Source organism: Enterobacter cloacae complex sp. S3 (assembly GCF_014930495.1).
Classification (GTDB): Bacteria; Pseudomonadota; Gammaproteobacteria; order Enterobacterales; family Enterobacteriaceae; genus Enterobacter; species Enterobacter asburiae_B.
The window spans coordinates 439-57,299 of sequence record NZ_JADBRD010000032.1 but is presented as its reverse complement, the minus strand read 5'-3'; the positions used below and the strand labels follow the sequence as shown (position 1 = coordinate 57,299).

General features: G+C 58.1%; 54 protein-coding genes and 1 riboswitch (1 of these 55 running past the window's edge). Of the genes, 27 read left to right on the top strand and 27 right to left on the bottom strand.

Annotation, left to right across the window (positions count from 1 at the left end):
• The 4 genes in view from IM317_RS18550 to IM317_RS18535 are tightly spaced (at most 25 nt apart) and all read left to right on the top strand, a layout consistent with a single transcriptional unit that may run on beyond the window.
• Positions 1-451, top strand: partial view of a molecular chaperone gene (locus tag IM317_RS18550; protein ID WP_033144992.1) — the 3' portion only. 224 nt of this gene lie to the left of the window's left edge; 451 of the gene's 675 nt are visible here — the last part of the coding sequence; its start codon lies beyond the left edge, outside the window; the stop codon is at positions 449-451.
• 25 nt (positions 452-476) lie between these two features.
• The gene (locus IM317_RS18545) at positions 477-3,020 is read left to right on the top strand and encodes a fimbria/pilus outer membrane usher protein (RefSeq protein ID WP_080277762.1); all 2,544 of its coding nucleotides are present in this window, start codon (positions 477-479) and stop codon (positions 3,018-3,020) included.
• Between the two features lie 20 nt (positions 3,021-3,040).
• A complete protein-coding gene (locus IM317_RS18540; protein WP_033146508.1) occupies positions 3,041-4,033 on the top strand; it encodes a fimbrial protein in 993 nt (330 codons plus the stop codon).
• Complete coding sequence (locus IM317_RS18535) at positions 4,030-4,533, top strand: fimbrial protein (protein WP_033144991.1); 504 nt, start codon at positions 4,030-4,032, stop codon at positions 4,531-4,533. The genes IM317_RS18540 and IM317_RS18535 overlap by 4 nt, the downstream gene beginning before the upstream one ends.
• Here IM317_RS18535 and dinG read toward each other — a convergent pair.
• Positions 4,520-6,697 (bottom strand): ATP-dependent DNA helicase DinG, encoded by a 2,178-nt coding sequence (gene dinG, locus IM317_RS18530; protein ID WP_033144990.1) that lies wholly within the window; start codon positions 6,695-6,697, stop codon positions 4,520-4,522. The genes IM317_RS18535 and dinG overlap by 14 nt on opposite strands.
• A 97-nt stretch (positions 6,698-6,794) precedes the next feature.
• Positions 6,795-8,180, bottom strand: coding sequence for an ATP-dependent RNA helicase RhlE (gene rhlE / locus IM317_RS18525; RefSeq protein WP_033144989.1), 1,386 nt, complete (start codon positions 8,178-8,180; stop codon positions 6,795-6,797).
• A gap of 207 nt (positions 8,181-8,387) precedes the next feature.
• Here rhlE and cecR point away from each other — a divergent pair, with 207 nt between their 5' ends.
• The 5 genes from cecR to IM317_RS18500 are packed head-to-tail and all read left to right on the top strand — an operon-like array spanning position 8,388 to position 14,028.
• Complete coding sequence (gene cecR, locus IM317_RS18520) at positions 8,388-9,065, top strand: transcriptional regulator CecR (protein WP_033144988.1); 678 nt, start codon at positions 8,388-8,390, stop codon at positions 9,063-9,065.
• Positions 9,062-10,057 (top strand): secretion protein HlyD, encoded by a 996-nt coding sequence (hlyD, locus tag IM317_RS18515; RefSeq protein WP_033144987.1) that lies wholly within the window; start codon positions 9,062-9,064, stop codon positions 10,055-10,057. Before cecR ends, hlyD begins: the two co-directional genes overlap by 4 nt.
• The gene (locus tag IM317_RS18510) at positions 10,050-11,789 is read left to right on the top strand and encodes an ATP-binding cassette domain-containing protein (RefSeq protein ID WP_033144986.1); all 1,740 of its coding nucleotides are present in this window, start codon (positions 10,050-10,052) and stop codon (positions 11,787-11,789) included. Before hlyD ends, IM317_RS18510 begins: the two co-directional genes overlap by 8 nt.
• On the top strand, positions 11,779-12,912 hold the full coding sequence (locus tag IM317_RS18505; protein WP_033144985.1) for an ABC transporter permease: 1,134 nt from the start codon (positions 11,779-11,781) through the stop codon (positions 12,910-12,912). Before IM317_RS18510 ends, IM317_RS18505 begins: the two co-directional genes overlap by 11 nt.
• A gap of 9 nt (positions 12,913-12,921) precedes the next feature.
• Complete coding sequence (locus IM317_RS18500; protein WP_023310860.1) at positions 12,922-14,028, top strand: ABC transporter permease; 1,107 nt, start codon at positions 12,922-12,924, stop codon at positions 14,026-14,028.
• On the opposite strand, the gene IM317_RS18495 is transcribed toward IM317_RS18500, so the two are convergent.
• The gene (locus tag IM317_RS18495; RefSeq protein WP_014883088.1) at positions 13,990-14,400 is read right to left on the bottom strand and encodes a YbhQ family protein; all 411 of its coding nucleotides are present in this window, start codon (positions 14,398-14,400) and stop codon (positions 13,990-13,992) included. The genes IM317_RS18500 and IM317_RS18495 overlap by 39 nt on opposite strands.
• A gap of 133 nt (positions 14,401-14,533) precedes the next feature.
• Between IM317_RS18495 and IM317_RS18490 the strand changes: the two genes are divergently transcribed.
• The 3 genes from IM317_RS18490 to IM317_RS18480 are packed head-to-tail and all read left to right on the top strand — an operon-like array spanning position 14,534 to position 17,492.
• Positions 14,534-15,295: an endonuclease/exonuclease/phosphatase family protein gene (locus IM317_RS18490; protein ID WP_023334979.1), complete on the top strand. Its 762-nt coding sequence runs from the start codon at positions 14,534-14,536 to the stop codon at positions 15,293-15,295.
• A complete protein-coding gene (clsB, locus tag IM317_RS18485) occupies positions 15,292-16,530 on the top strand; it encodes a cardiolipin synthase ClsB (RefSeq protein WP_033144984.1) in 1,239 nt (412 codons plus the stop codon). Before IM317_RS18490 ends, clsB begins: the two co-directional genes overlap by 4 nt.
• The gene (locus IM317_RS18480) at positions 16,530-17,492 is read left to right on the top strand and encodes a YbhN family protein (RefSeq protein ID WP_033144983.1); all 963 of its coding nucleotides are present in this window, start codon (positions 16,530-16,532) and stop codon (positions 17,490-17,492) included. Before clsB ends, IM317_RS18480 begins: the two co-directional genes overlap by 1 nt.
• A 100-nt stretch (positions 17,493-17,592) precedes the next feature.
• On the opposite strand, the gene IM317_RS18475 is transcribed toward IM317_RS18480, so the two are convergent.
• The 6 genes from IM317_RS18475 to moaA form a co-directional block, all read right to left on the bottom strand.
• Positions 17,593-18,300: a Bax inhibitor-1/YccA family protein gene (locus IM317_RS18475; protein ID WP_033144982.1), complete on the bottom strand. Its 708-nt coding sequence runs from the start codon at positions 18,298-18,300 to the stop codon at positions 17,593-17,595.
• Positions 18,301-18,364: 64 nt separating this feature from the next.
• A complete protein-coding gene (moaE, locus tag IM317_RS18470) occupies positions 18,365-18,817 on the bottom strand; it encodes a molybdopterin synthase catalytic subunit MoaE (protein WP_033144981.1) in 453 nt (150 codons plus the stop codon).
• 1 nt (position 18,818) lies between these two features.
• Complete coding sequence (gene moaD, locus IM317_RS18465; RefSeq protein ID WP_033144980.1) at positions 18,819-19,064, bottom strand: molybdopterin synthase sulfur carrier subunit; 246 nt, start codon at positions 19,062-19,064, stop codon at positions 18,819-18,821.
• Positions 19,057-19,542 carry a cyclic pyranopterin monophosphate synthase MoaC gene (gene moaC, locus IM317_RS18460; protein WP_008501142.1) on the bottom strand — a complete coding sequence of 162 codons (486 nt, stop codon included), beginning with the start codon at positions 19,540-19,542 and terminating at the stop codon, positions 19,057-19,059. The genes moaD and moaC overlap by 8 nt, the downstream gene beginning before the upstream one ends.
• A 3-nt stretch (positions 19,543-19,545) precedes the next feature.
• Positions 19,546-20,058, bottom strand: a complete 513-nt coding sequence (gene moaB / locus IM317_RS18455; RefSeq protein WP_024908761.1) for a molybdenum cofactor biosynthesis protein B — start codon at positions 20,056-20,058, stop codon at positions 19,546-19,548.
• Between the two features lie 24 nt (positions 20,059-20,082).
• Positions 20,083-21,072, bottom strand: a complete 990-nt coding sequence (gene moaA / locus IM317_RS18450; protein ID WP_033144979.1) for a GTP 3',8-cyclase MoaA — start codon at positions 21,070-21,072, stop codon at positions 20,083-20,085.
• Positions 21,060-21,193: riboswitch (molybdenum cofactor riboswitch) on the bottom strand. It overlaps the preceding gene by 13 nt.
• A gap of 225 nt (positions 21,194-21,418) precedes the next feature.
• On the opposite strand from moaA, the gene yvcK reads away from it, so the two are divergent.
• Positions 21,419-22,327 carry a uridine diphosphate-N-acetylglucosamine-binding protein YvcK gene (yvcK, locus tag IM317_RS18445; RefSeq protein WP_010428835.1) on the top strand — a complete coding sequence of 303 codons (909 nt, stop codon included), beginning with the start codon at positions 21,419-21,421 and terminating at the stop codon, positions 22,325-22,327.
• Between the two features lie 72 nt (positions 22,328-22,399).
• Here the strand turns inward: yvcK and uvrB are convergent, their stop codons facing one another.
• Positions 22,400-24,415: an excinuclease ABC subunit UvrB gene (uvrB, locus tag IM317_RS18440; RefSeq protein WP_029742168.1), complete on the bottom strand. Its 2,016-nt coding sequence runs from the start codon at positions 24,413-24,415 to the stop codon at positions 22,400-22,402.
• A gap of 752 nt (positions 24,416-25,167) precedes the next feature.
• Between uvrB and IM317_RS18435 the strand changes: the two genes are divergently transcribed.
• Entirely contained in the window at positions 25,168-25,890 is a 723-nt protein-coding gene (locus IM317_RS18435; protein ID WP_032661226.1) for an ABC transporter ATP-binding protein, read from the top strand.
• Here the strand turns inward: IM317_RS18435 and bioD are convergent.
• The 4 genes from bioD to bioB are packed head-to-tail and all read right to left on the bottom strand — an operon-like array spanning position 25,853 to position 29,480.
• Positions 25,853-26,554: a dethiobiotin synthase gene (bioD, locus tag IM317_RS18430; protein ID WP_033144978.1), complete on the bottom strand. Its 702-nt coding sequence runs from the start codon at positions 26,552-26,554 to the stop codon at positions 25,853-25,855. The genes IM317_RS18435 and bioD overlap by 38 nt on opposite strands.
• Positions 26,547-27,302: a malonyl-ACP O-methyltransferase BioC gene (bioC, locus tag IM317_RS18425; RefSeq protein WP_033144977.1), complete on the bottom strand. Its 756-nt coding sequence runs from the start codon at positions 27,300-27,302 to the stop codon at positions 26,547-26,549. The genes bioD and bioC overlap by 8 nt, the downstream gene beginning before the upstream one ends.
• Positions 27,286-28,443, bottom strand: coding sequence for an 8-amino-7-oxononanoate synthase (gene bioF / locus IM317_RS18420; protein ID WP_033144976.1), 1,158 nt, complete (start codon positions 28,441-28,443; stop codon positions 27,286-27,288). Before bioF ends, bioC begins: the two co-directional genes overlap by 17 nt.
• Entirely contained in the window at positions 28,440-29,480 is a 1,041-nt protein-coding gene (bioB, locus tag IM317_RS18415; protein WP_033144975.1) for a biotin synthase BioB, read from the bottom strand. Before bioB ends, bioF begins: the two co-directional genes overlap by 4 nt.
• Positions 29,481-29,566: 86 nt before the next feature.
• Between bioB and bioA the strand changes: the two genes are divergently transcribed.
• Both bioA and IM317_RS18405 read left to right on the top strand, forming a co-directional pair.
• Positions 29,567-30,856, top strand: a complete 1,290-nt coding sequence (gene bioA / locus IM317_RS18410) for an adenosylmethionine--8-amino-7-oxononanoate transaminase (protein ID WP_033144974.1) — start codon at positions 29,567-29,569, stop codon at positions 30,854-30,856.
• Between the two features lie 48 nt (positions 30,857-30,904).
• Complete coding sequence (locus IM317_RS18405; protein ID WP_008501131.1) at positions 30,905-31,381, top strand: kinase inhibitor; 477 nt, start codon at positions 30,905-30,907, stop codon at positions 31,379-31,381.
• Between the two features lie 97 nt (positions 31,382-31,478).
• Here the strand turns inward: IM317_RS18405 and hutH are convergent, their stop codons facing one another.
• From hutH to hutI, 5 genes are all read right to left on the bottom strand, one after another.
• A complete protein-coding gene (gene hutH, locus IM317_RS18400) occupies positions 31,479-32,999 on the bottom strand; it encodes a histidine ammonia-lyase (RefSeq protein WP_033144973.1) in 1,521 nt (506 codons plus the stop codon).
• On the bottom strand, positions 32,999-34,684 hold the full coding sequence (gene hutU, locus IM317_RS18395; RefSeq protein WP_032641634.1) for a urocanate hydratase: 1,686 nt from the start codon (positions 34,682-34,684) through the stop codon (positions 32,999-33,001). The genes hutH and hutU overlap by 1 nt, the downstream gene beginning before the upstream one ends.
• Positions 34,685-34,811: 127 nt before the next feature.
• Complete coding sequence (locus tag IM317_RS18390) at positions 34,812-35,546, bottom strand: histidine utilization repressor (RefSeq protein ID WP_023310841.1); 735 nt, start codon at positions 35,544-35,546, stop codon at positions 34,812-34,814.
• A gap of 19 nt (positions 35,547-35,565) precedes the next feature.
• Entirely contained in the window at positions 35,566-36,504 is a 939-nt protein-coding gene (gene hutG / locus IM317_RS18385) for a formimidoylglutamase (RefSeq protein WP_033144972.1), read from the bottom strand.
• Positions 36,501-37,724: an imidazolonepropionase gene (hutI, locus tag IM317_RS18380; RefSeq protein ID WP_033144971.1), complete on the bottom strand. Its 1,224-nt coding sequence runs from the start codon at positions 37,722-37,724 to the stop codon at positions 36,501-36,503. The genes hutG and hutI overlap by 4 nt, the downstream gene beginning before the upstream one ends.
• Positions 37,725-37,950: 226 nt before the next feature.
• On the opposite strand from hutI, the gene IM317_RS18375 reads away from it, so the two are divergent.
• Positions 37,951-39,234 (top strand): putative acyl-CoA thioester hydrolase, encoded by a 1,284-nt coding sequence (locus IM317_RS18375; protein ID WP_033144970.1) that lies wholly within the window; start codon positions 37,951-37,953, stop codon positions 39,232-39,234.
• Positions 39,235-39,311: 77 nt separating this feature from the next.
• On the opposite strand, the gene pgl is transcribed toward IM317_RS18375, so the two are convergent.
• The gene (gene pgl / locus IM317_RS18370; RefSeq protein WP_033144969.1) at positions 39,312-40,307 is read right to left on the bottom strand and encodes a 6-phosphogluconolactonase; all 996 of its coding nucleotides are present in this window, start codon (positions 40,305-40,307) and stop codon (positions 39,312-39,314) included.
• Between the two features lie 140 nt (positions 40,308-40,447).
• On the opposite strand from pgl, the gene IM317_RS18365 reads away from it, so the two are divergent.
• On the top strand, positions 40,448-41,266 hold the full coding sequence (locus tag IM317_RS18365; RefSeq protein WP_033144968.1) for a pyridoxal phosphatase: 819 nt from the start codon (positions 40,448-40,450) through the stop codon (positions 41,264-41,266).
• On the opposite strand, the gene modC is transcribed toward IM317_RS18365, so the two are convergent.
• The 4 genes from modC to IM317_RS18345 form a co-directional block, all read right to left on the bottom strand.
• Positions 41,267-42,325, bottom strand: a complete 1,059-nt coding sequence (gene modC / locus IM317_RS18360) for a molybdenum ABC transporter ATP-binding protein ModC (protein WP_033144967.1) — start codon at positions 42,323-42,325, stop codon at positions 41,267-41,269.
• Positions 42,326-42,327: 2 nt separating this feature from the next.
• Complete coding sequence (gene modB / locus IM317_RS18355; protein WP_033144966.1) at positions 42,328-43,017, bottom strand: molybdate ABC transporter permease subunit; 690 nt, start codon at positions 43,015-43,017, stop codon at positions 42,328-42,330.
• Complete coding sequence (gene modA, locus IM317_RS18350; protein ID WP_033144965.1) at positions 43,017-43,790, bottom strand: molybdate ABC transporter substrate-binding protein; 774 nt, start codon at positions 43,788-43,790, stop codon at positions 43,017-43,019. The genes modB and modA overlap by 1 nt, the downstream gene beginning before the upstream one ends.
• 178 nt (positions 43,791-43,968) lie before the next feature.
• The gene (locus tag IM317_RS18345; RefSeq protein WP_023310811.1) at positions 43,969-44,118 is read right to left on the bottom strand and encodes an AcrZ family multidrug efflux pump-associated protein; all 150 of its coding nucleotides are present in this window, start codon (positions 44,116-44,118) and stop codon (positions 43,969-43,971) included.
• Between the two features lie 127 nt (positions 44,119-44,245).
• Between IM317_RS18345 and modE the strand changes: the two genes are divergently transcribed.
• From modE to gpmA, 7 genes are all read left to right on the top strand, one after another.
• Positions 44,246-45,034: a molybdenum-dependent transcriptional regulator gene (modE, locus tag IM317_RS18340; RefSeq protein WP_033144964.1), complete on the top strand. Its 789-nt coding sequence runs from the start codon at positions 44,246-44,248 to the stop codon at positions 45,032-45,034.
• A 67-nt stretch (positions 45,035-45,101) separates the two neighbouring features.
• Positions 45,102-46,574: a molybdate ABC transporter ATP-binding protein ModF gene (modF, locus tag IM317_RS18335; protein ID WP_033144963.1), complete on the top strand. Its 1,473-nt coding sequence runs from the start codon at positions 45,102-45,104 to the stop codon at positions 46,572-46,574.
• 201 nt (positions 46,575-46,775) lie between these two features.
• Positions 46,776-47,792: a UDP-glucose 4-epimerase GalE gene (gene galE / locus IM317_RS18330; RefSeq protein ID WP_023334950.1), complete on the top strand. Its 1,017-nt coding sequence runs from the start codon at positions 46,776-46,778 to the stop codon at positions 47,790-47,792.
• Positions 47,793-47,801: 9 nt separating this feature from the next.
• The gene (galT, locus tag IM317_RS18325) at positions 47,802-48,848 is read left to right on the top strand and encodes a galactose-1-phosphate uridylyltransferase (protein WP_033144962.1); all 1,047 of its coding nucleotides are present in this window, start codon (positions 47,802-47,804) and stop codon (positions 48,846-48,848) included.
• A 5-nt stretch (positions 48,849-48,853) separates the two neighbouring features.
• Positions 48,854-50,002, top strand: a complete 1,149-nt coding sequence (gene galK, locus IM317_RS18320; protein WP_033144961.1) for a galactokinase — start codon at positions 48,854-48,856, stop codon at positions 50,000-50,002.
• Entirely contained in the window at positions 49,996-51,036 is a 1,041-nt protein-coding gene (gene galM / locus IM317_RS18315; RefSeq protein ID WP_033144960.1) for a galactose-1-epimerase, read from the top strand. Before galK ends, galM begins: the two co-directional genes overlap by 7 nt.
• A 206-nt stretch (positions 51,037-51,242) precedes the next feature.
• A complete protein-coding gene (gpmA, locus tag IM317_RS18310; protein WP_033144959.1) occupies positions 51,243-51,995 on the top strand; it encodes a 2,3-diphosphoglycerate-dependent phosphoglycerate mutase in 753 nt (250 codons plus the stop codon).
• Positions 51,996-52,057: 62 nt separating this feature from the next.
• On the opposite strand, the gene aroG is transcribed toward gpmA, so the two are convergent.
• Entirely contained in the window at positions 52,058-53,110 is a 1,053-nt protein-coding gene (gene aroG, locus IM317_RS18305) for a 3-deoxy-7-phosphoheptulonate synthase AroG (RefSeq protein WP_024908788.1), read from the bottom strand.
• Positions 53,111-53,414: 304 nt separating this feature from the next.
• On the opposite strand from aroG, the gene IM317_RS18300 reads away from it, so the two are divergent.
• The gene (locus IM317_RS18300; protein ID WP_032661161.1) at positions 53,415-53,795 is read left to right on the top strand and encodes a protein YbgS; all 381 of its coding nucleotides are present in this window, start codon (positions 53,415-53,417) and stop codon (positions 53,793-53,795) included.
• A gap of 105 nt (positions 53,796-53,900) precedes the next feature.
• Entirely contained in the window at positions 53,901-54,839 is a 939-nt protein-coding gene (zitB, locus tag IM317_RS18295) for a CDF family zinc transporter ZitB (RefSeq protein WP_033144958.1), read from the top strand.
• Here the strand turns inward: zitB and pnuC are convergent.
• Both pnuC and nadA read right to left on the bottom strand, forming a co-directional pair.
• On the bottom strand, positions 54,836-55,555 hold the full coding sequence (gene pnuC, locus IM317_RS18290) for a nicotinamide riboside transporter PnuC (RefSeq protein WP_033144957.1): 720 nt from the start codon (positions 55,553-55,555) through the stop codon (positions 54,836-54,838). The two genes, zitB and pnuC, sit on opposite strands and share 4 nt — an antisense overlap.
• A 22-nt stretch (positions 55,556-55,577) precedes the next feature.
• Entirely contained in the window at positions 55,578-56,621 is a 1,044-nt protein-coding gene (gene nadA, locus IM317_RS18285) for a quinolinate synthase NadA (RefSeq protein ID WP_033144956.1), read from the bottom strand.
• Positions 56,622-56,861 lie beyond the last annotated feature (240 nt).

Sequence of the window (56,861 nt, the reverse complement as noted above, 5' to 3'; positions counted from 1 at the left end):
TCTGAACGCTAAAGAAGATAACGTGCTGCGCGTGGTGCGCACCGGCGGAAATATGCCAGAAGATCGCGAGTCGTTGTACTGGTTAAATATTAAAGCCATTCCTTCTTCAAGTCATGAAGAGGGCGTTAATACATTACAAATAGCCATTAATACCCGTATTAAATTGCTGCATCGCCCTGCATCGATTAAAGGCAAACCTGAAGCAGTGGCTGATAAACTGGAATGGCACCGCGAAGGCAATGATCTGGTGGTAAACAACCCCACGCCTTTCTATATGAATTTCCAGAGCGTAACGCTGAACGGCCAAAAAGTGGCAAAAGCTACCTGGGCTGTGCCAGATACCTCTACCCGCTTTGCCCTTCCGGCAAATATGAGCGGTAACACCGTAAGCTGGTCGGTCATTAACGATTACGGAAGCATCAGTAAAACCTGGTCTGCATCCGTTCGTTAATACTCTATTCAACGCCTGGATAATCATGTACAGCACAACTAAGCCGCTATTATGTCGACTGCGTGAAATGCTGCCCACTTTTTGTGGGATAGCGGTGACATGCTGCGCGCTGCAGGCCCACGCTGATGATTATTTTAACCCTGCCCTGCTGGATATTGATAATCCAGAGCAGGCAAAGACCGATCTCTCTGTTTATGAAAACGGTCCCGGTCAGGCGCCAGGTAAATATCAGGTCACGATGTTCGTCAATAATAATAAAATCGACACTCGTGACGTCCTTTTTATATTACAAAAAGATGCGCAGGGAGATGATTCCCTGCAGCCATGCCTGAGTCTGGATGAATTAACGCATCTGGGCATCAAAACCAAAGATTATCCAAAGCTGGCGGCAAAAGGGGAATGCGCGGATCTCAGCGCCATCCCTTCGGCCTCGGCGACTTTCCGTATCAAAAACCAGCAACTACTGCTGAGTATTCCCCAGTCGGCGCTGGGCCAGGTGCCTCGCGGCTACATCGATCCGAAAGAGTATGACGAAGGGATCACCGCGGGCATCCTGAACTATAGCGTTAACGCCAGCCAAAGCCACGCCCGCCAGCATGGGAAAGCGGACAACAGCAGCCAGTTTATTAACCTGCGCCCCGGTTTTAACACCGGTGCCTGGCGCGTGCGAAATTACAGCACCTGGAACCACAATTCGGATGGCGGTCAGGGCGACGGCAAGCTGACCCCGGTCTATACCTATGCCCAGCGCGATATAGTGGGGCTGAAGAGCGAGCTGACCGTGGGACAGAGCAGCACCCAGGCCGACGTTTTCGACAGTGTCTCTTACACTGGCGCACAGCTGGCAACCGAAAGCGACATGCTGCCCGACAGCGAGCGCGGGTATGCCCCGGTGGTACGCGGTACGGCGCACAGTAACGCCCAGATGGTGGTTCGCCAGAATGGCTACGTTATCTACCAAAACACCGTTGCCCCCGGCGCGTTTGAGATTAACGATCTCTATCCCACCGGCAGCAGCGGCGATCTGAACGTCACGGTAAAAGAGACCGACGGCAGCGAGAGTCACTTCGTGGTGCCGTTTGCCTCCGTGCCGGTGCTGCAGCGGGAAAAACACCTCAAGTACAGCATCGCTGCAGGGCGCTACCGTTCATATGATAAAGAGGTTGAGAAGACCCCTTTCGCCCAGGGCAGCGCCATCTATGGCCTGCCACACGGCGTCACCGTTTACGGCGGTACGCAGCAGAGTTCGCATTACCACTCCACCGCGCTCGGCGCAGGGAAAAACGTTGGTGACCTCGGCGCGTTCTCCGTAGACGTTACCCGCGCCAAAGCGTTACTGAAAAAGCGCAAAACCAGCAAAGGGCAATCCCTTCGTCTGCGCTACAGCAAAAATTTTATCGCGACCGGCACTCACTTTTCGCTGGCGGGTTATCGCTACAACAGCAAAGGCTTTTACACCCTGCAGGACACCATGGAGTCCTGGACCAGTGCAAACGACTGGTCCGCTCCACAGCAGCGCCGCGCACGGGCGGAGGCCACCGTCGACCAGACGCTGGGCGAAAAGTGGGGTTCGGTGACGCTAAGCCTGGTGAAAGAGAGTTACTGGAGCCAGCGTCAGGATATGACCTCCCTGAGCGTTAACTACAACAATAGCTGGCACGGCGTGAGCTATAGCCTGAGCTACAGCATCAATAAAAACAGCGACGACACGGACGAGGACGGTAAATCCATCAGCTATGACCGACAAATCGGCCTTAACGTGTCGGTTCCGCTCGACCGCTGGCTGCCTAACACCTGGGCAAACTACAGCCTGAACAACGGTAAAGACGGCACCACCCACAACCTGGGCCTGAATGGTACCGCGCTGGAGGGAGACAAGCTGAGCTGGAACGTTCAGCAGGGACTGGACAGCGCTAATAACAACACCTCCACCAGTATGAATGCGGATTACAAAGGCACCTACGGTGAAGTGCGCGGCGGCGTAAGCCAGGACAGCCATCAGTACACCGTGAACGCCGGGATCCAGGGCGGCATCGTCGCCCACTCTGACGGCGTCACCTTCGGTCAGACCCTGGGCGAAACCGTGGTGCTGATTAAAGCGCCGGGAACGCACGGTACGCACGTTGCCAACCAGACGGGCGTGGAAACGGACTATCGCGGCTATACGCTGGTGCCCTTTGTCACTCCGTGGCGTCACAACCCAATTTCGCTGGATACCGAGACGCTGCCAGACGATGCCGACGTGACACACGCCTCGCAGACGGTGACACCAACGCGCGGCGCGATAGTTCGCGCCAGCTTCGATACTCGCGTGGGCAACCGCGTCTTAATGACGCTGGCCTGGAAAGACAAACCGCTGCCCTTTGGCGCAACGGTCACCACGGAAGACAAGAGCAGCGAATTTATCGTCGGTAACGACGGCCTGGTGTATCTCACCGGACTGCCGCAGCAAGGACGCCTTTTCGTTTCGTGGGGCAAGGAGGCGAGCGAGCATTGCGTCGCCGATTACGCCCTGACGCAAGAGAAGGATGACACCAACATTATTAACGCTGCCGCGCAGTGTCACTGATTAACACCGGACCGATCATAATGCAGATAGCAAAATCGTTTTTCTTACTTTTAGTTCTGGCGACGGCAGCACTCTTCATGCCGCACGCAAAGGCCAACTGTGTCTCACCAAATTTACCAGCGCTGCTGTCGTTAGCGTCTATTTCAGTGCCTACCAGCCTTCCCGTGGGAGAGACCATCCCGGGAACGGAACGTTCGGCTCACATTGCGGGGGGCTGCTATACAGCCGAAGACGCAGGCCGTCAGATCATTGCCTGTTACCACGGCCTGGGTAGAGAGACTCCCAATATCCCTGGTGTTTATGAGTCGGGTGTTGCCGGGATCGGTGTGTCGCTCCGAAACAGTAAAGGGGAGCGCGTGATGGGAGCAGCAGACCAAATCTGCACAACTAAGTCTTCCGTGGGTCAAGTGTCTGATTCGAGCGGTAGCGATGGTTCATTTGCGTTTAGCTTCGACGTCTCGCTGGAACTGGTGAAAACCAGCGAGGTGGTAACCGCCGGTACACTCACATCCAGTAATACACAATTTGGCTTTGGTGTTGAGCAAGTAGAAAGCTTGAGTTATCCAAACACCCTCTCCTACTCAGGTAACGTGGTGGTTAAAGCAGTCACCTGCACCGTATCACCCAAATCTCTGACCGTCACGCTGGGGGATTTTCCGGTGAGCCGTTTTACCGGTCCGGGAACCCTGGTCTCCCAGTCGGTATTCAATATCGACATGCTCTGCGATCAGGATGTACAGCCGGAAATGATGATCACCAGCGCCAATGGCTATGAAACGAATTTTCCTGGCGTGATCAAATTAACGCCGGAAAACGGCGTGGCGACCGGCGTGGGGGTGAGAATGCTCTTTAACGGTCAGATACCTGTTTTCGGGCAATATATGAATACCTTTACCGCCTATGCCAATATCCGCTCGCAATATCCCTTCAGCGTCTCTTACGAACAAACCAGTTCGGAGGTGACGCCCGGAACGGCGAATGCCGTCGCAACCATTACGGTGGCCTACAAATGAAAACCTTATTAGCCCTTTTACTCCTTGGAGTCGCCAGCCAGAGCCTGGCGGAAGAGATTCAGCTCGATATTCGCGGAAACATTTACGCCAACGCCTGCCAGGTAGACAGCGCCAGCCAGAACCTGACGGTCAATCTGGGCAAAGCGAATACCGGCGATTTTAAGGATGTGGGCGATACCGGACAATGGCATTCATTCGACTTAACCCTGTCGAAATGCCCAACCACTTCCGTGCTGGCCACGGCCACCTTTCACGGTCAGCCAGACAGTATTCATCCGACTAAATTCGCCAGCACCGGAACCGCGAAAGGACTGGCGCTGGAGCTTGCCGACCCGCAGGATCAGATCTCGCTTGCCCCGGACGCCAGCTTCAGCGTGTTGATCAACCAGGACAATCACACGGCGGATTTCCCGCTGGCCGCCCGCTATTACGCCACCTCATTGCCGGTCACGGCAGGAACGTTCAGCAGCGTGGTGCAGGTGACCTTCATTTACCAGTAGGACCGCGCCCCTTAGCACGGAGGCTTTTCTTGCGCCCTGCGGTCAGTTTGACCGGCGGTTTTTTTACCTCGGGCACTTCCGGCTGTTCGATCGGGAAGATCGGCAGCGCGTTCAGGAGCCGTTGGCCGTAATTTTTGGTGAGCAGACGTTTGTCATAAATCACCACCTCGCCCCAGCAGCCGTGGCTACGAATCAAGCGCCCGACCTGCTGAATCAGGTTAAACGACGCCGCAGGCAAACTCTGCACCTCAAACGGATAGCGGTTGAGGCTTTTCAGCCATTCCCCCTCGGTGATCACTACCGGGCTGTCGATGGGCGGGAAGGCGATTTTATGGATATGCACCTGCGTCAGGTAGTCGCCTTTCAAATCCAGGCCTTCAGCAAACGACTGCAACCCCACCAGCACGCTGCGCTCGCCGTTATCAATGCGCTTACGGTGGGTTTCCACCAGCCGGTAGCGCGGCTGATCCCCCTGCACCAGCAGGAGTAAACGCAGATCGGTGACATGTTCGAGGAAACGCTGCATCGCCCGCCCGCTGGCAAACAGCACCAGCATACCGGGGTACTTTTTACTCTCGACCTGCTCGCGGAAGTAGGCCGCCATTTCCGCGATGTGCTGCTCTTCGTTGTCGATGAGCGGCTCGAATTTCATGCGCGGAATGACCAGCTTGCCCTGCTCGCAGTGGTTAAACGGCGAGTCCAGCGCCACGAAACGGTCGCCCGCTTTCTCTTTTAGCCCGCTCATCTCCTGCAGCCTTGAGAAACTGTTCAGGGAACGCAGCGTGGCAGAGGTGACAACCACGTGCGGCACGCTGCGCCAGATCAGCTTTTCCAGCTGATCGGCCACGCGGATGCCCACGCAGTGGAAAAAGAGGTGCACCTGCCCGTCCCGCACGTCGCGGGTTGCCCATTTGGTGACCGGCGCGCCGGACGCCTGCGCCATCGAGGCCAGCCGCCAGAGCTTGCTCTGCGCTTCGAACATCCCCAGCGCGCGGTTCATCTGCAGCAGAACGCGGTGCAGACGCACCACGTCATGCGAGCCGGTTTTCTCGCTGAGATCGTTTAAGAACATCTCCGCCAGCCCGCGCAGCTTTTCCAGATGTTTCGCCAGCTGCTGGCAGATCGCCATCACCTCTTCCGGTAGCTCACCCATCGCAAAGCGATGTTCGGCTTCCTGGGTTGCCGGAAGATAAAGATTCAGGATGTTGTTCAGGGATGAGATGAGGCTATAGACCTCTTCACAGTGGTCGCTCAGCCTCTCCGGCACCGCCAGCGGCGGCGTGGTTTTCGGGCGGAACTGCTCCATGCAGGTCGCTACCAGCTTGCAGAAGAGATCCAGCTGCAGGCGGAACCACGGAGCGGTGATTTCGGCGCTCATCTCCAGCGCATCCCGCGCCACGTCCGGCAGATGGTGGCCTTCGTCGAGCACCAGCAGCAGGTTTTTGGGCTCCGGCAGCACCGCTTCGCTCTCCAGCGCCGCCATTACCAGCGCGTGGTTTGCGACCACTACCTCCGCCTCCTGAATTTCACGCCGGGCGACAAAGAACGGGCATTCGCGGTAGTAGTGGCAGTTGCGGTTCAGGCAGCTCGCTTTGTCGGTGCTGAGCCTGCGCCACAGGTCGTCGCTGATGGCCTGGCTGGTGTGATCCCGCAGGCCGTCCCACTTATAGCCGTCGAGCTCGACTTTGAGTTTTGCACACTGCTCCTGCTCGGCCTTATTGTTTGGCGTTAGCTCGTCATCCAGAAACGCGAGCAGATCCTGCTGATTCGGCTCGCTGCTGGCCAGCGCCGCCAGGTTACGCGGGCACACGTAACGCCCGCGCCCAAAGGCTGCCGTAAACCGCAGGTCGGGGATGATTTTGCGCAGCAGGGGCAAATCTTTGCTGAAGATCTGATCCTGCAGCGCCACGTTGGCGGTGCTGACCACCAGCGTTTTGTCCTCTTCCCGCGCAATCGCGATGCCGGGAATGAGATACGACAGGGTTTTCCCGACGCCGGTTGGGGCTTCAATCGCCAGATGTCGTCCGTCGTCCCCGGCGAGCGTTTTTGCCACGTCAGCAATCATCTGCCGCTGCGGCGCTCGGGGGATAAAGTCGGGGATCTGCTGCTGTAGCGCCTTATACCATGCGCCAATTTGCGCCTTGAGCGCAGCGGTTAAAGCCATCGGAAAACCTGAAATACTGTATAAACAGCCACTATTGTGGCACTTTCTCTTCGCTGCCGCAAAAAGAAAAGCCCGGCTTTACGACCGGGCTTCCAGATTACTGCGGGTTAGCAGGCTTGCGCGGGCGGCGTCGACGCTGCCCTTCACCTGCCGGTTTCCCTTCGCCGCTGCGCCACGGGTTTTCACCCGCCGGTTTGCTGTCGTTATTACGACGCGGCGGTTTGCCGGATGATTTCGGCGCACCGCCTTCGGCACGACGCGGCTGCTGACCGCGACCGCCGCCGCCCTGACCGCGTCCACCGCCGCCCTGACGACCGTTCTGAATCGGCTCGGCTTTGATCGACGGGTCCACTTCGTAACCCGGGGTTTCGATGCGCGGGATCTCTTTCTTCAGCAGGCGCTCGATGTCGCGCAGCAGCTTGTGCTCGTCCACGCAGACCAGAGAGAGCGCTTCACCGGTTGCCGCCGCGCGGCCGGTACGGCCGATACGGTGAACGTAATCTTCCGGCACGTTTGGCAGCTCGTAGTTCACCACGTGCGGCAGCTCTTCAATGTCAAGGCCACGGGCGGCGATGTCGGTCGCCACCAGCACGCGGATATCGCCGGATTTGAACTCAGCCAGCGCACGGGTACGCGCGCCCTGGCTCTTGTTGCCGTGGATCGCCGCACTGCGAATGCCGTCTTTGTTCAGCTGTTCCGCCAGGTGGTTGGCGCCGTGCTTGGTGCGGGTAAAGACCAGCACCTGCTGCCAGTTGCCCTGGCCGATCATCTGGGAGAGCAGTTCCCGCTTGCGCTTTTTATCCACAAAGTGAACGTGCTGCGTCACCTGCTCGGAGGCGGTGTTGCGGCGCGCCACTTCCACTTCCAGCGGGTTATGCAGCAGCTTTTCCGCCAGCGCCTTGATCTCGTCGGAGAAGGTCGCGGAGAAGAGCAGGTTCTGACGACGCGCGGGCAGCTTGGCCAGCACGCGACGAATATCGTGGATAAAGCCCATGTCGAGCATGCGGTCGGCTTCGTCCAGCACCAGAATTTCAACCTGGTCCAGCTTCACCGCATTCTGGTGCTCCAGATCCAGCAGGCGACCTGGAGTCGCAACCAGAACGTCGACGCCGCTGCGCAGCTTCATCATCTGCGGGTTGATGCTTACCCCGCCGAAAACCACCAGCGAACGAATGTTGAGATAGCGGCTATAGTCACGCACGTTCTCACCAATCTGCGCCGCCAGCTCGCGGGTTGGGGTAAGGATCAGGGCGCGGACAGGACGACGGCCTTTGGCGTGCGGCTGGTTTTTTACCAGCAGTTCCAGCAGCGGCAGGGTAAAGCCCGCGGTTTTGCCGGTACCGGTCTGGGCGCTCGCCATCAGGTCACGGCCCTGAAGAACGGCGGGGATCGCCTGCTGCTGGATTGGGGTTGGCTCAACGTAGCCCTGCTCTGCGATCGCGCGCAGAATTTCCGGGTTCAGGCCAAGGGAATCAAAAGACATAAAAACTCCGAACCGCCCCGACCATCACAGGTGTAGTTTTCAGGGAGATATAACGAATAGGGGAGGACAAAAACCACAATGTCGCGAAGGAGCGGAGTGTAGCAGCTTTTGTGACGTGGCGCATAAAATATCCCTCAGCGTTCCCTCGACGTTAGCGTGAATCAGGCATAATCTTAATCAATCGATTGATTAATTCTTAATGCCGCCATGAATACGACCCCCACAACAACCAAAGGTGAACAGGCCAAAAATCAGCTTATCGCCGCCGCGCTGGCGCAGTTTGGTGAGTACGGGCTGCATGCCACCACCCGCGATATTGCCGCGCTGGCCGGGCAGAACATTGCGGCGATTACCTATTATTTTGGCTCAAAAGAGGATTTATACCTCGCCTGCGCCGAGTGGATCGCCGATTTTATCGGCACGCAGTTTCACCCGCACGTTGAGGAAGCCACCGCGCTGCTCGGCCAGTCGTCGCCCGATCGCGCCGCCGTTCGCCAGCTTATTCTCTATGCCTGCCACGATATGATCCGCCTGCTGACGCACGACGATACGCTCAACCTGAGCAAGTTTATCTCCCGGGAGCAGCTCTCCCCGACCGTCGCCTACCAGCGGGTACACGATCGGGTGATTGAGCCAATGCACTCGCACCTGACCCGGCTGATCGCCGCCTATACCGGGCGGGACGCCAGTGATACCGAGACAATTTTGCATACCCACGCCCTGCTGGGTGAAATTCTTGCCTTCCGTCTGGGCAGGGAAACCATCCTGTTACGCACCGGCTGGACACAATTTGATGAGGATAAAGCCGCGCAGATTAGTAAGGTCATCGCCTGTCACGTCGATCTAATCCTGCAAGGCTTAACGCAAAGGAGCCTGAAGTCATGAAAAAACCTGTCGCCATCATTCTGGTGGTTGTTGTTTTGCTTGCTGCCGGAGTCGGTGGATGGCTGTGGTATCAGAGCCATCAGGATAAAGGCCTGACGCTGTACGGCAACGTGGATATTCGCACGGTGAACATGAGCTTCCGCGTGGGCGGACGTCTCGCCTCGCTGAGCGTGGACGAAGGCGATGCCATTAAAAGCGGGCAGACGCTGGGGATGCTGGATAAAGCGCCCTATGAGAATGCGCTGCTGCAGGCCAAAGCGGGGGTGTCCGTCGCCCAGGCGCAGTATGACCTGATGCTGGCAGGCTATCGCGACGAAGAGATCGCCCAGGCCGCCGCTGCCGTTAAGCAGGCGCAAGCCGCCTATGACTACGCGCAGAACTTCTACGCGCGCCAGCAGGGGTTGTGGAAAAGCCGCACCATTTCCGCTAACGATCTGGAAAATGCGCGCTCGTCCCGCGACCAGGCGCAGGCAACGCTGAAGTCCGCGCAGGATAAGTTAAGCCAGTACCACACCGGTAACCGCCCGCAGGATATCGCCCAGGCGAAAGCCAACCTTGAACAGGCGCAGGCGCAGCTGGCTCAGGCAGAGCTGGATCTGCACGACACTACCTTAATCGCGCCGTCTGACGGCATGCTGATGACCCGCGCCGTGGAGCCGGGCAGCATGCTCAGCGCGGGCAGCACCGTCTTAACGCTCTCCCTGACCCGCCCGGTCTGGGTACGCGCCTACGTTGATGAGCCGAATCTCGGCCAGATGCAGCCGGGCCGCGAACTGCTGCTTTATACCGACGGTCGCCCGGACAAGCCGTATCACGGCAAAGTGGGCTTTGTCTCCCCTACCGCCGAATTCACGCCGAAAACCGTTGAAACACCGGACCTGCGTACCGACCTCGTGTATCGCCTGCGCATCATCGTGACCGATGCGGACGACGCGCTGCGTCAGGGCATGCCCGTCACCGTAAAAGTGAACAACGGGGAACGACATGAATGACGCGGTTATTCAGCTCAACAATCTGGTTAAACGCTTCGCGGGAATGGACAAACCGGCCGTCGCGCCGCTGAACTGCACCATCCGGAAAGGCTATGTGACCGGGCTGGTCGGTCCGGACGGCGCGGGGAAAACCACGCTGATGCGGATGCTGGCGGGGTTGCTCAAGCCGGATGAAGGAAGCGCCAGCGTGCTCGGTCTTGACCCGATCGAGGATGACGGAGCCCTTCACGCCATGCTCGGCTATATGCCGCAGAAGTTTGGCCTGTATGAAGACCTGACGGTGATGGAAAACCTGAACCTGTACGCCGACCTGCGCAGCGTCACCGGCGAAACGCGGCAAAAAACCTTCGCGCGCCTGCTGGAGTTTACCTCCCTCGGCCCGTTCACCGACCGGCTGGCGGGCAAGCTCTCCGGCGGGATGAAGCAGAAGCTGGGGCTGGCCTGCACGCTGGTCGGCGAACCGAAAGTGCTGCTGCTGGACGAGCCCGGCGTCGGCGTAGACCCGATTTCGCGCCGTGAACTGTGGCAGATGGTGCACGAGCTGGCGGGCGACGGGATGCTGATCCTCTGGAGCACCTCCTACCTCGACGAAGCGGAACAGTGCCGGGACGTGCTGCTGATGAACGAAGGCGAACTGCTTTATCAGGGCGAGCCGACGACGCTGACGCAGAGCATGGCCGGGCGCAGCTTCCTGCTGCACAGCCCGCAGGAGTCCAACCGCAGGCTGCTGCAGCGGGTGCTCAGGCTGCCGCAGGTCAGCGACGGGATGATCCAGGGCCGCTCGGTACGGGTGATCCTCAAAAAAGAGGCCACCGTCGACGATATTCGCCAGGCGCAAGGCATGCCTGAGATCGAGATAGAAGAGACCGCACCGCGCTTTGAGGACGCGTTTATCGACCTGCTGGGCGGCGCGGGTACCTCAGAGTCGCCGCTTGCCGCCATTTTGCATACGGTGGAAGGCACGCCGGGCGAAACGGTGATTGAAGCCAAATCCCTCACCAAAAAGTTCGGGGATTTCGCCGCCACCGACAACGTCAACTTTGCGGTGAAGCGCGGGGAGATTTTTGGCCTGCTCGGACCGAACGGCGCGGGAAAATCGACCACCTTTAAGATGATGTGCGGCCTGCTGGTGCCGACGTCCGGCAAGGCGCTGGTGCTGGATATGGATCTGAAGGTCAGCTCCGGCAAGGCGCGCCAGCATCTCGGGTATATGGCGCAGAAGTTTTCCCTGTACGGCAACCTGACGGTCGAACAGAATCTGCGCTTTTTCTCCGGCGTGTACGGCCTGCGCGGGCGGGCGCAGAACGAGAAAATCCGCCGCATGAGCGACGCCTTCGCCTTAACCAACATCGCCTCCCACGCCACCGACGAGCTGCCGCTCGGCTTTAAGCAGCGGCTGGCCTTGGCCTGCTCGCTGATGCACGAGCCGGATATTCTGTTTCTTGATGAGCCGACATCAGGCGTTGACCCCATTACCCGCCGTGAGTTCTGGCTGCACATCAACAGCATGGTGGAAAAAGGCGTGACCGTGATGGTGACCACCCACTTCATGGACGAGGCGGAGTACTGTGACCGCATCGGGCTGGTGTATCGCGGCAAGCTGATTGCCCACGGTACCCCGGACGACCTGAAAAACCAGGCCGCCGACGATGAGGTTCCGGATCCGACCATGGAGCAGGCGTTTATCACCCTCATCCACGACTGGGATAAGGAGAATGCCCATGCGCAGTAATGCCATTTCCTGGCGCAGGGTGCGCGCGCTGTGCATTAAAGAGACGCGGCAGATCGTGCGTGACCCCAGCAGTTGGCTGATTGCGGTAGTCATCCCCCTGCTGCTGCTGTTTATCTTTGGCTACGGCATTAACCTGGACTCCAGCAAGCTGCGGGTCGGGATATTGCTGGAGCAGCAGAGTGAGGATGCGCTGGACTTTACTCACGCCATGACCGGATCGCCCTACATTGACGCCACCATCAGCGATAACAGGCAGGAGTTGATCCAGAAAATGCAGGCCGGGAAAATTCGCGGCCTGATCGTCATTCCGGTGGATTTCGCCGCCAACATGGCGCGGGCGAATGCCGATGCGCCGATCCAGGTGATTACCGACGGCAGCGAGCCAAACACCGCCAACTTTGTACAGGGCTACGCGGAGGGGATCTGGCAGCTGTGGCAGATGCAGCGGGCGGAAGATCGGGGCGAAGAATTTAAACCGCTGATCGACGTGCAGACGCGCTACTGGTTTAACCCCGCCGCCATCAGCCAGCACTTTATTATTCCGGGCGCGGTGACGATTATCATGACGGTGATTGGCGCGATCCTGACCTCGCTGGTGATCGCCCGCGAGTGGGAGCGCGGGACCATGGAGGCGCTGCTCTCTACCGAAGTGACGCGCGTCGAGCTGCTGCTGTGCAAGCTCATCCCCTACTATTTCCTCGGCATGCTGGCGATGCTGCTCTGTATGCTTGTCTCAGTCTTTATCCTCGGCGTGCCGTATCGCGGCTCGCTGGTGGTGCTGTTTTTTATCACCAGCCTGTTTTTACTCAGCACGCTGGGCATGGGGCTGCTCATCTCCACCATCACCCGCAACCAGTTCAACGCCGCGCAGGTGGCCCTCAACGCCGCCTTTTTACCGTCGATTATGCTGTCCGGGTTTATCTTCCAGATAGACAGTATGCCTGCGGTGATCCGCACCGTGACCTATGTTATTCCGGCGCGCTACTTTGTGAGCACGCTGCAAAGCCTGTTCCTGGCGGGGAATATTCCGGTGGTGCTGATCGTCAACACGCTGTTTTTAATGGCGTCAGCGGCGATGTTTATTGGGTTGACGTGGATGAAAACCAAACGGCGACTGGATTAAGGAGCGAACATGTTTCACCGATTATGGACGTTGATACGCAAAGAGCTGCAATCCCTGCTGCGCGAGCCGCAAACCCGCGCCATTCTGGTCTTGCCGGTGCTGATCCAGGTTTTACTGTTCCCGTTTGCCGCCACCCTTGAGGTGACCAACGCCACCATTGCCATTTACAACGAAGATAACGGCAAACATTCCGTCGAGCTGACGCAGCGTTTTGCCCGTGCAAAAGCCTTTACCCACATCCTGCTGCTGAAAAGCCCGCAGGAGATCCAGCCCACCATCGACACGCAAAAAGCGCTGCTGCTGGTGCGGTTCCCGGCGGATTTCTCCCGCAATCTGGATACCTTCCAGACCGCGCCGATGCAGCTGATCCTCGACGGGCGTAACTCCAACAGCGCCCAGATAGCCGCCAACTACCTGCAGCAGGTGGTGAAGGATTACCAGCAGGAGCTGATGGAGGGCAAACCGAAGCCCAACAACAGCGAGCTGGTGGTGCGTAACTGGTACAACCCGAACCTGGACTACAAGTGGTTCGTGGTGCCGTCGCTAATCGCCATGATCACCACTATCGGGGTGATGATCGTGACTTCCCTTTCCGTCGCCCGCGAGCGCGAACAGGGCACGCTGGACCAGCTGCTGGTCTCCCCGCTCGCCACCTGGCAAATTTTCGTCGGCAAAGCGGTCCCGGCGCTGATCGTCGCGACGTTTCAGGCCACTATCGTGCTGGGGGTGGGAATTTGGGCCTATCAGATCCCGTTCGCCGGTTCGCTGGCGCTGTTTTACTTCACGATGGTCATTTACGGGCTGTCGCTGGTGGGATTTGGACTGCTGATCTCGGCGCTCTGCTCGACGCAGCAGCAGGCGTTTATCGGGGTCTTCGTCTTTATGATGCCCGCGATTTTGCTCTCGGGTTATGTTTCACCCGTCGAGAACATGCCGGTGTGGCTACAGGATCTGACGTGGGTAAACCCGATTCGGCACTTTACGGACATCACCAAGCAAATCTATCTGAAGGATGCGAGTCTGGATATTGTCTGGGGAAGTTTGTGGCCGCTACTGGTCATAGCGGCCACGACGGGCTCAGTGGCGTACGCGATGTTTAGACGCAACATTGCGTAGCTTTTTCTCTTTGGTCAGCAGCGAGACGACCGCAGGCCCTGCGAGGATAGCCAGACCCGCCAGGGCCAGCAGCAGGTTGTTTTGCAGCACGCGCGACAGCAGCCAAAGCACAATCATCGCCGCACCAAAATACCAGGTGGTGGTGAGCTCTTCGAGCACATCACCCACCTCGCGCCAGCGCGCTTCATGGTGGCGCTGTAAGAACAGCATCGACAGCACGGTGACGCCATAAAGGACGCATAGCCCCAGGCCAACACGCACCAGCGTGCCGCTCATCCAGCCCATCACCAGTACGGCCACGACCAGTAAATGCAACATTATCTGCCAGCAACTCAGGCCAGTTGCGACACGAACACGTTGTTGCCACTTCATGGCTTCTCTCCTGAAGGATTTTTCTCTGCTTAATCAGACTACCGCACTTTACGGAAAATTCCGTAACGCCGCATCTTTTTGTGACGACGACTACACTTTATTTTCATTGGGATAGTCACTCAGGAAGGAGCTTATGACTCAAAAAATGCAGCATTTCTCGCTTAAGGTGCTGACGATAAACATTCATAAGGGCTTCACAGCATTTAACCGCCGCTTCATTTTACCGGAGCTGCGCGACGCGGTACGCACCGTCAGCGCGGATATTGTCTGCCTGCAGGAGGTGATGGGCGCACACGAAGTGCATCCGCTCCACTTTGAGAACTGGCCCGACACGCCGCACTATGAATTTCTGGCCGACACCATGTGGAGTGACTACGCCTATGGCCGCAACGCGGTCTATCCGGAAGGGCATCACGGAAACGCGGTGCTGTCCCGCTACCCCATTGAACATTACGAAAACCGCGACGTTTCCGTCGGGGAAAGCGAAAAACGCGGCCTGCTTTACTGCCGCATTACGCCGCCCGACCTCGAGCGACCTGTCCATGTCGGCTGTGTTCACCTGGGCCTTCGCGAAGCCCATCGTCAGGCGCAGCTGAAAATGCTGGCCGAATGGGCCAACGCGCTTCCCGAAGGTGAACCGGTGGTGGTAGCGGGCGATTTCAACGACTGGAGACAGCGGGCAAACCATCCGTTGAAAGTGGATGCCGGGCTGGAAGAGATTTTTACTCGCGCCAACGGCAGGCCTGCGCGCACCTTCCCGGTCCGTTTCCCGCTGCTTCGGCTTGACCGCATCTACGTGAAAAATGCCCACGCCAGCAGCCCGACCGCCCTGGCGCTCCTTAACTGGCGACATCTTTCCGACCATGCCCCGCTCAGCGCGGAGATCCACCTATGAAATGTTCCTGGCAGGAAGGCAACCGAATCACGCTGCTGGTCAATGGGGACGAGTATTATCCGGCCGTGTTTAAAGCGATTGACCATGCACAGCAGAAGGTGATCCTCGAAACCTTTATCTGGTTCGAAGACGACGTCGGCAAGCAGCTGCATGGCGTGCTGCTGCGCGCCGCCCGGCGCGGCGTCAAAATTGAAGTATTGCTTGATGGCTATGGCTCGCCGGATCTCAGCGATACGTTTGTGAATGAGTTGACCTCCGCAGGCGTGGTGTTCCGCTACTACGATCCCGGCCCTCGCCTGTTCGGCATGCGCACCAATCTTTTCCGCCGGATGCATCGCAAAATAGTGGTGGTGGACGAGACGGTGGCGTTTGTCGGCGGCATTAACTACTCCGCTGAGCATATGTCCGACTACGGCCCGGAGGCGAAGCAGGACTACGCTATTCGCATTGAAGGCCCCGTGGTTCAGGACATCTTACTGTTTGAGCTGGAGAACCTGCCGGGTAAAGAGGCCGTTCGCCGCTGGTGGAGACGCCGCCATCGCCCGGAAGAGAACCGGAAGCCCGGCGAAGCGCAGGCCCTTTTCGTCTGGCGGGATAACGGCGAGCACCGGGACGACATTGAACGTCATTATCTCAAGATGCTCGCCAACGCGAAGCGCGAAGTGATTATTGCTAACGCCTACTTTTTCCCCGGCTATCGTCTGCTGCACGCCATGCGCAATGCGGCCCGACGCGGGGTTCGCGTGAAGCTGATTGTGCAGGGCGAGCCGGATATGCCTATCGTCAAAGTCGGCGCACGCCTGCTGTATAACTACCTGGTGAAGGGCGGCGTACAGATCTACGAATATCGCCGCCGACCGCTGCACGGCAAAGTGGCGCTGATGGACGATCACTGGGCCACCGTGGGTTCCAGTAATCTCGATCCGCTGAGCTTATCGCTCAATCTCGAAGCTAACCTGATCATTCACGATCGCCAGTTTAACCAGACCCTGCGGGATAACCTGCAGGCGCTGATCGTTAACGACTGCGTGCGCGTGGACGAATCCATGGTTCCCAAACGCACCTGGTGGAACCTGGGCATCAGCGTGGTGGTGTTCCACTTTCTGCGTCATTTCCCGGCCATGGTCGGCTGGCTGCCGGCGCATACGCCTAAGCTTGCGCAGGTGGACCCGCCGGTACAGCCCGAAATGGAAACCCAGGACCGTATTGAAGCGGAAGACGGAGGCAAACCCTGATGTCGAAATCGCATCCGCGCTGGCGGCTGGCAAAAAAGATCCTGACCTGGCTGTTTTTTATTGCGGTCGCGGTTCTGCTGGTGGTCTACGCGCAGAAAGTTGACTGGGAAGAGGTGTGGAAAGTCATCCGCAACTATAACCGGATGGTGCTGCTGGGCGCTGTGGGGCTGGTTATTGTCAGCTACCTGATGTACGGCTGTTATGACCTGCTGGGCCGCGCTTACTGCGGCCACAAGCTGGCCAAACGTCAGGTTATGCTGGTGTCGTTTATCTGCTACGCCTTCAACCTGACGCTGAGCACCTGGGTCGGCGGCATTGGCATGCGCTATCGCCTCTACTCGCGGCTCGGCCTGCCGGGCGGGACCATCACGCGCATTTTCTCGTTAAGCATCACCACCAACTGGCTGGGCTATATTCTGCTCGGCGGGGTGATCTTCACCATCGGCGTGGTGCAGCTGCCCGCGCACTGGTATATCGATGAGGCTACGCTGCGCATTCTGGGCATCGTACTGCTGCTGATTATCGCCGTTTATCTGTGGGCCTGCGCCTTTGCCAGACGCCGCCATATGACCATTAAGGGGCAAAAGCTGGTGCTGCCCTCGTGGAAGTTTGCGGTGCTGCAGATGGCCGTCTCCAGCGCCAACTGGATGGCGATGGGGGCGATTATCTGGCTGCTGATTGGCGAGGACGTCAATTACTTCTTCGTGCTGGGCGTGCTGCTGGTGAGCAGTATTGCGGGCGTGATTGTGCATATTCCGGCGGGGATCGGCGTGCTGGAGGCGGTATTTATTGCCCTGCTGGCCGGGGAGCATGTCTCTCAGGGAACGATTATCGCCGCCCTGCTGGCGTACCGCATGCTGTATTACTTCCTGCCGCTGGCGCTGGCAACGGTGTGTTATCTGGTGCTGGAGAGTCGGGCGAAAAAGCTGAGAGCGAAGAACGAGAAGGCGTTAGCGAAATAAAAGCAAAACGGCAACCTTGTTGCCGTTTTTAGTGTTTGTTCCCTCTCCCACGGGAGAGGGTCAGGGTGAGGGCACCAGACCGCATCCCGGCAAAACAACCTTAGCGACGGTTGCCGAAAATCCGCAGCAGCATCAGGAACAGGTTGATGAAGTCCAGATACAGCGTCAGCGCGCCCAGAATCGCGTATTTGCGCAGGTTCGAACTGTCGCGTACGTCGATCTGCTCGCCGATGTTTTTCAGCTTCTGGGTGTCATACGCCGTCAACCCAACGAAGATCACCACCCCGATGTAGGTTACGGCCCACATCAACGCGTCGCTCTTCAGCCACAGGTTTACCAACGACGCCAGCACAATCCCAATCAGCCCCATAAACAGCATGCTGCCGAAACCGCTCAGATCGCGCTTCGTGGTGTAACCGTACAGGCTCATCGCACCGAACATCCCGCCGGTGACCACGAAGGTGCTGGCGATGGAGGAGTAGGTGTAAACGATGAAGATACTGGAAAGCGTCAGCCCGGTTAGCGCCGAATAGAGCATAAACAGCGTAGTCGCCATTCCGGCACTCAGCTTTTGCACCAGACCAGAAAGCACAAACACCAGCGCCAGCTGCGCGATAATCAGCCCAAAGAAGGTGATTTTGCTGGAGAAGATAAACATCATCAGTTCAGGCGTGTTCGCCGCATACCACGCGATAAACGCGGTAAGCAGCAGGCCAACCGTCATCCAGCCGTACACCTGAGCCATATACGTCTGCAGGCCGCTACGGGTCTGCTGTACTATTGAATCGGAACGCGGAAATCGGTCCATGATTCACTCCTGATTAAGATTAAGTAGACACACACGTTAAGATTAACACATCCACGTAAACCGACTACCAACGGCTGGCGGCTTGTTTATCGCTGTCGCGCGATTCTACCCAGCGGTTACCTTCCGGCGTGGCTTCGCGCTTCCAGAACGGCGCTTTGGTTTTGAGGTAATCCATAATGAACTCCCCTGCCGCAAACGCGCTGCTGCGGTGCGCGCTGGTCACCCCGACGAAGACAATCTCTTCGCCAGGCCACATCTCGCCGATGCGGTGAATAACCGTGACGCGGCCAAGCGGCCAGCGGCCTCGCGCCTCGTCGACAATCTCCGCCAGCGATTTCTCGGTCATCCCCGGATAGTGCTCCAGCGTCAGCGCCTTCACGCTGTCACCGAGGTTGTGGTTGCGCACCTTGCCGGTGAAGGTGACGACCGCGCCGTCTTCATCACGTTCCGCCAGCCAGCTGTATTCGGTCCCCACGTTAAAACGCTCGGGACTCACCAGAATTCGGGTTTCAGCCATCTTAGCCCCCCGTAACCGGCGGGAAGAAGGCCACTTCATCCCCTGCGTTCAGCGGATGGGTGAATTCCACCAGCGTCTGGTTAACGGCGGCCAGCAGCTTGCCTTCGTCGAGCGCCAGCGCCCAGCGGTCGCTTTGTGCCGCCAGATGCGCTCGCAGGGTAGCGACGTTTTCGAAGGACGCATCCAGCGTCAGGCTGTCGGTATTCACCAGCTCGCGCACCTGCGCAAAAAAGAGCACCTTAATCATGGCTGTCCACCTTAAAATCACCGGATTTGCCGCCGCTTTTTGCCAGCAGGCGAACCGGGCCAATCACCATATCTTTCTGCACCGCTTTGCACATGTCGTAGATGGTCAGCGCGGCGACTGAGGCCGCCGTCAGCGCCTCCATCTCCACGCCGGTTTTGCCGGTTAAGCGGCAGAGTGACTCAATGCGCACGCGATTATGCTCCGGCTGCGCCTGCAGGTTCACTTCCACCTTGCTCAGCATCAGCGGATGGCACAGCGGAATGAGATCCCAGGTCCGTTTGGCGGCCTGAATACCGGCGATGCGGGCGGTGGCAAAGACGTCGCCCTTGTGATGGCTGCCGTCGATAATCATCGCCAGGGTTTCCGGCAGCATGGTGACGAACGCTTCGGCGCGCGCCTCGCGCACCGTTTCCGCTTTGGCGGAGACGTCCACCATATGCGCTTCGCCGGCGGCGTTAATATGGGTCAGTTGTGACATAGCTTATTTCTTTAAATGGGGATGGAAATTACACGGACGGGTACGGGCATCCAGCTGCGGGGCGATGATGTTTTCCCACGCGGTGCGGCAGGCTTTGGTCGAGCCCGGCATAGCGAAAATCAGGGTTTTGTTAGCCACCCCGGCAACGGCGCGCGACTGGAGCGTGGAGGTACCAATCTCTTCAAAGGAGAGCATGCGGAACACTTCGCCGAAGCCTTCCACCTCGCGGTCGAATAGCGGGATCAGCGCTTCAGGGGCCTGATCGCCTGCGGTAAAGCCGGTGCCGCCGGTGATCAGCACCACCTGCACCTCATCACTCGCAATCCACTGCGAAACCTGAGCGCGAATGGCGTAGCGGTTCTCCTTCACGATCGCTTTATCGACGATGTGATGCCCCGCGTCATGGGCCGCCTCGCGCAGCCAGTGGCCGGAGGTATCATCCTCTTCGCCACGGCGGTCGGAAACGGTAAGGATAGCAATGCGTGTCGGGATAAATTCTGCGCTTACCTGACTCATCTTCTGATTCCTTCTTAAGGCTGATTACCCGCCGATGTAGGACAGGTTCTGAGTAATGCCGGTATTGCCCTGATGCAGGAAGTGGGTCTGTTTTTTATGCGTCAGCGCGTCAGAAATACGTGCTTCAAGCGCGGCCTGCTGCGCATCGTCTTCCAGCAGATCGCGGAGATCCACGCCGCCGTCGCCGAACAGGCAAAGATGGAGCTTGCCAACGGAGGAGACGCGCAGGCGGTTGCAGCTGGCGCAGAAGTCTTTCTCATAGGGCATGATAAGCCCAATCTCACCCTCATAATCCGGGTGACAGAAGACCTGCGCCGGGCCGTCGCTGCGCTGGCGGATTTGATGGATCCAGCCGCGTTTCAGCAGCTCGTCGCGCAGCACCATGCCGGAGATGTGATGGCGACGAAACAGCTCGCTGCCCTCGCCGGTTTCCATCAGCTCGATAAAACGCAGCTGTATAGGGCGGGATTTGATCCACGCCAGGAAGGTATCGAGCTGGTGATGGTTCACATCACGCATCAGCACCGTGTTGACTTTGACTTTTTCGAAGCCCGCCGTGAACGCGGCGTCGATGCCGTCCATGACCTGCTGAAATTTATCCTGGCCGGTAATGGCATGGAACTGACGAGCGTCCAGGCTATCGACGCTGACGTTGATCGCCGTCAGCCCGGCATCGCGCCAGTTCGCCACGTCACGCGCCATGCGGTAACCGTTGGTGGTCACCGCAATCTGGCGGATACGTTCGTTTTCACGCACGGCGGCGATGATGTCGGGGAAATCGCGGCGTAGGGAGGGTTCGCCGCCGGTCAGACGCACTTTTTCGGTGCCGAGCTCAGAGAAAGCGCGCGTGACGCGGCGCACTTCATCCACGGAGAGAAAGCCGTTATTGGTGACGCTGCCCGGTTTGTAGCCATCGGGCAGGCAGTAGGTGCAACGGAAGTTGCACACATCGGTAATCGACAGACGTAAGTAATAAAACTTACGCGCGAAAGCATCAGTAAGTTGTGAAGCCATGTACACCTTTCCAGATCGGGAGGCACAGTCATTTCTTTCTGTACCCTGGTGGCAAATTCGCCACGGCCAGAGCGCCATATCTTTCGACACAGGCACAAGGGCTAGAGTGTATGTTTTCAATTTTGAAAACGTGGTTAGGGCGATAGTAGCGCGGAAATTCTGACGACGCCATTATCGCTTCACGCTATATAATTATCTATATAGCGAATCGTTCCTGCATTTTCGCTACAGAATACCTAAAAACCGCATTTTCACATTGATATACGTCATTTTGCATCGGGTGAGGCATCGTCTTTTAGGGGTAGTTAGGTTACTGTTACGCGATCGAACGTGATAAGGAATACGTATGCGCAATCGCACTTTTGCGGATCTTGACCGAGTGGTCGCTCTTGGCGGAGGACACGGCTTAGGCCGGGTTATGTCCTCTTTGTCGTCACTCGGCTCAAGGCTGACAGGGATAGTAACCACCACCGACAACGGCGGCTCAACCGGGCGCATTCGACGTGCCGAAGGCGGCATTGCCTGGGGAGATATGCGCAACTGCCTGAACCAGTTAATTACCGAGCCGAGCGTCGCGTCGGCGATGTTTGAGTACCGTTTTGGCGGTAATGGCGAACTTTCCGGGCATAACCTCGGAAATCTGATGTTAAAGGCGCTCGATCACCTGAGCGTAAGGCCTCTGGAAGCCATCAACTTAATCCGTAATCTGCTCAAAGTGGACGCATTCCTGATCCCCATGTCAGAACAACCGGTTGACTTGATGGCAATCGACGCCGAAGGGCATGAAGTGTACGGCGAAGTGAATATCGACCAGCTCATCCTGCCGCCAACGGAGTTAATGACCTATCCGAGCGTGCCCGCCACGCGAGAAGCGGTGGAGGCCATCGGGGAAGCGGATCTTATCCTGATCGGTCCGGGCAGTTTTTACACCAGCCTGATGCCCATTCTGCTGGTAAAAGAGCTGGCGCAGGCGCTGCGCCGCACCCCTGCCCCGATGGTTTACATCGGTAACCTGGGACGTGAACTGAGCCCCGCGGCGGCGAGCCTGTCGCTGGCTGACAAACTTGATTTAATGGAGCAGTACGTCGGTAAAAAAATTATCGACGGCGTCGTGGTCGGGCCGAAGGTGGATGTGTCGGGTATTGGCGACCGCGTGGTGGTGCAGGAGCCGCTGGAAGCGAGTGACATTAAATATCGCCATGACCGTCACCTGTTGCGCGAGGCCCTGGAGAAGGCGATTCAGGCGCTGGGTTAGGTTCGTTTTGTGCGGCCTGTTGCCCTCCCTCCTGCCCTCTCCCACGGGGAGAGGGAGAAAACAACGCTTTACTCACGATGCCGCGATGAAAAGATCCCGCAGCTGATGAAGCTGGTCGCGGATCTGCGCCGCCTCTTCGAACTCCAGATTCTGCGCGTGCTGCATCATCTGCCCTTCCAGCTCGTGGATTTTCTGCTGCAGCGCTTTCGGCGTCAGCACGACGGTATCCTCTTCCACCACTGAACGCGCCTTGCCGCGGCCTTTCGCTTTGGTTTTGGCAATGTTCTGACCCAGCGCCAGAATATCCACCACCTTCTTGTTCAGCCCCTGCGGGGTAATGCCGTGCTCTTCGTTGTAACGCTGCTGTTTCTCGCGTCGGCGCTCCGTTTCGCCAATCGCTTTCGCCATCGACGGGGTGATTTTGTCACCGTACAGAATCGCTTTACCGTTGACGTTACGCGCGGCACGGCCGATGGTCTGGATCAGGGAGCGTTCAGAACGCAGGAAGCCCTCTTTGTCCGCATCCAGAATCGCCACCAGCGAGACTTCCGGCATGTCCAGACCTTCTCGCAGCAGGTTGATCCCCACCAGCACGTCAAACTCGCCCAGACGCAGATCGCGGATAATCTCCATGCGCTCCACGGTGTCGATATCCGAGTGCAGATAGCGCACCTTCTCGCCGTGCTCTTCGAGATACTCGGTGAGGTCTTCCGCCATACGCTTGGTGAGCGTGGTGACCAGCACGCGCTCGTTGATGGCGGAACGGGCGCGGATTTCCGAGAGCAGATCGTCCACCTGCGTAGCCACCGGACGAACTTCAATAATTGGGTCAAGCAACCCGGTCGGACGCACAACCTGATCGACAACGTCTTCACCGGATTTCTCCAGCTCGTAGTTGCCCGGCGTGGCCGAGACGTAAATGGTTTGCGGCGCTAATGCCTCAAACTCTTCAAACTTCATCGGACGGTTATCCAGCGCTGACGGCAGGCGGAAGCCGTACTCCACCAGCGTCTCTTTACGCGCCCGGTCACCGCGGTACATCCCGCCGATCTGCGGGATCGTGACGTGGGATTCGTCGATCACCAGCAAACCGTCTGCCGGCAGGTAATCAAACAGCGTCGGCGGCGGCTCGCCCGGCCCGCGCCCGGAGAGGAAGCGCGAGTAGTTTTCAATGCCGGAGCAGTAGCCGAGCTCGTTCATCATCTCAAGGTCGAACTGGGTGCGCTGGCTGAGGCGCTGCTCTTCCAGCAGCTTATTGTTCGCCAGCAGCACCTTACGGCGCTCGGCCAGCTCCACTTTGATCTCTTCCATCGCCTGCACGATACGCTCGCGCGGCGTAACGTAGTGCGTTTTCGGGTAGATGGTAAAGCGCTGGATCACCGACTCAACGTGTCCGGTCAGCGGGTCGAAGAGCGACAGGCGTTCAACCTCTTCGTCAAACAGCTCGACGCGTAGCGCCATATCGTCCGATTCCGCCGGGAAGATGTCGATCACCTCTCCGCGTACGCGGAAGGTGCCGCGCTGGAACGCCTGATCGTTACGGGCGTACTGCAGCTCCGCCAGACGGCGGACGATGGCGCGCTGGTCGATAATCATCCCCTGCGTCAGGTGCAGCATCATCTTGAGATAGAGATCCGGATCGCCCAGACCGTAGATCGCGGACACCGACGCGACGACGACCACATCGCGACGCTCCAGAAGCGCCTTCGTGGCCGACAGACGCATCTGCTCGATGTGTTCGTTCACCGAGGCATCCTTCTCGATGAAGGTGTCAGAGCTCGGTACGTAGGCTTCAGGCTGGTAGTAATCGTAGTAGGAGACGAAATACTCCACCGCGTTTTCCGGGAAGAACTCTTTCATCTCGCCGTAAAGCTGTGCGGCCAGGGTTTTGTTGGGTGCCAACACCATCGTTGGACGCTGGAGATCCGCAATCACGTTGGCGATAGTGAACGTTTTACCCGAGCCGGTTACCCCCAGCAGCGTCTGGTGCGCCAGCCCGTCTTCCAGCCCCTCCTCCAGACGACGGATCGCCTCAGGCTGATCGCCAGATGGACGGAAAGCAGAATTCAATTTGAACGGTTTACTCATGGGCGACGACCTGATGACGTTATAAGCGGCAGGTGAGTAATTTTACTCGTTGTTGCCAGGAATGCCAGTAAAAAACACTGGATGAAAAACCAGTGGCATGTCAGGATATTTAGCATAGCGCCTGAATGATAAGTGGGATAACGGCCAAAATTTGGACTGTGACAATATAAAACACCAGTCAGGTCAGGTTATCCCCAGAACTTTTTCTTTTTTAACATTTGTCAAGCCAGGTAATGATAGTTTTGTGGCAACGGGTGACACTTTCATGACGGGAATTGCTTTTATCTAAGCAATTAAATAATAAACGATATTTTCTAAAGCCGCGTTTCGCGCCAATTTGGGCGTAAGCCGCGTCTTCTCTCGCTTATCGCGTGTTTTCTAACTCTAATGCACATGGTTATCCACAGGAATAGTGGATAACTGCTTCCAGCCCATACAGACTGGCGCTCGGCAAATTCCCGGTTTTTCCCACGAGACGGCAGTAAAAAATTTTTATAGCTATTTTTTGATGATTAACAGTTGCGTCAATCATAACCAGTCGATGGGATCTTGCTCACATTTTCATCATTTTGGGTTCTGCACCACAATTCACCACTTCCAGCACCGTCGCTGTGCAATCCGGTTTTTTATAAACCGCTTTCTGGTGATTCATTCCTAAAAAAGCCGTTTTTTTGAACACTTTTCGGTTTCTGGCAGGGGTTTTGCAGATTCAAACACGAGCCTCACCTACACACATTTTTAAGGAGAAAAAGATGTTGAGTCTGCGTGCTGTGAATCAGTTTTACGGAAGCCAACATACGCTATGGAACGTGAATTTGGATTTTCCGCAAGGGATGTGTACAGGCGTCGTTGGCCTGCCGGGGATGGGGAAAACCACCCTTATGAATTGCATCGCCGGGAGAGTGCCCGTTGAAAGCGGCAGCATCATCTGGCACGAGGCGGGCGCGCCGCCGCGCGATTTGCTTAACCTGCCGCCAGAACAGCGTTCAGGACCGGGGATAGGCTATGTCCCGCAGGACAGGCGGATCTTCTCCCAGTTAACGATTGAGGAGAATCTGCATATCGCCATGCGGGCGATGGGGAAACCCAACCCGGAGGCGAAAAGTGACGTTTACGACCTGTTTCCGGCGCTCTACGCATTGCGGCAGGCCCGCGCCAATACGCTCTCTCCGGACGATCAGTATCAGCTGGCGCTGGCTAATGCGCTGGTGAACCGTCCGCACCTGCTGATCCTCGATGAGCCCCTGCACGGCGCAGGACACAGCTTCGCCCAGAAGCTGGGGCAGCTGCTGGCGCGCTTAAACCGGGAGTTAGGTATGACGGTGCTATTAGCGGAACAGCAGCTGTCGTTTATCCGCCGGGTTGCGGACCGTTTCTGCATGCTCTATCGCGGGCGTAACGTGGCGCAGGGCCACGTTAACGAACTGGATGACGAGCTTATCGCGCACTGGATGTCGCGGGAAGCAAGACGCTGAGATCGAGATAACGCCCGGTGTCGGCATTTTCCGCGCCGTCAGCAAGCCAGGGAATTTCCCCCAGGCACGGGGCGGGTAGTACGCGCCTGAGCGTCGCCAGATACTCCTGATGTCGTTTACCCGGCGCAACCACGTCGTTGGCTATCCAGCCCGCCAGCGTCAGCCCGGCCTGCTGTACGGCCTGCGCGGTCAACATGGCGTGATTGATGCAGCCCAGCCTGACGCCGACGACCAGAATGACCGGAAGCTGCTCGGCCTGCACCCAGTCAGCAAACGTCTGCGTCTCCGAAAGCGGCGTAAACCAGCCGCCTGCACCTTCCACCAGCACCCAGTCGGCCTGGCTTTCCAGCGTCCGTAACCCGGCTGACAGCACGGTGAAATCAATCGGACGACCTTCGTCAGCGCTAATGATGTGCGGCGAGGTCGGCTCGGCAAAGGTGTACGGATTCACCGCTGAATAGGCGAGTTCAAGGGTGCTGTTACGCTGGAGCACCAGGGCGTCGGTGTTGCGTAACCCTTCCGCCGTCATCTCGCTGCCGGAAGCAACGGGCTTATATCCGGCGGTGTTTTTTCCGAGCAGTCGTGCCGCCTGCAGCAGCGCCGAGCTGGCCACCGTTTTGCCCACTTCCGTATCCGTGCCGGTAACAAAATAACGTTCAGTCACGTTCGATAATCCCATGAAAAAGTTGATAAGAGAGCGGGAAATGCCCCCGCTGCTGCGGCCAGGCCAGCTCCAGACGCTGCAGCTGGCCCCGGGTCAGCGGTTTTTTCTCCCGCCCGGCGTGCAGGTGCGTGGCGCCGATACCCTTCAGCGAACGCATGGCGCTGAACGCATTGCTAAAATTGAGGGTGATGGTCTGCACCGTGCTGCGGTAGCGCCAGCCTGCCAGCGCCTGCATCACCTGCTCATGCGATAAAAAGCGGTTAGCGTGCGGCTGCTCATCCACCGCTTTCCACGCCTGATTCAGCTCCGGCAGCGAGCTTTCCAGCAGGGTAGTAAAGGCCACCTTCCCGCCCGGTCGCGCCACGCGATAAAGCTCGCGCAAGGCCTGCGGCAGGCTGCTGCACCACTGGACCGCCAGATGACTCCAGACCAGATCGAACTGCGCATCCGCCAGCGGGATCGCCTCGATATCCGCCAGCAAATAATGGTCCGCTGCCTGCCTCTGACGCGCCTCGTCGAGCATCTGGGCCGAGAGGTCGATAGCCGTGACCTGGCTTCCCGTCCCGCGCCAGTAGCGGCTGTTGCTGCCGGGACCACAGCCAGCGTCCAGCACCTGCGGAAAACGGTTTTCGCCAAGCGCGGCCAGAAGCCCCTCCGCGCTCTGACGCTGCAGCTCATCGTGCTGCGAATAGCTCTGCGCGGCCCGACCAAATGCCGCCGCGACGGCCTGCTTATTCACCGGCGTCATTGAGCGCCTCCAGCAGCGTCTGGATATCCCGAGCGTCATGCGCCGCCGTCAGGGTTAAGCGCAGCCGCGCGGTACCCGGCGGGACCGTTGGCGGGCGGATAGCGGTCACCCACATCCCGCGCTCGCGCAGCGCCTGTGCCAGCGCCAGCGCGCGGCCGTTTTCGCCGACAATCACCGGCTGGATGGCGCTCTGCGAATCGGGGCTGTGGAAGGGCAGCGCCGCTAACCCCTTGCGGAAGCGGGAGATATGCTCTGCCAGCCGCTGACGACGTTCATCCCCTTCTGCGCTGCGGATCACCGCCAGCGACGCAGACAGCGCCACGGCCTGCGCCGGGGGCATGCTGGTGCTGTAGATCAGGTGTCGGGCAAACTGCAGCAGATAGTCGGCGACCGAATCGCTGCACAGCACGGCGGCGCCGCTGACGCCAAAGCCCTTGCCGAAGGTGACGATCAGCAGCTCCGGCTTCACGTTTTGCTGGTATGCGCTGCCGCGACCTTCGTCGCCCATTACGCCAATGCCGTGGGCATCGTCGACCAGCAGCCAGGCGTTTTGCCGCTTTGCGGCCTCATGCAGCGCGGCAAGCGGCGCGCTGTCGCCGTCCATGCTGAACACCCCTTCCGTAACCGCCAGCTGTTGTCCGTCGCAGGGTTTATCCAGCAGCCCGGCGAGCTGCCCCGCATCGTTATGGGCAAAGCGGCGCAGCTGCGCCGGGCTTAAACTTGCAGCCTCCAGCAGCGAGGCGTGGCTCAGGCGGTCGGCGACAATACGGTCCTCTTTTCCCATCAGGGCGGTAATGACCGCCTGGTTGGCGGCAAAGCCGGAGATGAACAGCAGCGCGCGCGGGTAGCCGAGCCAGTCGGCAAGCGCCTCTTCCAGTGCCTGATGCGCGGTGGTGTAGCCGCTGACGTGTCCCGAGCCGCCGCTGCCCACGCCAAACCGCTCCGCACCCTGCTGCCAGGCGCGGATGATGGCCGGATGCTGGCTCAGCCCGAGATAGTCGTTGCTGGAGAAATTACAAAACTGCCGCCCCTCGCGGGTAAGAAAACGGCCCGCGCCGTTTTCCACCACCCTGCGAACGCGAAACGCCTCTGCCGCCCGGCGTTCGTCCAGCGCGGTATTTATTCGTGCCTGCCAGGTCATACGGCTGCCGCGTTGTAGAACTGGTCGGTGTCGGCGTTGAAAATCTGCTGCTCCAGCTGCTGCTGTTGCTCGTTATCGCCCGTCAGCACTTCGGTCTGATGCGGGTTAAGCCCCAGCTTGCGGAACAGCTGAACGTCTTTGTCCTCTTCCGGGTTCGGCGTGGTCAGCAGCTTGCAGCCGTAGAAGATGGAGTTGGCTCCGGCCATAAAGCACATCGCCTGGGTCTGCTCGTTCATCTGCTCGCGACCGGCAGAGAGGCGCACGAAAGAGGTCGGCATCATGATGCGCGCCACCGCGATGGTGCGAATAAAATCAAACGCATCCACGTCGTCGTTATCCGCCAGCGGCGTTCCCTTAACCTTCACCAGCATGTTGATCGGCACGCTTTCCGGCGGGGTCGGCAGGTTCGCCAGCTGCAGCAGCAGGCCCGCGCGGTCTTTCACCGTTTCGCCTAAGCCCACAATACCGCCCGAGCAGACCTTGATCCCCGCGTCACGCACTTTATCCAGCGTGTCCAGACGCTCCTGATAGGTCCGCGTGGTGATGATGTTGCCGTAAAACTCCGGCGAGGTGTCGAGGTTATGGTTGTAGTAGTCCAGCCCCGCCGCAGAGAGGCGCTGCGCCTGCTCCTCGTTCAGCGTGCCGAGCGTCATACAGGCTTCGAGGCCCATCTCCTTCACGCCCTTCACCATCTGTTCCAGATACGGCATGTCGCGGTCGTGCGGGTTCTTCCACGCTGCGCCCATGCAGAAGCGGGTTGAACCGGCGTTTTTCGCCTTGCGAGCGGAGTCGAGCACCTGCTCCACCTCCATCAGCCGTTCGGACTCCAGGCCGGTTTTGTAGCGCGCGCTCTGCGGGCAATATTTGCAGTCTTCAGGACAGGCACCGGTTTTGATCGACAGCAGCGTGCTGACCTGAACATGGCGCGGATCGAAGTGCTGACGATGCACCTGTTGGGCTTCGAACATCAGCTCAAGGAAAGGTTTGTTGAATAATTCAGTGACTTGCGACATCGTCCAGCGTGCGTGGTGAGCCATCGGGCTTCTCCAAAGGGTTTTGTTAATTTTCGGTTCGGTTTATACTCGTAAACCTAAAACTTTTCAAAATGGTTTACAAGTCGATTATGACCCAGGACGATCTCGCCTTCGACAAGCAGCATATCTGGCACCCTTACACCTCCACTACCCGCCCTCTTCCCGTCTATCCGGTGGCCTCGGCCCACGGCTGCGAGCTGCACCTCGCCAGCGGCGAGCGGCTCGTTGACGGGATGTCTTCGTGGTGGGCGGCCATTCACGGGTACAACCACCCGCGCCTTAATGCGGCGATGAAGGCCCAGATTGACCAGATGTCGCACGTGATGTTTGGCGGGATCACCCATCAGCCCGCCGTGGATTTATGCCGTCGCCTGGTGGCGATGACGCCTGAATCGCTGGAGTGCGTGTTCCTGGCCGATTCCGGCTCCGTGGCGGTGGAAGTGGCGATGAAAATGGCGCTGCAGTACTGGCACGCGAAGGGCGAAATGCGCCAGCGGTTCCTCACCTTCCGCAACGGCTATCACGGGGATACCTTCGGGGCGATGTCGGTGTGCGATCCGGACAACTCCATGCACAGCCTGTGGAAGGGCTATCTGCCGGAAAACCTGTTCGCCCCTGCCCCGCAGAGCCGCTTCGACGGCGAGTGGAACGAGATGGACATGGTCGGTTTCGCGCGGCTGATGGCGGCGCATCGCCATGAAATCGCCGCAGTGATCCTGGAGCCGATTGTGCAGGGCGCAGGCGGAATGCGGATGTACCACCCGGAATGGCTGAGGCGCATTCGCAGGATGTGCGACCGCGAGGGCATTCTGCTGATTGCCGATGAGATCGCCACCGGCTTTGGCCGCACCGGCAGGCTGTTTGCCTGCGAGCATGCGGGCATTGCGCCGGATATTCTGTGTCTGGGTAAAGCGCTGACCGGCGGCACCATGACGCTCTCCGCCACGCTCACGACCCGCCAGGTGGCCGACACCATCAGCGACGGCGAGGCGGGCTGCTTTATGCACGGCCCGACGTTTATGGGCAACCCGCTGGCCTGCGCCGTCGCAAGCGAAAGCCTTGCCATTCTGGAGAGCGGCGAGTGGCAGACGCAGGTTGCGGCGATTGAGGCGCAGCTGAAAGATGAACTGAATGCCGCCTCGGGCGCGAATTTTGTGGCAGACGTGCGCGTGCTGGGCGCCATCGGCGTGATTGAAACCACCCATCCGGTGAATATGGCGGCGCTGCAGCGCTTCTTCGTTGAGCAGGGCGTCTGGGTGCGGCCTTTCGGCAAGCTTATCTACCTGATGCCGCCGTACAGCATTACGCCGGAGCAGCTGCGTAAATTAACCGACGCGGTTGTAACAGCCGTTAACATTCCCGCGCATTTCACGATGTAACCCTATGCATTACACTTGCTGAACGAGCGATCAACGAGGGTAAACCGTATGAAAATCATCAGTAAAGATCTGCGCGACGGTGAAAAACTGCCGGAACGCCACGTATTCAACGGCATGGGGTATCAGGGAGACAATATCTCCCCGCACCTGGCGTGGGACGAGGTTCCGGCCGGAACCAAAAGCTTTGTCGTGACCTGCTACGACCCGGATGCGCCGACCGGCTCCGGCTGGTGGCACTGGATTGTGGCGAACCTGCCTGCCGACACGCGCGTCCTGCCGCAGGGTTCCGGTTCAGACCTGGTTGCCCTGCCTGAAGGCGCCATTCAGACGCGCACTGACTTTGGTAAAGCGGGCTACGGCGGCGCGGCGCCGCCAAAAGGGGAAACCCACCGCTATATCTTCACGGTGCACGCGCTGGATGTGGAGAAGATTGAGGTCGATGAAGGGGCGAGCGGCGCGATGGTAGGGTTTAACGTGCATTTCCATTCGCTGGGGAGCGCGTCGATTACGGCGATGTATTCATAATAGTGCGGGCTGATGCCCTCACCCCGGCCCTCTCCCACAGGGAGAGGGAGAAAACCGGACAATTCCCTCTCCCTGTGGGAGAGGGTTAGGGCAAAAATCACAGCACTGAAGGTAGCAGTCCTACAAGGCTTCCCTCTTCCAGAAGCTGCATCGCCTTATCAATATCCGGCGCAAAGAAGCGGTCGTCATCATAGTGCGATACGTGCTCGCGCAGCGCATGACGCGCCTGCTCCAGCAGCGGGCTGGATTTTAACCCTTCACGCAGATCGACACCCTGACATGCCGCCAGCCATTCCACCGCCAGCACGCCGCGGGTGTTGGAGGCCATTTCCCAGAGGCGACGCCCGGCAGCCGGCGCCATCGAAACGTGATCTTCCTGGTTCGCTGACGTTGGCAGGCTGTCCACGCTGTGCGGGTGCGACAGGGCTTTGTTCTCGCTCGCCAGCGCCGCCGCGGTCACCTGGGCAATCATAAAGCCCGAGTTGACCCCGCCGTTACGCACCAGGAACGGCGGCAGCTGGGACATATGTTTATCCATCATCAGCGCGATGCGGCGCTCGGACAACGCGCCGACTTCGGCAATCGCCAGGGCGATATTATCCGCCGCCATTGCCACCGGCTCGGCGTGGAAGTTGCCCCCGGAAACCACCTCGTTTTCCTGGGCGAACACCAGCGGGTTATCGGACACCGCGTTGGCCTCCACCAGCAGCACTTCTGCCGCCTGACGCAGCTGCGTCAGGCACGCGCCCATCACCTGCGGCTGGCAGCGCAGGGAATACGGATCCTGAACCTTCTCGCAGTTATGGTGTGAATCGGCAATTTCGCTGGTGTCGGTAAGCACGTGACGGTACATCGCGGCGGCATCAATCTGCCCGCGCTGACCGCGCACCTCGTGGATGCGGGCATCGAACGGGCGGCGCGAGCCCAGCACGGCTTCGGTAGTCAGCGCACCGCACACCACCGCCGAGGCAAACAGATCTTCCGCTTCAAAGAGGCCGCGCAGCGCGAAAGCGGTCGATGCCTGCGTGCCGTTCAGCAGCGCCAGCCCCTCTTTCGCCGCCAGGGTGATCGGGTTTAGCCCGGCTTTTTTCAGCGCCTCTTTCGCAGGAAGCCACTCGCCCTGCCAGCGCGCTTTGCCTTCGCCCAGCAGCAGCAGCGACATGTGCGCCAGCGGCGCAAGATCGCCGGATGCGCCAACGGAACCTTTTGCCGGGATCCACGGATAGACTTCCGCATTGACCAGCGCCATCAGCGCCTGAATCACGCTCAGGCGAATGCCGGAGAAGCCGCGGGCCAGGCTGTTGATTTTGAGCACCATCATCAGACGGACAATCTCATCGTCCAGCGGCTGACCCACGCCCGCCGCGTGCGACAGCACCAGCGAACGCTGTAAGTTTTCCAGATCGTGTGTCGCGATGCGGGTCTGCGCCAGCAGGCCAAATCCGGTGTTAATCCCGTAGGCGGTGCGCCCTTCGGCAACGATGGCTTCGACGCAGGCGACGCTGTCGTTAATGGCGGCGTGGGCACTTGCATCCAGCGAAAGGGTGACCGGCTTGCGCCAGACGTTACGCAGCTGCTTGAGCGTCAGCGAGCCGGGAGTGAGTGTTAATGCGTTCATTAATGCTTTCCTTGTGTGGCAGGGATCATCGGCAGGTTAAGGCCCTGCTCTTTGGCACAGTCAATGGCAATTTCGTAACCCGCATCCGCGTGACGCATCACGCCGGTGGCCGGGTCGTTGTGCAGCACGCGAGCGATACGCGCGGCGGCTTCATCGGTTCCGTCGCAGACGATGACCATCCCGGAATGCTGGGAGAAGCCCATCCCCACGCCGCCGCCGTGGTGCAGCGACACCCAGGTCGCGCCGCTGGCGGTATTCAGCAGAGCGTTCAGCAGCGGCCAGTCGGAGACCGCATCCGAGCCGTCGCGCATGGCTTCGGTTTCGCGGTTCGGGCTGGCGACGGAGCCGGAGTCCAGGTGGTCGCGGCCGATGACGATCGGCGCGGAAACTTCACCGCTGCGCACCATTTCGTTGAAGGCGAGGCCGAGTTTTTGACGCCACTCCAGCCCTACCCAGCAGATACGCGCCGGCAGGCCCTGGAAGTTAATGCGCTCGCGGGCCATGTCCAGCCAGTGATGCAGGTGTTCGTCATCGGCGACGATCTCCTTCACTTTGGCGTCGGTTTTGTAGATGTCCTCCGGGTCGCCGGACAGGGCAACCCAGCGGAACGGACCGATGCCGCGGCAGAACAGCGGGCGGATATAGGCAGGAACGAAGCCCGGGAAGTCAAAGGCGTTATTCACGCCCATCTCTTTCGCCATCTGGCGGATGTTGTTGCCGTAGTCGAAGGTCGGAATGCCCATCTGGCTGAAGGCCAGCATGGCGGAGACGTGCTCGGCCATGGATCGTTTCGCAGCAAGTACCGTGCCTTCCGGGTCGGTTTCCGCTTTTTGCTGATATTCTTCCCACGTCCAGCCTTTTGGCAGGTAACCGTGCAGCGGGTCATGGGCGCTGGTCTGGTCGGTGACCAGATCCGGACGCACGCCGCGGGCGACGAGCTGCGGGAGAATGTCCGCCGCGTTGCCGCACAGGGCAATCGACACCGCTTTGCCTTCGGAGGTGTATTTTTTGATGCGCGCCAGCGCATCGTCCAGATCGGTTGCCTGCTCATCGACGTAGCGGGTGCGCAGACGGAAATCAATGCGGCTCTGCTGGCACTCAATGTTAAGCGAGCACGCACCGGCAAGCGTGGCGGCCAGCGGCTGCGCGCCGCCCATGCCGCCGAGACCTGCGGTCAATACCCAGCGGCCTTTGAGCGAGCCGTTATAGTGCTGGCGACCGGCTTCCACGAAGGTTTCGTAGGTGCCCTGCACGATCCCCTGGCTGCCGATGTAGATCCAGCTACCCGCGGTCATCTGGCCATACATCGCCAGCCCTTTCGCGTCCAGTTCGTTGAAATGTTCCCACGTGGCCCAGTGCGGCACGAGGTTAGAGTTAGCGATCAGCACGCGCGGCGCGTTTTTGTGCGTTTTGAACACGCCAACCGGCTTGCCGGACTGTACCAGCAGGGTTTCGTCGTGTTCGAGTTCGGTCAGGGATTTTACAATTGCGTCATAGCATTCCCAGTTGCGCGCGGCGCGGCCTATGCCGCCGTAGACCACCAGCTCGTGGGGGTTTTCCGCCACCTCAGGGTCGAGGTTGTTCATCAACATGCGCAGCGGGGCTTCGGTGAGCCAGCTTTTGGCGGTAAGCGTGGTGCCGCGCGCGGCGCGGACGTCCTGCTGGCGGTATTTACCTGACGACATTGTGTGCTCCTCATAGGGGACAGATGATGCATTTAGATATACTTGTATAGACAAGCACACACAAGGTAAGATTTAACAAAAAAGATACAATTTTGTTATATTGCGTTAGCGATCACGCTTATAAAACTTATGACATGAAGTGGCCCTGCAGCCGGTAGCGATTCCCCGGGAAAAGCAGTCGGGCATGCGACACAATGTGCGACGAGGACCAGGTTCGACGGCGGATCAGCAGGCACGGATCGTGCTCTTTAATGCGCAGCCTTTCGCACTCCTGCGGCGTGGCGCGCACGGCCTCCACAATGTGCTCCCCTTCCGTCAGCGGTGCGACGAGCGAGAGATAGGCGTGCGGCGTGGTCTGGGTGTAATCCTGGTTCAGATAGTCCGGTATCCGCTCAGCGTTCACGCAGCGATCTTCAATCTGCACCGGAATGTCGTTTTCGAAATGCACCATCACGGAGTGGAAAATGCGGCTTCCCTCCTTGACGTTAAGCTCTGTGGCCTGCTCGGCGCTGGCCTGGGTCTCTTCGAGCACCAGCACCTCGCAGCGGTGCTGATGATTACGCGCGGCTATCTCGTCCGCAATGCTGCGGATTTCAAACAGCGCCGACTGTCCTTTCGGTTCCGCCACAAACGTCCCCACGCCCTGCAGGCGCACCAGAAGCCCTTCGTCGGTCAGCTCGCGCAGCGCCCGGTTGACGGTCATCCGGCTAAAACCAAACTGCGCTACCAGCTCGGCCTCCGAAGGAATGCGATCGTGCGGGCGCCAGACGCCGGTAGCGATTTTTTCGCTAATTGCCTGCTTCACCTTTTCATAGAAAGGCGCGGGAGGGCTCGACTGCGGCAGAGGTGAGCGTGAAAACATCGTGACTCCTTGAATAGTGTTATGCCCACCAGTGAGCAATTTGCCAGGCCAGGCGGGCGGCTAGCTTAGCGCCCTGTCCGTCCCGATCGTACTGCGGGTTAAACTCTACCAGATCGGCGGCCTGTAGCTTACCGCTACGGCAGATTTGTTCGATAACCGGGAGAAGATCCAGCGCCGGTATGCCTAACGCAGCCGGTGCGGACACGGCAGGCATTTCGCTGGCGGAGAGGACGTCCAGATCGATCGTCAGATAGATACGATCGGCCTGCGCCAGCACCCTTTCCAGGGCGGATAGCGCATCGCGCCTGAAATGGAGATCTTCCACCAGCGTGACGTTCAGGCGTTCGGCCTCGTCCCACAGCGCCAGCGTGTTCGCCGCCCGGCTCACGCCAAGGCAGGCGTAGTGAAATTCCCGCCCGCGCTCATCGCAGTAGCGCGCCAGCTGGCGAAACGGGGTGCCGGATGTGGCCTGGTCGGCCTTGCGCAGATCGAGATGGGCATCAAGGTTGATAATGACAACCCGCTCGTTCGGGAAGGCCTCCAGCACGCCGCGACCGTGCGCCCACGCGGTTTCGTGCCCGCCGCCAAAGACCAGCGTGCGCATCCCGGACTGCTGACAGGCCGTGACGGCATCGCTTAACGCCTGCTGTGCCGCTTCCAGCTCGTGGCCTTCAACGTACACCGAGCCCATATCCGCCAGCCGGTCATGTCCCTCATGGCTTGCCATATTTGCCAGCGCTTTTCGCAGCATATCCGGTGCCTGCACGGCGCCGGGCCTGCCCTGATTGCGTTTTACCCCTTCATCACATTCAAAGCCTATCAGCGCGATGCCGGATGAAAGCGGCGTGAACTGGCCCTGCTGCTTTATCGTCTGGAAAATGCGCTTTGCACTGCTGGCCTCGGCGCTGTCATCGCGCCCCTGCCAGACGGTTTCGGCTACGGGCCGCCATAACCTCATACTGCCTCCCCACGGAAAATACGTTGATACAGCGGATTGCGTCCCGGCTCGTAGACCATCTCAACCGGATGATGTGCATCCCAGACGATAAAATCGGCGACAAACCCTGCCCTGAGCTGTCCGTGGGTTGCGCCACGGCCCAGCGCCTGCGCGGCATGGCGCGTGACGCCAGCCCAGGCTTCTTCCGGGGTCAGGCCAAACTGGACGCAGGCCATGTTCATCGCCAGGTGCAGGCTGGCAAACGGGCTGGTGCCGGGGTTATAGTCGGTGGCGACGGCCATCGGCACGCCCTGTTTTCTGAGCTGTTCAACCGGTGGACGCTGGCGCTCCTGCAGAAAATAGAACGCACCCGGCAACAGGACGGCAACCGTGCCGCTTTCCGCCATCGCCTGAACGCCTGCGTCGTCGAGATACTCGATATGATCGGCGGAAAGCCCCTTATACTGGCTGACCAGCGCCGCGCCGCCCTGATTCGACAGCTGTTCGACATGCCCTTTCACCGGGATACCCAGCACGGCGGCGGCCTTGAAGAGGCGCTCGGTTTGCGACGGGGTAAAGCCGACGTTTTCACAAAACACGTCGACTGCTTCATATAACTCTTTTTGCCACAGCGTAGGCAGTATCTGCTCGCAGACCAGCGTGAGGTAGGCATCCGGCTCCTGCCGGTATTCCGGCGGAACCGCATGGGCCGCCAGCAGCGTTGGGCTGATATCAATCGGATTATTGAGGCCCAACTGGCGGGCAACCTGAAGCATCTTCTCTTCGGCCTCGGCGTTGAGCCCGTATCCCGATTTGATTTCAACGGTCGTCACGCCTTCATTCATAAGACGCAGGAGCCGCTGCTGCGCCAGTTTCAGCAAGGTTTCGGCTGAGCTGCTGCGTGTCGCCGTCACGGTAGCGTTAATCCCGCCCCCCTGGGCGCTGATGGTTTGATAAGAGACGCCGTTCAGGCGCTGCTCCCACTCCGCCGCGCGGTCGCCGCCAAATACCAGGTGGGTATGGCAGTCAATCAGGCCAGGCGTGACCAGACGCCCCTGAAGATCGACACAGTGTCGGTGTCCCGAAGGAATGTCAGATTCAGGGATCGCGGCCAGAATAGTGTGGCCGCGCACAACCAGGGCGTGTTGCTCTTTCAGTCCATAAGGCGCAGGTACGTCCGGCGCCATCGTAGCCAGTCGCGCATTTCGCCATATTACATCGTCGGGATGAATCTGCTGCATGGGGCATTCCACTTGTCTTAGGTTGTATAGACATTTATTTGCATCCACCGTCTACTGTCAACCGCCTTAACGGAAAATGTTATTTATTTGTGATCACCTACCTGCCGCTCCGGGGCTAAAAATGCAACTTTTACCCTTTTTATCTTCCCGTTTCGCTCAACTTAGTATAAAAAAGCAGGCTATTTCGTCTATCCCGTTTAAGACTTGCATACCAAGGAGCTCTACCTTGAACATTTCCAGGATTTCCCGTCTGGCGTTAGCACTCGCCTTTGGCGTGACCTTATCCGCATGCAGTTCAACACCACCGGATCAGCGCCCTTCTGAGCAGGTTGCGCCCGGTACCGCCTCCCGCCCGATTTTGTCCGCTGATGAAGCGAAGAACTTCGATCGTGCGCACTACTTCTCGGCGATGGATCCTAACGCTGCGCCGTGGACACCGTCTTCTATCAACCTGCCTAAACAGCCTGACTTCGTGGTTGGCCCGGCGGGTGCGCAGGGCGTAACGCATACCTCTATTCAGGCTGCGGTTGATGCTGCCATCACTAAACACAGCGCGTCTCGCCAGTACATCGCGATCCTGCCGGGTGAATATGAAGGCACCGTATATGTTCCGGCGGCCCCTGGCAGCATTACGCTTTACGGTCTGGGCGAAAAAGCGATCGACGTAAAAATTGGCCTGGCGATTGATTCCGAAATCGACAGCAACACCTGGCGTCACCTGGTGAATCCGGCCGGTAAATATATGCCGGGCAAACCTGCGTGGTATATGTTTGATAACTGCCAGAGCAAGCGTTCCGCCACCATTGGCGTGATGTGCTCGGCGGTATTCTGGTCTCAGAATAACGGTCTGCAGCTGCAGAACCTGACCATTCAGAATACCCTGGGCGACAGCGTTGATGCCGGCAGCCACCAGGCCGTTGCGCTGCGTAGCGATGGCGATAAGGTGCAGATTAACAACGTCAACATTCTGGGCCGTCAGAACACCTTCTTCGTGACCAACAGCGGCGTGCAGAACACCCTGCAGAATAACCGCCTGACCCGTACTCTGGTGACCAACAGCTACGTTGAAGGTGACGTGGATCTGGTGTCCGGTCGCGGCGCGGTGGTGTTTGATAATACCGATTTCCGCGTGGTGAACTCCCGCACTCAGCAGGAAGGTTACGTGTTTGCTCCGGCAACCCAGTCTAACCTCTTCTACGGCTTCCTGGCCGTGAACAGCCGCTTTAACGCTGCCGGTGACGGCGTGGCGCAGCTGGGACGCTCCCTGGACGTGGACTCTGCGACCAACGGTCAGGTCGTGATCCGCGACAGCGTGATCAATGAAGGCTTCAACATGGCGAAGCCGTGGGCTGATGCCGCGATCTCCAAACGTCCATTCTCCGGCAATACCGGCGCGGTGGATGATAAAGGGAACGTGCAGCGCAACCTGAACGACGCTAACTTCAACCGCATGTGGGAATACAACAACCGCGGTCTGGGTAGCAAAGTGGTTGCTGAGCCGAAGCAGTAAGCTGTTTTGCCCGGTGGCGCTGCGTTTACCGGGCATAAAAAAACCTCGCATTCGCGAGGTTTTTTGTTTTTAGCCGCTTAGTGAGCGTTTACCACCACCCACATTGGCCCCTGGCCTACGGCATAACGCCCTTTCTCTTCCAGCAGCCCCTGCTCGCCTTTAATTTCATACAGCGCGATGTGGTGGGATTTCTGCCCCGCCGCAATCAGGTATTTACCGCTGTGATCGATATTAAAGCCGCGCGGCTGGGTTTCCGTTGGCTGGAACCCTTCAATCGCCAGCACGCTGCCGTCTTCAGAGATGCTAAAGACGGTAATCAGGCTGGAGGTACGGTCACAGGCGTACAGATGGCGACCATTTGGCGTAATGTGGATATCCGCCGCCCAGCGGGTATCGGAGAAATCAGACGGCATCATGTCCAGCGTCTGCACGCACTCAATCTGACCGTTTGGATCTTTCAGCTCCCATACGTCCACAGAGCTGTTCAGCTCATTGACCACGTAGGCGTACTGCTGGTTCGGATGGAAGACCATATGACGCGGACCGGCGCCTTCAACGGTAGTCACTTCGGCAGGATTCTGCGCCACCAGGTGACCATCGTCGCTCAGGGTGAACAGGCAGATACGATCCTGCTTCAGCGCAGGCACCCACAGCGTGCGGTTATCCGGAGAGATATTCGCCGAGTGGCAGCCTTCAAGCCCTTCCACCACATCCACGGTTTCGACCGGAATACCATCTTCCAGACGCGTTACGCTGACGCAGCCCGCGTTATACGATCCGCTGAAGACAAAGTTGCCTTTACGATCGGTCGAGATATGGGTTGGGCTGCCCGGCAACGGGGCTTCGGCAGTGTACGTCAGCGCGCCATCGTCCGGAGAAATGCGATAGGCCAGCACGCGGAACTCCGGGCGCACACCCACGTACAAGAAACGTTTATCCGGGCTGATGACCATCGGTTGCACCTGGCCTGGCACATCAACAACCTGAACCAGCGTGAGTGTCCCTTCGGTATTTAAACGCCAGACGTGGATCTGCTGGCTTTCAGGACTGGCGGTATAAACGGTTTGTTTCATGAATATTCACTCCTCACTGCGCATGAAAGTAGTTAACTTTTGACGGTGAATGCTGAATTGTCGACAGGACTTTTGAAGCGTTCGCCTCTCGGTGTACCATCCCATCAAAACGTAAATTCAATATTAACCCGGGAAAACAGATGACCTCGCGTGTGATTGCTCTGGATTTAGACGGTACCTTACTGACGCCGCAAAAAACCCTTCTCCCCTCCTCCCTTGAGGCGCTAAAACGCGCGCAGGAAGTGGGATATCAACTCCTTATCGTAACGGGTCGACATCACGTTGCCATTCACCCTTTTTATCAGGCACTGGCGTTAGATACACCTGCAATTTGTTGTAATGGCACTTATTTGTATGATTATCAGGCAAAAAAGGTTTTAGAATCCGACCCGCTGCCGGTTCCCCAGGCGCTGCAGCTGATCGATCTTCTGGATGAGCATGCCGTTCACGGCCTGATGTACGTGGATAACGCGATGGTGTACGAGCGCCCTACTGGCCATGTGGTGCGCACCAGCAACTGGGCGTTGTCCCTGCCTGAAGCACAGCGTCCGGTCTTTACCCAGGTTTCCTCCCTGCGTCAGGCAGCCCAGGACGTTGAGGCAATCTGGAAATTCGCCCTGACCGATGAAGACACCACCAAACTGAATACCTTCGCAAAACACGTGGAACACACGCTGGGTCTGGAGTGCGAATGGTCCTGGCATGATCAGGTGGATATTGCCCGCAAAGGCAACAGCAAAGGCAAGCGCCTGACGCAGTATGTGGAATCACAGGGCGGGTCGATGCGTGACGTGATCGCCTTCGGCGACAACTACAACGACATCAGCATGCTGGAAGCCGCCGGTACCGGCGTGGCGATGGGCAATGCCGACGACGCGGTAAAAGCCCGCGCCAACGTGGTGATTGGTGACAACACCACCGATAGCATCGCGCAGTACATTTACACCCACCTGCTGTAATCAGGCGGTGATCGAGACGCTCTTAATTTGCGCGTATAGCCACAGGCCGGGTTTGATCCCTAACTCATCCCTCGCCCACGGGCTGATGCGCGCCCAGAGCGTCCTGCTGCCGACTTCAAGCTTCACTTCCACCTGCCCGTTATCATCAAAACACTCCGCGACTTTGGCGCGCAGAATATTTCGAATACTGGTTTGCAGCGGCGGCTGCAGCACCAGCGAGACGTCCGACGCCTGGATGCGAATTCGCAGCGCGGACTGTAACGGTTTGTCGATCTTATTGACCCACAGATGCTGGTCGCCCAGCGCCAGGGCGGTCATCGCGTAGTGCGGATGATGTTCCAGAACGCTCACTTTAAGAATGCTGCTCTGCTGTTCCCGGGGTAACCAGGGGTGCATTACGCTGCTGCCCCACACCTCTTCCAGGTTGCCGAAGGCCTTCACGCTGCCCTCTTCCAGCACCAGCACCTTGTCGGCCAGATGGAGGATCTCATCCAGCGAATGGCTGACGTAGAGCATCGGAATATTAATTTCGCGCGTCAGTCGCTGTAGATAAGGCAGAAGTTCGCGTTTACGCGGAATATCGAGCGAGGCCAGCGGCTCGTCGAGCAGCAGCAGCTCCGGGGCGGTCAGCAACGCGCGGCCAATGGCCACACGCTGTTTTTCTCCGCCGGAGAGCGAGGATGGCAGCCTGTCGAGCAGAGGCTCAATGCCTAAAAGCGTCACCAGCTTGTCAAACTGCCCGGCCATGCTTTTCGCCATGCCGTAACGCAGGTTGCCGCGCACGCTGTAGTGCGGGAACAGGCGCGCGTCCTGGAAAACATAGCCGATGCGGCGCTTATCCGGCGAGAGGTAAATTTTGTTCTCCACGTCATTCAGGACGCGGTCATTCAGGACAATACGGCCTGACTGCGGGCGGGTCAGGCCGCTGATGGCATTAATCAGCGACGTTTTTCCCGCTCCCGACACGCCAAAGATAGCGGTGATTCCGCTTGCCGGCAGCGTCTCGTTAAGCGTCAGGGTATGGTTTCCCAGCGTCTGGGTGAAATTGAGTTCCAGCATGCTTATTTCCCCATCCGCTCGCGGCTGAGCCGCGCCAGCCATTCAGACACCATCAGCGATACCAGCGCCAGCACAATTGAAATAATACACAGCCGCGCCGCCGCGCCTTCACCGCCCGGCGTTTGAATCAGGGTATACATTGCCGACGGGATGGTTCGCGTCTCGCCGGGGATGTTCGACACAAAGGTGATCGTCGCGCCAAACTCGCCCAGCGAGCGGGCGAAGGCCAGCACCGTCCCGACAATAATGCCCGGCAGCGTGAGCGGAAGCGTGATGGTGAAAAAGACGCGCCAGCGCCCTGCGCCCAGCGTGCGGGCCGCCTGTTCGAGCTTCATGTCCACGCCTTCCAGCGCGAGGCGGATCGCCCTCACCATCAGCGGGAATGACATCACCGCCGCCGCCAGTACCGCACCGCGCCAGCTAAACGCAAACGTCAGCCCAAACCAGTCATAGAGCTTCTCGCCGATAAAACCACGTCGCCCCATCGAAATCAGCAGCAGGTAACCGACCACCACGGGCGGCAAAACGAGCGGAAGATGCAGCACGCTGTCGAGCAGCGTTTTTCCGGGAAACTGACAGCGAACCAGTAGCCAGGCAAAGAAGATCCCAAAGGGCAAACTCAGCGCAACCGCCAGGGAAGAGACTTTTAGGCTCAGCAGAACAGCCTGCCATTCAGGATCGGTCAATATCATCAGTGAGTCGTAAATCCATAGCGTTTAAAGATTGCGGACGCCTCCGGCCCTTTCAGGTAATCGCGGAAGGCCGTCACGGCCGCATTTTTATGTCCATCAACAATCGCAACAGGATATTCCACTTTCTTGTGGGAGTCTTCCGGGAACGTTGCGACCACTTTTACACCTTTACTGGCAACGGCATCAGAGCCATACACAATGCCCAGCGGGGCTTCGTTGCGTTCTACCAGCGCCAGCGCGCCGCGCACGTCTTCCGCCGGGGCCAGCTTCGGTGACAATGTCTCCCATGCACCCAGCTTTTGCAGCGCTTCTTTGGCATAAATCCCCGCCGGAACGTGCTCCGGGTCGCCTACGGCCAGACGGCCACCGTTCAGCAGGCTCGTCCAGTGGGTCTCTTTGTTGATGGTGAAGTCCGCCTGCGCGCTGGCTTTTGGCGCCACGACAACCAGGCTATTCCCCAGCAGCGTTTCGCGGGTTGTCGCATCAATCGATTTCTTCTCCGCCGCGTAATCCATCCACTTCTGGTCAGCCGAGATGAACAGATCCGCCGGTGCGCCAGCTTCTATCTGGCGCGCCAGCGTCGAGGAAGAGGCAAAAGAGGAAACCACCTCGACGTTTTTCTCTTTTTTATACGCCGCCGCGATGTCCTGCAGCGCGTTGGTCAGCGACGCCGCGGCAAAGACGGTGATTTTACCCTCGTCCGCCAGCGCATGTCCGGTAAGTGAAAGCGTCAGCGTTGCCCCTGCGAAAAGGCGTACCCATGAACGTGCCATCTGTAACTCCTGTGAGTAGCGTTATATACATCTTAATATAACGATAACGTCAGGGAGATCCCAGCGTTTAATCGTACCGCTGAAGGGGTAAACCGGTGTGATGCGTTAAATAATATCGGCGTAGACGGGAAAATCTTGAGAGCAAAACGCCCGGACTCGCCGGGCGTTTTGTGGGGAATCAATGCTGCTTTTTAGCCTGGTCTTTGTGACCAATGTTCGAAAAGACGTTGAACACTTCACCCAGGCCGTAGATGGCACCGAGGATGATGGCCATCACTACTGGTACCATGATCACGGCGAATACCAGACTTTTCAACAACTCTAACATGGTTTTCTCCAGATATTGTGAACGGCTCATTCTACCCTTTCAAGTGAGAAAAACATCCCCTTTTGTGCGGTACCCTTTGCGCCCTGCACCATTTGGGTCACAATACTCTTTTTGCCAGGACACTGTTATGCAGGCCGAAATTCTTCTCACTCTACGACTTCAGCAAAAGCTTTTCGCCGATCCGCGACGTATCGCCCTGCTTAAACAAATAGAACAAACGGGCTCGATTAGCCAGGGGGCGAAAAACGCGGGCATCAGCTACAAAAGTGCCTGGGACGCCATCAACGAAATGAACACCCTGAGCGAACACCCGCTGGTGGACAGAGCCACAGGCGGCAAAGGCGGCGGCGGTGCGATCGTGACGCGCTATGGCCAGCGCCTTATTCAGCTTTACGATCTGCTGGCCCAGATCCAGCAAAAGGCGTTCGATGTGTTGAGCGACGACGATAACGTTCCGCTGGACAGCTTGCTGGCCGCCATTTCCCGCTTCTCGTTACAAACCAGCGCCCGCAACCAGTGGTTTGGAACGGTGACGGCGCGCGACAATCTCCAGGTACAGCAGCATATTGAGATCCTGCTTGCCGATGGCACCACCCGTCTGAAAGCCGCAATAACGGCGCAGAGCGCAGAGCGCCTTGAGCTCGATGAAGGTAAAGAGGTGCTGGTGCTGCTGAAAGCGCCGTGGGTCAATATCACGCGCGATCCCAACGCCGCAAAGGCGGCCGATAACCAGCTCCAGGGCGCTATTAGCCATATCGAACGCGGCCAGGCGCAGTGCGAAGTGCTGATGACCCTCGCAGACGGGCAACCGCTTTGCGCGACGATACCGCTTAGCGAAGCGGACGGTTTAGAAGAAGGTTCTGTCGTTACCGCCTGGTTCAACGCAGACCGGGTGATTATCGCCACATTGTGCTGAGCGCATTGACAATCGCGCCGACAGTGCGTATCCCTGATATCTGTTGCTGCAAAAACAGGGATAAACCATGTTATCATTGCATATTTCGCAAGGCACGTTTCGTCTTAGCGATACCCGAACGCTGACGATTGCTGATTTGACGATACGCGCGGGTGAAAGCTGGGCGTTTGTCGGCACTAACGGCAGCGGTAAATCCGCGCTGGCCCGCGCGCTGGCCGGCGAGCTCCCCCTCCTCAAGGGCGAATGCCAGGGCGACTTTACGCGCCTGACGCGCCTGTCATTTGAACAATTGCAAAAGCTGGTAAGCGACGAGTGGCAGCGCAATAACACTGATTTACTCAGCCCTGGCGAAGAAGATACCGGCCGTACGACGGCGGAAATTATTCAGGATGAGGTGAAAGATCCCGCCCGCTGTCAGCGTCTGGCAGAACGGTTCGGCATCACCGCCCTGCTCAACCGGCGCTTTAAATACCTTTCAACCGGCGAGACGCGAAAAACGCTGCTTTGCCAGGCGCTGATGAGCGAGCCCGAGCTGCTTATCCTCGACGAACCCTTTGACGGCCTTGACGTGCAGTCCCGTGCGCAGCTGGCGGCCCTGCTGGAGTCGCTTAATCAGCAGGAATATACCCTGGTTTTGGTGCTTAACCGCTTCGATGAAATTCCGGATTTTATTCAGCACGCGGGCGTACTGGCCGACTGTAACCTGACCGAGACCGGTGAAAAAACAGCGCTTCTCAAGCAGGCGCTCATTGCCCAGCTCGCGCACAGTGAACAACTCGACGGAATTACGCTTCCGGAACCTGACGCCCCTTCGGCCCGCCATGCGCTCGATCCCCACCAGCCACGCATCGTGCTGCGGGATGGGATGGTCTCTTATGACGATCGCCCGATCCTTAACCGTCTTAGCTGGACGGTCAATCCCGGCGAGCACTGGCAGATCGTCGGACCTAACGGCGCGGGAAAATCCACGCTGCTGAGCCTGATAACCGGCGATCACCCGCAGGGCTATAGCAACGATCTGACGCTGTTTGGTCGGCGTCGCGGCAGCGGCGAAACCATCTGGGATATTAAAAAACATATCGGCTACGTCAGCAGCAGCCTGCATCTGGATTACCGGGTCAGTACCACGGTACGCAACGCGATCCTTTCCGGGTATTTTGATTCCATCGGTATTTATCAGGCGGTGTCTGACAAACAACACAAGCTCGCCCAGCAGTGGCTGGATATCCTGGGCATGGACAACCGGGTCGCTGACGCACCGTTTCATAGTCTGTCGTGGGGACAGCAGCGTCTGGCCCTGATCGTTCGCGCGCTGGTGAAACACCCTACGCTTCTGATCCTCGACGAACCGCTGCAGGGACTCGATCCGCTGAATCGCCAGCTTATCCGCCGCTTTGTGGACGTGCTGATTAGCGAAGGTGAAACGCAGCTGCTGTTCGTTTCACATCATGCCGAAGATGCCCCCGCCTGCATCACGCATCGCCTGGAGTTTGTGCCGGACGGTGAGGGTTATCGCTACCTTCTCAGTAACGTCGATTAACCGTGGAGGGCTCTGCCCTCCTCTTTTTCAGATAACTTGCATCAATACATGGCTATCTCTTTGATCTAGAATGCACTCAGTCATTGAAAAAGCGAGTGTGAAAACGAGTGTAAACGATTCCACTATTTTATCCCATGTCACACTTTTTGCGTCTCTGTTATGCTATGGTTATTACATACCATAAGCCCAATGGAGCGAAATATGCGAGTTCTGGTAACAGGTGGTAGCGGTTACATAGGTAGTCATACCTGCGTGCAACTGCTGCAAAACGGTCACGACGTCATCATCCTCGACAACCTGTGCAACAGTAAGCGCAGCGTGCTGCCGGTGATTGAACGCCTTGGCGGTAAACAACCGACTTTCGTGGAAGGCGACATCCGCAACGAAGCGCTGATGACCGAGATCCTTCACGACCATGCCATCGAAGCGGTGATCCACTTCGCGGGTCTGAAAGCGGTCGGTGAATCCGTTGCGAAGCCGCTCGAGTATTACGACAATAACGTCAACGGTACTCTGCGTCTCATCTCCGCCATGCGCGCGGCGAACGTCAAAAACTTCATCTTTAGCTCCTCCGCCACCGTCTACGGCGATCAGCCCAAAATCCCTTACGTTGAAAGCTTCCCGACCGGTACACCGCAAAGCCCGTACGGCAAAAGCAAGCTGATGGTGGAACAGATCCTGACCGACCTGCAAAAAGCACAGCCGGAGTGGAGCATCGCCTTACTGCGCTACTTCAACCCGGTCGGCGCGCATCCGTCAGGCGATATGGGGGAAGATCCGCAGGGCATCCCGAACAACCTGATGCCGTATATCGCCCAGGTTGCCGTGGGTCGCCGCGACTCGCTGGCGATTTTTGGCAATGACTATCCGACCGAAGACGGTACCGGCGTGCGCGACTACATCCACGTGATGGATCTGGCCGACGGTCACGTTGCGGCCATGCAGCAGCTGGCCAACAAACCGGGCGTGCATATTTACAACCTCGGCGCCGGGGTCGGCAGCAGCGTGCTGGACGTGGTTAACGCCTTCAGCAAAGCCTGCGGCAAGCCGGTGAACTATCACTTCGCTCCGCGTCGTGATGGCGACCTGCCTGCTTACTGGGCCGATGCCACCAAAGCCGACAAAGAGCTTAACTGGCGTGTGACGCGCACGCTTGATGAAATGGCACAGGATACCTGGCACTGGCAGTCACGCCACCCGCAAGGCTATCCGGACTAAGGATCCGTCATGACGCAATTTAACCCCGTCGATCATCCGCATCGTCGTTTTAACCCGTTAAGCGGGCAATGGATTTTGGTTTCTCCGCATCGCGCCAAGCGCCCCTGGCAGGGCGCGCAGGAGACGCCTGCAAAACAGACGCTGCCACAGCACGACCCGGACTGCTTCCTCTGTCCGGGCAACACGCGCGTCACCGGGGATAAAAACCCGGACTACAAAGGCACCTTCGTGTTCACCAACGATTTTGCCGCGCTGATGACCGACACGCCGGACGCGCCGCAAAGCCACGATCCGCTGATGCGCTGCGAAAGCGCGCGCGGAACCAGCCGCGTGATCTGCTTCTCGCCGGATCACAGCAAAACGCTGCCGGAGCTGAGCGTGGACGCGCTGAAAGAGGTCGTCAGCACCTGGCAGGCGCAAACCGCAGAGCTGGGGCAGAGCTATCCGTGGGTGCAGGTGTTCGAAAACAAAGGCGCGGCCATGGGCTGCTCTAACCCGCACCCGCACGGCCAGATCTGGGCGAACAGCTTCCTGCCTAACGAAGCCGAGCGTGAAGACCGTCTGCAGAAAGCGTATTTTGCTGAAAACGGTTCGCCGATGCTGGTGGACTACACCCAGCGCGAGCTGGCCGACGGCAGCCGCACCGTGGTGGAAACCGAACACTGGCTGGCCGTCGTCCCCTACTGGGCCGCCTGGCCGTTTGAAACGCTGCTGCTGCCGAAAGCGCACGTGCAGCGCATCACCGATCTTAGCGACGCGCAGCGCGACGACCTTGCCCTGGCGCTGAAAAAGCTCACGAGCCGTTACGACAACCTCTTCCAGTGCTCTTTCCCGTACTCCATGGGCTGGCACGGCGCCCCGTTTAACGACGAAGAGAATCAACACTGGCAGCTGCACGCCCATTTCTATCCGCCGCTGCTGCGCTCTGCGACGGTACGTAAATTCATGGTGGGCTATGAAATGCTGGCGGAAACCCAGCGTGACCTGACGGCGGAACAGGCGGCAGAACGTCTGCGTGCCGTTAGCGACGTCCACTATCGCGAATCAGGAGTCTAAAAAAAATGAGTCTGAAAGATAAAACCCAATCCCTGTTTGCTGAGAAATTTGGCTACCCTGCCACCCACGTTATCCAGGCGCCAGGCCGCGTTAACCTGATCGGTGAACACACCGACTATAACGACGGATTCGTGCTGCCGTGCGCCATTGATTACCAGACCGTCATCAGCTGTGCGAAGCGCGACGACCGTAAAGTTCGCGTGATTGCGGCGGATTACGGTAATGAGACGGACGAGTTTTCCCTCGATGCCCCGATTGTGACGCACGACAGCCAGCAGTGGTCTAACTACGTGCGCGGCGTGGTGAAACACCTTCAGAAGCGCAACAAGAACTTTGGCGGTGCGGATTTAGTTATCAGCGGCAACGTGCCGCAGGGTGCGGGCTTAAGCTCCTCTGCGTCGCTGGAAGTCGCGGTTGGTACCGTATTCCAGCAGCTTTATCATCTGCCGCTGGACGGCGCGCAAATCGCCCTGAACGGTCAGGAAGCAGAAAACCAGTTCGTGGGCTGTAACTGCGGCATTATGGACCAGCTGATCTCCGCGCTGGGCAAAAAAGAGCATGCCCTGTTAATTGATTGCCGCTCGCTGGGAACCAAAGCCGTTCCCCTGCCGAAAGGCGCGGCTGTGGTGATCGTCAACAGCAACTTTAAGCGCACGCTGGTGGGCAGCGAATACAACACCCGCCGCCAGCAGTGCGAAACCGGCGCCCGCTTCTTCCAGCAGCCTGCCCTGCGCGACGTGACGCTCAATGAATTTAACAAAGTGGCGCACGAGCTGGATCCGATTGTCGCCAAACGCGTTCGTCACGTGCTGACGGAAAATGCCCGTACCGTTGAAGCCGCGTCCGCGCTGGCGAAAGGTGACCTGAAACGCATGGGTGAGCTGATGGCGGAATCTCACGCCTCCATGCGCGATGATTTTGAAATCACCGTTCCGCAGATCGACACCCTGGTGGACATCGTTAAAGCCACTATCGGCGACAAAGGCGGCGTGCGCATGACGGGCGGCGGTTTTGGCGGCTGCATCGTTGCGCTGGTGCCAGAAGAGCTGGTCCCTGCCGTACAGGATGCCGTGGCGAAGCAGTACGAAGCAAAAACGGGCATCAAAGAAACCTTCTATGTTTGTAAAGCATCACAAGGAGCCGGACAGTGCTAAACGAAACACCTACCCTTGCACCGGATGGTCTGCCGTATCGCCTGTTAACCCTGCGCAACAGCGCGGGGATGGTCGTTACGGTGATGGACTGGGGGGCAACCCTTCTTTCTGCCCGCGTACCGATGCCGGACGGCAGCGTGCGCGAGACCCTGCTCGGCTGCGCCTCGCCTGAGCAGTACATCAATCAGTCCGCCTATCTGGGCGCGTCCGTTGGTCGCTATGCTAACCGCATCGCGAAGAGCCGTTTTGAACTCGACGGCGTGCAGTACACCCTGCTTCCAAGCCAGGGTGAGAACCAGCTGCACGGCGGACCGGACGGGTTTGATAAACGCCGCTGGAAGATTGTTCGTCAAAACGATGGCGAAGTGCTGTTCTCGCTGGATTCGCCTGATGGCGATCAGGGCTTCCCGGGGAACCTTGTCGCGTCCGCGCGCTTTACGCTGACCGACGACAACCGTATCGCCATCGAATACCGTGCGACGGTCGATAAGCCGTGTCCGGTCAATCTGACCAACCACGCGTACTTTAATCTGGACGGTAACCAGTGCGACGTGCGTGAGCACAAGCTGCAGATCCTGGCGGATGCGTATCTGCCGGTTGACGAGATGGGCATTCCGTATCAGGGCCTTAAAGACGTGAGCGGCACCAGCTTTGACTTCCGCAGCGCGAAGTCCATCGCCCAGGATTTCATGAGTGATGACGATCAGCGCAAGGTGAAAGGCTACGATCACGCTTTCCTGCTCCAGGCCAAAGGCGATGTGAAACAGCCTGCCGCGCAGGTCTGGTCTGCGGATGAGAAACTGCAGATGACGGTTTATACCACAGCCCCTGCACTGCAGTTTTACTCAGGCAACTACCTCGGCGGGACGACGGCGCGCGAACACGATGAGTACAGCGACTGGCAAGGCCTGGCGCTGGAGAGCGAGTTCCTGCCGGACAGCCCGAACCATCCGGAATGGCCGCAGCCAGACTGCGTGCTGCGTCCGGGTAAAGAGTACGTGAGCGTGACGGAATATCATTTTATTCCACATTAATATCCAGCCCTCCCTCCGGAGGGCTTTTTTCTGCGCGCCTTGCTGAAAATAGCGCCGATCGCAGACAAAATCATAACCCTGGATTCACAAGCATCTTACACTCAGAGACTATTTTCGCTATGGTTAGGGTTAAGCGTTGCTGGTGGCACAGCCACGGCAATATAATGAGAATTGTTATCATTCTAAAAATGCTTGAGGAGTAAGAGATGGCTATAACTAAGCTGGTCCTGGTGCGTCACGGCGAAAGCCAGTGGAACAACGAAAACCGCTTTACCGGTTGGTACGACGTTGATCTGTCTGAGAAAGGCGTAAGCGAAGCAAAAGCAGCGGGTAAACTGCTGAAGGAAGAAGGCTTCAGCTTTGATTTTGCTTACACCTCTGTGCTGAAACGTGCCATCCACACCCTGTGGAACGTGCTGGACGAACTGGATCAGGCCTGGCTGCCGGTTGAGAAGTCCTGGAAACTGAACGAACGTCACTACGGTGCGCTGCAGGGCCTGAACAAAGCGGAAACCGCTGAGAAATATGGCGATGAGCAGGTTAAACAGTGGCGTCGCGGCTTCGCAATCACTCCACCAGAACTGACCAAAGATGACGAGCGTTACCCGGGCCACGACCCGCGCTACGCGAAGCTGACCGACGCTGAGCTGCCAACCACCGAAAGCCTGGCGCTGACCATCGACCGCGTTGTGCCTTACTGGAACGAAACCATTCTGCCACGCCTGAAAAGCGGCGAGCGCGTGATTGTCGCTGCTCACGGTAACTCCCTGCGTGCGCTGGTGAAATACCTGGACAACATGGGTGAAGACGAAATCCTCGAACTGAACATCCCAACCGGCGTACCGCTGGTGTATGAGTTCGACGAAAACTTCAAGCCAATCAAACACTACTATCTGGGTAACGCAGAAGAGATCGCGGCGAAAGCAGCGGCTGTCGCGAACCAGGGTAAAGCGAAGTAACTTTCGCAAGGCATAAAAAAAAGCGCGGAGCCTTCCGCGCTTTTTTATTTGTGCCTGAGAATTCAGCCGCGGCGCGCTTTTACCGCATTCGCCAGCTGACGCAGGATGGTATCGGTATCGTCCCAGCCAATGCAGGCATCGGTGACGCTTTTGCCATACACCAGCGGCTCGCTGCCTTCCAGGTTCTGGTTACCTTCAACCAGATGGCTTTCGATCATTACCCCAATCACCGCCTTCTCACCGCCGGCAATCTGCTGGCAGACGTCTGCACCCACTTCCATCTGCTTTTTAAACTGCTTGCTGGAGTTGGCATGGCTGAAATCGATCATCACCTGCGGTGGCAGCCCGGCTTTTTCCAGCCCGACCTTCACTTCCGCCACGTGTTTCGCACTGTAGTTTGGCTCTTTGCCGCCGCGCAGAATGATATGGCAGTCACCGTTACCGCTGGTGTTAACGATGGCGGAATGGCCCCATTTGGTCACGGACAGGAAGCAGTGCGGCGCGCCTGCTGCGTTGATGGCGTCGATAGCCACCTTAATGGTGCCGTCAGTGCCGTTTTTGAAACCCACCGGGCAAGAAAGACCGGACGCCAGCTCGCGGTGAACCTGAGATTCGGTTGTGCGGGCACCAATTGCGCCCCAGCTCATCAGGTCTGCCAGATATTGTGGCGTAATCATGTCGAGGAATTCACCGGCCGCAGGCAGGCCGCTGTCGTTGATCTCCAGCAGCAGCTTGCGCGCAATGCGCAGACCGTCGTTGATCTGGAAGCTGTTGTCCATATGCGGATCGTTAATCAGCCCTTTCCAGCCCACGGTGGTACGCGGTTTTTCAAAATAGACACGCATCACGATTTCCAGCTCGTCCTTCAGCTCTTCACGGAGGGTGAGCAGACGGGCAGCGTACTCTTTCGCAGCTGCAGGATCGTGAATGGAGCACGGACCAATCACCACCAGAAGACGATCGTCATTACCTTTCAGGATCTTATGGATCGCTTTACGAGCATGAGAAACCGTGTTTGCGGCATTTTCAGTGGCGGGGAATTTCTCAAGGAGCGCTACAGGAGGTAATAACTCATTGATCTCTTTAATGCGTAAATCGTCGTTCTGATAATTCATTTTCTTTCCAGCTCTGCCATATCTTTTGTAATGAAAGCAATCCTTTCAATCTATCTTGTCGACCAGGAAGTGTAAACACGGTTTTACACTTCACGCAGATAATTCCTGGAATTCGCCTAAAAATCGCCACAAAATAGCGAAAAACGAGATCTAACCTAAGCTTTTTAACTGTAACAACCAATTTTACACGCTTAAACGCGATTCCCTACTGACGTAAGTCCGTAAGGCGGAATCTTTCGCCTCAGAAAAAGATGCACTGTTGGAGAATGTTATCCAGCGTAACGACAAGAACAGGAGCACCATGATGAAAATGACAAAACTGGCAACCCTCTTCCTGACCGCCACACTTACTCTGGCAAGCGGCAGCGTCCTGGCCGCGGAAACGGGCACATCAGACAGCAACGGTGATGCGAATGCCGCTGCGGCAGCAGGCCAGCCCGCACCTGATGCGAAACAGAATATCGCCCCGAATAATGTCGACAACAGCCAGATTAATACCGGCAACACCAACACCGGCGGCACCATGCTGCATCCCAACGGCAGCGGTTCCGGCACCATGAATCATGACAATATGAGCTCGGACGAGGTTCATAAGAACTCAATGTGCAAGGACGGCAAATGCCCTGACCCTAATGACAAAGTAGGGAACGATGCGAATACCAAAACCGATGGCACCACCCAGTAACGGGGGTGTTCGGTAAGAAAAAGGAGAGCTCTGGCTCTCCTTTCTTTTTGGAGTAACCTATTAAAAACGCTACACTAAAAACAATAACATATCAGGAAAGCAGACATGGCTCACTCCCATTCCCATTCACCCTCTCCCGGCAACGACAACGCTAAACGACTGATGCTGGCCTTTGGCGTTACCGCAACGTTTATGATTATCGAGGTCATTGGCGGCCTGATTTCCGGCTCTCTGGCGCTACTGGCCGATGCCGGACACATGCTGACCGATGCCGCAGCGCTGCTCTTCGCCCTGCTGGCGGTGCAGTTTGCGCGTCGTCCTCCCAATGCGCGCCATACCTTCGGCTGGCTGAGGCTGACAACCCTCGCCGCGTTTGTTAACGCTATTGCGCTGGTGGTCATTACCGTTCTTATCGTCTGGGAGGCCGTACAGCGATTCAGACACCCGCAGCCGATCGCCGGGGCGACAATGATGGTGATTGCCGTGGCGGGGCTGCTGGCGAATATCCTCGCCTTCTGGATTTTGCACCGCGGCAGCGGGGAAAAGAACCTCAACGTGCGCGCTGCGGCTCTGCATGTTCTGGGTGATTTGCTCGGCTCAGTCGGGGCGATTGTCGCCGCGCTGGTGATCCTCTACACCGGCTGGACGCCTGTCGATCCGATTCTGTCCGTGCTGGTGTCGTGTCTGGTCTTGCGCAGCGCCTGGCGATTGCTGAAGGAGAGCGTGAATGAACTGCTTGAAGGGGCACCGGCATCTATGGATATTGACGAGCTGAAGCGCAACCTGCGCCGTTCAGTCCCGGAAGTCCGCAATGTTCATCACGTGCACGTCTGGCTGGTGGGGGAAAAACCGGTCATGACGCTGCACGTTCAGGTGATCCCGCCTCACGACCACGATGCGCTGCTTGAACGCATCCAGCATTTTCTTGAACATCACTACGAAATTGGCCACGCCACCATCCAGATGGAGTATCAGCCCTGTAACGGGCCGGACTGCCACCTTAACGAGGCGCAGTCCGGACATTCACATCAGCATCACCACTAGCTGGAAAGCGCGTGAGAACCCCGCTCACGCGCGCTCTTAATCCACATCCGGCTGCCGTTCAGCGCGATGAAGGTCAGCAGCAGATATTCCATCGACATCGCATAGACGCCCTGCAGGGCGAAGATTGCCACGCTGATCACGTTGATGATGACCCACAGCAGCCAGTTCTCAACGTATTTACGGGTCATCAGGATCATCGCCGCAATCGACAGCACCATCATGCAGGAATCCCAGAACGGGAAGGCATCCGGCTGGAGCTCGGGCATCGTCACGTTCAGGCCGAAACCGGACATGACCGAAACGGCAACGCGGGTCAGGAACGCAAACACCGGGTTGATATAGACGGTCATTAAACCAATGGCGACCACGCAGGCGACAAACCAGGCGATGGCTTTCGGCAATGGAAGCCAGCGGATCTGCAGTTCTGCCTCCTGCTGGCTGTTCTGACGCGACCACGCGTACCAGCCGTAAATATTGGCGGCGAAGAAGAACAGCTGCAAAAGCAGGCTGGCGTACAGCTGGATCTGGAAGAAGATAATCGCAAACAGCGTAACGTTAATCAGCCCGAACGCGTAGTTGCTGATCTTCTCCAGGCTTGCCAGCCAGATACAGAGTAATCCCGCCAGCGTGCCAATGGCCTCAATCCATGACAGGTCATAGCCACCTGCACCAATCGGTATATGAACCAGAATGTTCTGCGTGCTAAAAAAATCCATCTTTTCCCCGGGGCGTTTTGAATTAAGTACGTAGTGTAGCCGCAAAATCCAGCATGCGGTTAAGCGGAATTAACGCACCTTCACGCAGGGCGGCATCCACATGGATTTCATGTGCTGCCCCGCTCGTCTCTAGCCCTTCGGCAATGGCCTTCAGGCCGTTCATCGCCATCCACGGGCAATGCGCACAGCTGCGGCACGTTGCGCCCTCACCTGCCGTTGGCGCTTCAAGGAGCTCTTTCTCCGGCACGGCCTGCTGCATCTTGTAGAAGATACCGCGATCGGTTGCCACAATGAGCTGTCTGTTAGGCAGCGTTCTGGCCGCGTTGATAAGCTGGCTGGTTGAGCCCACGGCGTCCGCCATGTCGACAATCGACTGCGGTGATTCAGGGTGAACAAGAATCGCGGCGTCAGGATAAAGTGCCTTCATGCGCGCCAGCGCCTGAGTTTTGAATTCGTCGTGCACAATGCAGGCACCCTGCCAGCAGAGAACGTCAGCCCCCGTCTGCTTCTGGACATAATTTCCAAGATGGCGGTCAGGCGCCCAGATAATTTTCTCGCCCAGGCTATCCAGATGTTCAATCAGCTCAACGGCGATGCTGGAGGTGACAACCCAGTCTGCCCGCGCTTTTACCGCCGCAGAGGTGTTGGCGTAAACCACCACGGTCCGGTCGGGGTGGGCGTCACAGAAGGCCGTGAATTCGTCAATCGGGCAGCCGAGATCCAGTGAACACTCCGCATTAAGCGTCGGCATCAGAATGGTTTTTTCAGGGCTCAGGATCTTTGCCGTTTCGCCCATAAAACGCACGCCAGCAACCAGCAGCGTGGAAGCAGGATGTTTTGCACCGAAGCGTGCCATCTCCAGTGAGTCAGAAATACAGCCCCCGGTCTCTTCCGCCAGCTGCTGAATTTCCGGGTCGGTGTAGTAATGGGCCACCATCACCGCATCTCGTTCTTTGAGAAGACGTTTGATCTTCTCACGGTAGAATTGCTTTTCGTCCTGGCTCAGCGGGACAGGCTTTGGCGGAAACGGATAGATTGCGGCTTCAGGATCAAACATCACACTCATTATGGCTTCTCGTTTTACGGGCTTAACAATATTGCCTTTCTTTTGCATGACATAGCAAAACGCATGGCAATTGTGTTTTGTATACTAAACAAGATAGCGAATATGAGAGGAAAAGTCACCGGAAATAGGTGCGGATAGCATTTGTCGGCTGGCGGATTCGCCTTGCCCGACCTGCACAGACGGCAGATAGCAAAAAGGCGCCTTTAGGGCGCCTTTCTACACTGGTGGGTCGTGCAGGAT

Excerpts from the sequence above, each read along its gene's own strand:
- IM317_RS18545 (WP_080277762.1), top strand. The coding sequence starts at position 477 with ATGTACAGCACAACTAAGCCGCTATTATGTCGACTGCGTGAAATGCTG.
- IM317_RS18540 (WP_033146508.1), top strand. The coding sequence starts at position 3,041 with ATGCAGATAGCAAAATCGTTTTTCTTACTTTTAGTTCTGGCGACGGCA.
- IM317_RS18535 (WP_033144991.1), top strand. The coding sequence starts at position 4,030 with ATGAAAACCTTATTAGCCCTTTTACTCCTTGGAGTCGCCAGCCAGAGC.
- dinG (WP_033144990.1), bottom strand. The coding sequence starts at position 6,697 with ATGGCTTTAACCGCTGCGCTCAAGGCGCAAATTGGCGCATGGTATAAG.
- rhlE (WP_033144989.1), bottom strand. The coding sequence starts at position 8,180 with ATGTCTTTTGATTCCCTTGGCCTGAACCCGGAAATTCTGCGCGCGATC.
- cecR (WP_033144988.1), top strand. The coding sequence starts at position 8,388 with ATGAATACGACCCCCACAACAACCAAAGGTGAACAGGCCAAAAATCAG.
- hlyD (WP_033144987.1), top strand. The coding sequence starts at position 9,062 with ATGAAAAAACCTGTCGCCATCATTCTGGTGGTTGTTGTTTTGCTTGCT.
- IM317_RS18510 (WP_033144986.1), top strand. The coding sequence starts at position 10,050 with ATGAATGACGCGGTTATTCAGCTCAACAATCTGGTTAAACGCTTCGCG.
- IM317_RS18505 (WP_033144985.1), top strand. The coding sequence starts at position 11,779 with ATGCGCAGTAATGCCATTTCCTGGCGCAGGGTGCGCGCGCTGTGCATT.
- IM317_RS18500 (WP_023310860.1), top strand. The coding sequence starts at position 12,922 with ATGTTTCACCGATTATGGACGTTGATACGCAAAGAGCTGCAATCCCTG.
- IM317_RS18495 (WP_014883088.1), bottom strand. The coding sequence starts at position 14,400 with ATGAAGTGGCAACAACGTGTTCGTGTCGCAACTGGCCTGAGTTGCTGG.
- IM317_RS18490 (WP_023334979.1), top strand. The coding sequence starts at position 14,534 with ATGACTCAAAAAATGCAGCATTTCTCGCTTAAGGTGCTGACGATAAAC.
- clsB (WP_033144984.1), top strand. The coding sequence starts at position 15,292 with ATGAAATGTTCCTGGCAGGAAGGCAACCGAATCACGCTGCTGGTCAAT.
- IM317_RS18480 (WP_033144983.1), top strand. The coding sequence starts at position 16,530 with ATGTCGAAATCGCATCCGCGCTGGCGGCTGGCAAAAAAGATCCTGACC.
- IM317_RS18475 (WP_033144982.1), bottom strand. The coding sequence starts at position 18,300 with ATGGACCGATTTCCGCGTTCCGATTCAATAGTACAGCAGACCCGTAGC.
- moaE (WP_033144981.1), bottom strand. The coding sequence starts at position 18,817 with ATGGCTGAAACCCGAATTCTGGTGAGTCCCGAGCGTTTTAACGTGGGG.
- moaD (WP_033144980.1), bottom strand. The coding sequence starts at position 19,064 with ATGATTAAGGTGCTCTTTTTTGCGCAGGTGCGCGAGCTGGTGAATACC.
- moaC (WP_008501142.1), bottom strand. The coding sequence starts at position 19,542 with ATGTCACAACTGACCCATATTAACGCCGCCGGCGAAGCGCATATGGTG.
- moaB (WP_024908761.1), bottom strand. The coding sequence starts at position 20,058 with ATGAGTCAGGTAAGCGCAGAATTTATCCCGACACGCATTGCTATCCTT.
- moaA (WP_033144979.1), bottom strand. The coding sequence starts at position 21,072 with ATGGCTTCACAACTTACTGATGCTTTCGCGCGTAAGTTTTATTACTTA.
- yvcK (WP_010428835.1), top strand. The coding sequence starts at position 21,419 with ATGCGCAATCGCACTTTTGCGGATCTTGACCGAGTGGTCGCTCTTGGC.
- uvrB (WP_029742168.1), bottom strand. The coding sequence starts at position 24,415 with ATGAGTAAACCGTTCAAATTGAATTCTGCTTTCCGTCCATCTGGCGAT.
- IM317_RS18435 (WP_032661226.1), top strand. The coding sequence starts at position 25,168 with ATGTTGAGTCTGCGTGCTGTGAATCAGTTTTACGGAAGCCAACATACG.
- bioC (WP_033144977.1), bottom strand. The coding sequence starts at position 27,302 with ATGACGCCGGTGAATAAGCAGGCCGTCGCGGCGGCATTTGGTCGGGCC.
- bioF (WP_033144976.1), bottom strand. The coding sequence starts at position 28,443 with ATGACCTGGCAGGCACGAATAAATACCGCGCTGGACGAACGCCGGGCG.
- bioB (WP_033144975.1), bottom strand. The coding sequence starts at position 29,480 with ATGGCTCACCACGCACGCTGGACGATGTCGCAAGTCACTGAATTATTC.
- bioA (WP_033144974.1), top strand. The coding sequence starts at position 29,567 with ATGACCCAGGACGATCTCGCCTTCGACAAGCAGCATATCTGGCACCCT.
- IM317_RS18405 (WP_008501131.1), top strand. The coding sequence starts at position 30,905 with ATGAAAATCATCAGTAAAGATCTGCGCGACGGTGAAAAACTGCCGGAA.
- hutH (WP_033144973.1), bottom strand. The coding sequence starts at position 32,999 with ATGAACGCATTAACACTCACTCCCGGCTCGCTGACGCTCAAGCAGCTG.
- hutU (WP_032641634.1), bottom strand. The coding sequence starts at position 34,684 with ATGTCGTCAGGTAAATACCGCCAGCAGGACGTCCGCGCCGCGCGCGGC.
- IM317_RS18390 (WP_023310841.1), bottom strand. The coding sequence starts at position 35,546 with ATGTTTTCACGCTCACCTCTGCCGCAGTCGAGCCCTCCCGCGCCTTTC.
- hutG (WP_033144972.1), bottom strand. The coding sequence starts at position 36,504 with ATGAGGTTATGGCGGCCCGTAGCCGAAACCGTCTGGCAGGGGCGCGAT.
- hutI (WP_033144971.1), bottom strand. The coding sequence starts at position 37,724 with ATGCAGCAGATTCATCCCGACGATGTAATATGGCGAAATGCGCGACTG.
- pgl (WP_033144969.1), bottom strand. The coding sequence starts at position 40,307 with ATGAAACAAACCGTTTATACCGCCAGTCCTGAAAGCCAGCAGATCCAC.
- IM317_RS18365 (WP_033144968.1), top strand. The coding sequence starts at position 40,448 with ATGACCTCGCGTGTGATTGCTCTGGATTTAGACGGTACCTTACTGACG.
- modC (WP_033144967.1), bottom strand. The coding sequence starts at position 42,325 with ATGCTGGAACTCAATTTCACCCAGACGCTGGGAAACCATACCCTGACG.
- modB (WP_033144966.1), bottom strand. The coding sequence starts at position 43,017 with ATGATATTGACCGATCCTGAATGGCAGGCTGTTCTGCTGAGCCTAAAA.
- modA (WP_033144965.1), bottom strand. The coding sequence starts at position 43,790 with ATGGCACGTTCATGGGTACGCCTTTTCGCAGGGGCAACGCTGACGCTT.
- IM317_RS18345 (WP_023310811.1), bottom strand. The coding sequence starts at position 44,118 with ATGTTAGAGTTGTTGAAAAGTCTGGTATTCGCCGTGATCATGGTACCA.
- modE (WP_033144964.1), top strand. The coding sequence starts at position 44,246 with ATGCAGGCCGAAATTCTTCTCACTCTACGACTTCAGCAAAAGCTTTTC.
- modF (WP_033144963.1), top strand. The coding sequence starts at position 45,102 with ATGTTATCATTGCATATTTCGCAAGGCACGTTTCGTCTTAGCGATACC.
- galE (WP_023334950.1), top strand. The coding sequence starts at position 46,776 with ATGCGAGTTCTGGTAACAGGTGGTAGCGGTTACATAGGTAGTCATACC.
- galT (WP_033144962.1), top strand. The coding sequence starts at position 47,802 with ATGACGCAATTTAACCCCGTCGATCATCCGCATCGTCGTTTTAACCCG.
- galK (WP_033144961.1), top strand. The coding sequence starts at position 48,854 with ATGAGTCTGAAAGATAAAACCCAATCCCTGTTTGCTGAGAAATTTGGC.
- gpmA (WP_033144959.1), top strand. The coding sequence starts at position 51,243 with ATGGCTATAACTAAGCTGGTCCTGGTGCGTCACGGCGAAAGCCAGTGG.
- aroG (WP_024908788.1), bottom strand. The coding sequence starts at position 53,110 with ATGAATTATCAGAACGACGATTTACGCATTAAAGAGATCAATGAGTTA.
- IM317_RS18300 (WP_032661161.1), top strand. The coding sequence starts at position 53,415 with ATGAAAATGACAAAACTGGCAACCCTCTTCCTGACCGCCACACTTACT.
- zitB (WP_033144958.1), top strand. The coding sequence starts at position 53,901 with ATGGCTCACTCCCATTCCCATTCACCCTCTCCCGGCAACGACAACGCT.
- pnuC (WP_033144957.1), bottom strand. The coding sequence starts at position 55,555 with ATGGATTTTTTTAGCACGCAGAACATTCTGGTTCATATACCGATTGGT.
- nadA (WP_033144956.1), bottom strand. The coding sequence starts at position 56,621 with ATGAGTGTGATGTTTGATCCTGAAGCCGCAATCTATCCGTTTCCGCCA.